The 56,209-nt window shown below is 69.2% G+C and carries 55 protein-coding genes and 2 pseudogenes; 25 read left to right on the forward strand and 32 right to left on the reverse strand.

The genetic code is table 11. From position 1 onward, the window contains the following. The 5 genes and pseudogenes from ACHAAC_RS16145 to fdxA form a co-directional block, all read right to left on the reverse strand. Positions 1–2,706: pseudogene (locus tag ACHAAC_RS16145) on the reverse strand (hypothetical protein); the annotation flags it as partial. 193 nt (positions 2,707–2,899) lie between these two features. Further along, the gene (locus ACHAAC_RS16150; RefSeq protein WP_435717342.1) at positions 2,900–5,647 is read right to left on the reverse strand and encodes a DNRLRE domain-containing protein; all 2,748 of its coding nucleotides are present in this window, start codon (positions 5,645–5,647) and stop codon (positions 2,900–2,902) included. Between the two features lie 209 nt (positions 5,648–5,856). Then, positions 5,857–5,985: a hypothetical protein gene (locus ACHAAC_RS16155; RefSeq protein ID WP_435717343.1), complete on the reverse strand. Its 129-nt coding sequence runs from the start codon at positions 5,983–5,985 to the stop codon at positions 5,857–5,859. Between the two features lie 132 nt (positions 5,986–6,117). Continuing rightward, a complete protein-coding gene (gene dapC, locus ACHAAC_RS16160) occupies positions 6,118–7,218 on the reverse strand; it encodes a succinyldiaminopimelate transaminase (protein WP_435717399.1) in 1,101 nt (366 codons plus the stop codon). 8 nt (positions 7,219–7,226) lie between these two features. Then, positions 7,227–7,550: a ferredoxin gene (fdxA, locus tag ACHAAC_RS16165; RefSeq protein WP_435717344.1), complete on the reverse strand. Its 324-nt coding sequence runs from the start codon at positions 7,548–7,550 to the stop codon at positions 7,227–7,229. Between the two features lie 211 nt (positions 7,551–7,761). Here fdxA and ACHAAC_RS16170 point away from each other — a divergent pair, with 211 nt between their 5' ends. After that, on the forward strand, positions 7,762–8,718 hold the full coding sequence (locus tag ACHAAC_RS16170; protein ID WP_435717345.1) for a GNAT family N-acetyltransferase: 957 nt from the start codon (positions 7,762–7,764) through the stop codon (positions 8,716–8,718). Positions 8,719–8,773: 55 nt separating this feature from the next. Here ACHAAC_RS16170 and ACHAAC_RS16175 read toward each other — a convergent pair whose 3' ends face one another. Genes ACHAAC_RS16175 through mshB form a run of 4 tightly spaced genes read right to left on the reverse strand, consistent with a single transcriptional unit; the run spans position 8,774 to position 12,700 of the window. Then, the gene (locus ACHAAC_RS16175; RefSeq protein ID WP_435717346.1) at positions 8,774–10,849 is read right to left on the reverse strand and encodes a VanW family protein; all 2,076 of its coding nucleotides are present in this window, start codon (positions 10,847–10,849) and stop codon (positions 8,774–8,776) included. Continuing rightward, on the reverse strand, positions 10,846–11,379 hold the full coding sequence (locus ACHAAC_RS16180) for a flavin reductase family protein (RefSeq protein WP_435717347.1): 534 nt from the start codon (positions 11,377–11,379) through the stop codon (positions 10,846–10,848). The genes ACHAAC_RS16175 and ACHAAC_RS16180 overlap by 4 nt, the downstream gene beginning before the upstream one ends. 9 nt (positions 11,380–11,388) lie before the next feature. Continuing rightward, a complete protein-coding gene (locus ACHAAC_RS16185) occupies positions 11,389–11,787 on the reverse strand; it encodes a hypothetical protein (protein WP_435717348.1) in 399 nt (132 codons plus the stop codon). Between the two features lies 1 nt (position 11,788). Further along, entirely contained in the window at positions 11,789–12,700 is a 912-nt protein-coding gene (mshB, locus tag ACHAAC_RS16190) for an N-acetyl-1-D-myo-inositol-2-amino-2-deoxy-alpha-D-glucopyranoside deacetylase (protein WP_435717349.1), read from the reverse strand. 93 nt (positions 12,701–12,793) lie between these two features. On the opposite strand from mshB, the gene ACHAAC_RS16195 reads away from it, so the two are divergent. Next, positions 12,794–14,947, forward strand: a complete 2,154-nt coding sequence (locus ACHAAC_RS16195) for a prolyl oligopeptidase family serine peptidase (protein ID WP_435717350.1) — start codon at positions 12,794–12,796, stop codon at positions 14,945–14,947. Here the strand turns inward: ACHAAC_RS16195 and ACHAAC_RS16200 are convergent. Next, positions 14,923–15,288, reverse strand: coding sequence for a hypothetical protein (locus ACHAAC_RS16200; RefSeq protein WP_435717351.1), 366 nt, complete (start codon positions 15,286–15,288; stop codon positions 14,923–14,925). The genes ACHAAC_RS16195 and ACHAAC_RS16200 overlap by 25 nt on opposite strands. A 308-nt stretch (positions 15,289–15,596) precedes the next feature. Here ACHAAC_RS16200 and ACHAAC_RS16205 point away from each other — a divergent pair, with 308 nt between their 5' ends. Beyond that, positions 15,597–15,896, forward strand: a complete 300-nt coding sequence (locus ACHAAC_RS16205) for a hypothetical protein (RefSeq protein ID WP_435717352.1) — start codon at positions 15,597–15,599, stop codon at positions 15,894–15,896. Between the two features lie 157 nt (positions 15,897–16,053). Here the strand turns inward: ACHAAC_RS16205 and ACHAAC_RS16210 are convergent, their stop codons facing one another. From ACHAAC_RS16210 to ACHAAC_RS16230, 5 genes are all read right to left on the reverse strand, one after another. Then, entirely contained in the window at positions 16,054–16,689 is a 636-nt protein-coding gene (locus ACHAAC_RS16210; RefSeq protein WP_435717353.1) for a LysE family translocator, read from the reverse strand. Positions 16,690–16,839: 150 nt separating this feature from the next. Next, positions 16,840–18,030, reverse strand: a complete 1,191-nt coding sequence (locus ACHAAC_RS16215) for an MFS transporter (protein WP_435717354.1) — start codon at positions 18,028–18,030, stop codon at positions 16,840–16,842. After that, on the reverse strand, positions 18,023–18,538 hold the full coding sequence (locus ACHAAC_RS16220; RefSeq protein WP_435717355.1) for a MarR family winged helix-turn-helix transcriptional regulator: 516 nt from the start codon (positions 18,536–18,538) through the stop codon (positions 18,023–18,025). Before ACHAAC_RS16220 ends, ACHAAC_RS16215 begins: the two co-directional genes overlap by 8 nt. A gap of 719 nt (positions 18,539–19,257) precedes the next feature. After that, a complete protein-coding gene (locus ACHAAC_RS16225; protein WP_435717356.1) occupies positions 19,258–19,848 on the reverse strand; it encodes a PIN domain-containing protein in 591 nt (196 codons plus the stop codon). A 34-nt stretch (positions 19,849–19,882) separates the two neighbouring features. Next, positions 19,883–20,410 carry a helix-turn-helix domain-containing protein gene (locus ACHAAC_RS16230; RefSeq protein ID WP_435717357.1) on the reverse strand — a complete coding sequence of 176 codons (528 nt, stop codon included), beginning with the start codon at positions 20,408–20,410 and terminating at the stop codon, positions 19,883–19,885. A gap of 157 nt (positions 20,411–20,567) precedes the next feature. Between ACHAAC_RS16230 and ACHAAC_RS16235 the strand changes: the two genes are divergently transcribed. The 5 genes from ACHAAC_RS16235 to ACHAAC_RS16255 all read left to right on the forward strand — a co-directional run bounded on the left by ACHAAC_RS16235 (position 20,568) and on the right by ACHAAC_RS16255 (position 25,566). Next, the gene (locus ACHAAC_RS16235) at positions 20,568–22,496 is read left to right on the forward strand and encodes an ATP-dependent nuclease (protein WP_435717358.1); all 1,929 of its coding nucleotides are present in this window, start codon (positions 20,568–20,570) and stop codon (positions 22,494–22,496) included. Between the two features lie 1,065 nt (positions 22,497–23,561). Next, on the forward strand, positions 23,562–23,900 hold the full coding sequence (locus ACHAAC_RS16240; RefSeq protein ID WP_435717359.1) for an ArsR/SmtB family transcription factor: 339 nt from the start codon (positions 23,562–23,564) through the stop codon (positions 23,898–23,900). Between the two features lies 1 nt (position 23,901). Further along, positions 23,902–24,546 carry a dihydrofolate reductase family protein gene (locus ACHAAC_RS16245; protein ID WP_435717360.1) on the forward strand — a complete coding sequence of 215 codons (645 nt, stop codon included), beginning with the start codon at positions 23,902–23,904 and terminating at the stop codon, positions 24,544–24,546. Positions 24,547–24,555: 9 nt separating this feature from the next. Next, complete coding sequence (locus tag ACHAAC_RS16250; RefSeq protein ID WP_435717361.1) at positions 24,556–25,017, forward strand: SRPBCC domain-containing protein; 462 nt, start codon at positions 24,556–24,558, stop codon at positions 25,015–25,017. 228 nt (positions 25,018–25,245) lie between these two features. Beyond that, complete coding sequence (locus ACHAAC_RS16255) at positions 25,246–25,566, forward strand: GNAT family N-acetyltransferase (RefSeq protein ID WP_435717362.1); 321 nt, start codon at positions 25,246–25,248, stop codon at positions 25,564–25,566. An 833-nt stretch (positions 25,567–26,399) separates the two neighbouring features. Here the strand turns inward: ACHAAC_RS16255 and ACHAAC_RS16260 are convergent. The 3 genes from ACHAAC_RS16260 to ACHAAC_RS16270 are packed head-to-tail and all read right to left on the reverse strand — an operon-like array spanning position 26,400 to position 28,773. After that, a complete protein-coding gene (locus ACHAAC_RS16260) occupies positions 26,400–26,672 on the reverse strand; it encodes a heavy-metal-associated domain-containing protein (protein ID WP_435717363.1) in 273 nt (90 codons plus the stop codon). Beyond that, positions 26,669–28,249: a PH domain-containing protein gene (locus ACHAAC_RS16265; RefSeq protein ID WP_435717364.1), complete on the reverse strand. Its 1,581-nt coding sequence runs from the start codon at positions 28,247–28,249 to the stop codon at positions 26,669–26,671. The genes ACHAAC_RS16260 and ACHAAC_RS16265 overlap by 4 nt, the downstream gene beginning before the upstream one ends. Further along, positions 28,246–28,773 carry a PH domain-containing protein gene (locus ACHAAC_RS16270; RefSeq protein ID WP_435717365.1) on the reverse strand — a complete coding sequence of 176 codons (528 nt, stop codon included), beginning with the start codon at positions 28,771–28,773 and terminating at the stop codon, positions 28,246–28,248. Before ACHAAC_RS16270 ends, ACHAAC_RS16265 begins: the two co-directional genes overlap by 4 nt. 342 nt (positions 28,774–29,115) lie before the next feature. On the opposite strand from ACHAAC_RS16270, the gene ACHAAC_RS16275 reads away from it, so the two are divergent. Then, positions 29,116–30,726 carry an ABC-F family ATP-binding cassette domain-containing protein gene (locus ACHAAC_RS16275; RefSeq protein WP_435717366.1) on the forward strand — a complete coding sequence of 537 codons (1,611 nt, stop codon included), beginning with the start codon at positions 29,116–29,118 and terminating at the stop codon, positions 30,724–30,726. On the opposite strand, the gene ACHAAC_RS16280 is transcribed toward ACHAAC_RS16275, so the two are convergent. The 3 genes from ACHAAC_RS16280 to ACHAAC_RS16290 are packed head-to-tail and all read right to left on the reverse strand — an operon-like array spanning position 30,674 to position 32,780. Continuing rightward, complete coding sequence (locus ACHAAC_RS16280) at positions 30,674–31,558, reverse strand: bile acid:sodium symporter family protein (RefSeq protein WP_435717367.1); 885 nt, start codon at positions 31,556–31,558, stop codon at positions 30,674–30,676. The genes ACHAAC_RS16275 and ACHAAC_RS16280 overlap by 53 nt on opposite strands. Positions 31,559–31,614: 56 nt before the next feature. Next, entirely contained in the window at positions 31,615–32,010 is a 396-nt protein-coding gene (locus ACHAAC_RS16285; RefSeq protein WP_435717368.1) for a cupin domain-containing protein, read from the reverse strand. A 20-nt stretch (positions 32,011–32,030) separates the two neighbouring features. Then, positions 32,031–32,780: a phosphotransferase gene (locus ACHAAC_RS16290; RefSeq protein WP_435717369.1), complete on the reverse strand. Its 750-nt coding sequence runs from the start codon at positions 32,778–32,780 to the stop codon at positions 32,031–32,033. Positions 32,781–32,982: 202 nt separating this feature from the next. On the opposite strand from ACHAAC_RS16290, the gene ACHAAC_RS16295 reads away from it, so the two are divergent. Then, positions 32,983–33,525, forward strand: coding sequence for a hypothetical protein (locus ACHAAC_RS16295; RefSeq protein ID WP_435717370.1), 543 nt, complete (start codon positions 32,983–32,985; stop codon positions 33,523–33,525). 78 nt (positions 33,526–33,603) lie between these two features. Next, positions 33,604–34,848: a YibE/F family protein gene (locus tag ACHAAC_RS16300; protein ID WP_435717371.1), complete on the forward strand. Its 1,245-nt coding sequence runs from the start codon at positions 33,604–33,606 to the stop codon at positions 34,846–34,848. 22 nt (positions 34,849–34,870) lie between these two features. On the opposite strand, the gene rnhA is transcribed toward ACHAAC_RS16300, so the two are convergent. From rnhA to ACHAAC_RS16315, 3 genes are all read right to left on the reverse strand, one after another. After that, positions 34,871–35,329 (reverse strand): ribonuclease HI, encoded by a 459-nt coding sequence (rnhA, locus tag ACHAAC_RS16305; protein ID WP_435717372.1) that lies wholly within the window; start codon positions 35,327–35,329, stop codon positions 34,871–34,873. 46 nt (positions 35,330–35,375) lie between these two features. Next, on the reverse strand, positions 35,376–35,849 hold the full coding sequence (locus tag ACHAAC_RS16310; protein WP_435717373.1) for an NUDIX hydrolase: 474 nt from the start codon (positions 35,847–35,849) through the stop codon (positions 35,376–35,378). A 64-nt stretch (positions 35,850–35,913) separates the two neighbouring features. Beyond that, complete coding sequence (locus ACHAAC_RS16315) at positions 35,914–36,396, reverse strand: YqeB family protein (RefSeq protein ID WP_435717374.1); 483 nt, start codon at positions 36,394–36,396, stop codon at positions 35,914–35,916. Positions 36,397–36,566: 170 nt separating this feature from the next. Here ACHAAC_RS16315 and ACHAAC_RS16320 point away from each other — a divergent pair, with 170 nt between their 5' ends. From ACHAAC_RS16320 to ACHAAC_RS16355, 8 genes are all read left to right on the forward strand, one after another. Then, on the forward strand, positions 36,567–36,896 hold the full coding sequence (locus tag ACHAAC_RS16320) for a YciI family protein (protein WP_435717375.1): 330 nt from the start codon (positions 36,567–36,569) through the stop codon (positions 36,894–36,896). A gap of 75 nt (positions 36,897–36,971) precedes the next feature. Continuing rightward, positions 36,972–37,316, forward strand: a complete 345-nt coding sequence (locus tag ACHAAC_RS16325) for a VOC family protein (protein ID WP_435717376.1) — start codon at positions 36,972–36,974, stop codon at positions 37,314–37,316. Between the two features lie 189 nt (positions 37,317–37,505). Then, the gene (locus ACHAAC_RS16330) at positions 37,506–38,768 is read left to right on the forward strand and encodes a sensor histidine kinase (protein ID WP_435717377.1); all 1,263 of its coding nucleotides are present in this window, start codon (positions 37,506–37,508) and stop codon (positions 38,766–38,768) included. Beyond that, positions 38,765–39,436 carry a response regulator gene (locus ACHAAC_RS16335; RefSeq protein ID WP_435717378.1) on the forward strand — a complete coding sequence of 224 codons (672 nt, stop codon included), beginning with the start codon at positions 38,765–38,767 and terminating at the stop codon, positions 39,434–39,436. The genes ACHAAC_RS16330 and ACHAAC_RS16335 overlap by 4 nt, the downstream gene beginning before the upstream one ends. A gap of 139 nt (positions 39,437–39,575) precedes the next feature. After that, complete coding sequence (locus ACHAAC_RS16340; protein WP_435717379.1) at positions 39,576–40,331, forward strand: ABC transporter ATP-binding protein; 756 nt, start codon at positions 39,576–39,578, stop codon at positions 40,329–40,331. Positions 40,332–40,336: 5 nt separating this feature from the next. After that, the gene (locus tag ACHAAC_RS16345; protein WP_435717380.1) at positions 40,337–42,235 is read left to right on the forward strand and encodes an ABC transporter permease; all 1,899 of its coding nucleotides are present in this window, start codon (positions 40,337–40,339) and stop codon (positions 42,233–42,235) included. A 90-nt stretch (positions 42,236–42,325) separates the two neighbouring features. Beyond that, entirely contained in the window at positions 42,326–43,924 is a 1,599-nt protein-coding gene (locus tag ACHAAC_RS16350; protein ID WP_435717381.1) for a phospholipase D-like domain-containing protein, read from the forward strand. Positions 43,925–44,025: 101 nt separating this feature from the next. Further along, positions 44,026–44,373, forward strand: a complete 348-nt coding sequence (locus ACHAAC_RS16355) for an HNH endonuclease (protein WP_435717382.1) — start codon at positions 44,026–44,028, stop codon at positions 44,371–44,373. On the opposite strand, the pseudogene ACHAAC_RS16360 reads toward ACHAAC_RS16355, so the two are convergent. After that, a pseudogene (locus ACHAAC_RS16360) lies at positions 44,370–45,370 on the reverse strand (IS481 family transposase). The gene ACHAAC_RS16355 and the pseudogene ACHAAC_RS16360 overlap by 4 nt on opposite strands. 205 nt (positions 45,371–45,575) lie before the next feature. On the opposite strand from ACHAAC_RS16360, the gene ACHAAC_RS16365 reads away from it, so the two are divergent. Beyond that, positions 45,576–45,944, forward strand: coding sequence for a hypothetical protein (locus ACHAAC_RS16365; RefSeq protein WP_435717383.1), 369 nt, complete (start codon positions 45,576–45,578; stop codon positions 45,942–45,944). Positions 45,945–46,161: 217 nt separating this feature from the next. On the opposite strand, the gene ACHAAC_RS16370 is transcribed toward ACHAAC_RS16365, so the two are convergent. Then, positions 46,162–47,055, reverse strand: coding sequence for an NADP-dependent oxidoreductase (locus tag ACHAAC_RS16370; protein ID WP_435717384.1), 894 nt, complete (start codon positions 47,053–47,055; stop codon positions 46,162–46,164). Between the two features lie 53 nt (positions 47,056–47,108). Here ACHAAC_RS16370 and ACHAAC_RS16375 point away from each other — a divergent pair, with 53 nt between their 5' ends. Beyond that, positions 47,109–47,705, forward strand: a complete 597-nt coding sequence (locus tag ACHAAC_RS16375; RefSeq protein WP_435717385.1) for a TetR/AcrR family transcriptional regulator — start codon at positions 47,109–47,111, stop codon at positions 47,703–47,705. 100 nt (positions 47,706–47,805) lie between these two features. On the opposite strand, the gene ychF is transcribed toward ACHAAC_RS16375, so the two are convergent. The 3 genes from ychF to ACHAAC_RS16390 all read right to left on the reverse strand — a co-directional run bounded on the left by ychF (position 47,806) and on the right by ACHAAC_RS16390 (position 49,996). Continuing rightward, positions 47,806–48,894 (reverse strand): redox-regulated ATPase YchF, encoded by a 1,089-nt coding sequence (gene ychF, locus ACHAAC_RS16380; RefSeq protein WP_435717386.1) that lies wholly within the window; start codon positions 48,892–48,894, stop codon positions 47,806–47,808. Positions 48,895–48,983: 89 nt separating this feature from the next. Further along, entirely contained in the window at positions 48,984–49,460 is a 477-nt protein-coding gene (locus ACHAAC_RS16385) for a DUF1772 domain-containing protein (protein WP_435717387.1), read from the reverse strand. Next, positions 49,457–49,996 (reverse strand): GNAT family N-acetyltransferase, encoded by a 540-nt coding sequence (locus ACHAAC_RS16390; RefSeq protein ID WP_435717388.1) that lies wholly within the window; start codon positions 49,994–49,996, stop codon positions 49,457–49,459. Before ACHAAC_RS16390 ends, ACHAAC_RS16385 begins: the two co-directional genes overlap by 4 nt. A gap of 44 nt (positions 49,997–50,040) precedes the next feature. Here ACHAAC_RS16390 and ACHAAC_RS16395 point away from each other — a divergent pair, with 44 nt between their 5' ends. The 3 genes from ACHAAC_RS16395 (at position 50,041) to ggt (ending at position 52,931) form a co-directional block, all read left to right on the forward strand. Continuing rightward, positions 50,041–50,367 (forward strand): antibiotic biosynthesis monooxygenase family protein, encoded by a 327-nt coding sequence (locus ACHAAC_RS16395; protein ID WP_435717389.1) that lies wholly within the window; start codon positions 50,041–50,043, stop codon positions 50,365–50,367. Between the two features lie 152 nt (positions 50,368–50,519). Further along, positions 50,520–50,951 carry a DUF6542 domain-containing protein gene (locus tag ACHAAC_RS16400; protein WP_435717390.1) on the forward strand — a complete coding sequence of 144 codons (432 nt, stop codon included), beginning with the start codon at positions 50,520–50,522 and terminating at the stop codon, positions 50,949–50,951. A gap of 84 nt (positions 50,952–51,035) precedes the next feature. Further along, the gene (gene ggt / locus ACHAAC_RS16405) at positions 51,036–52,931 is read left to right on the forward strand and encodes a gamma-glutamyltransferase (protein WP_435717391.1); all 1,896 of its coding nucleotides are present in this window, start codon (positions 51,036–51,038) and stop codon (positions 52,929–52,931) included. Between the two features lie 34 nt (positions 52,932–52,965). Here ggt and ACHAAC_RS16410 read toward each other — a convergent pair whose 3' ends face one another. After that, the gene (locus tag ACHAAC_RS16410) at positions 52,966–54,216 is read right to left on the reverse strand and encodes a DUF418 domain-containing protein (RefSeq protein ID WP_435717392.1); all 1,251 of its coding nucleotides are present in this window, start codon (positions 54,214–54,216) and stop codon (positions 52,966–52,968) included. A gap of 34 nt (positions 54,217–54,250) precedes the next feature. Beyond that, positions 54,251–54,895 (reverse strand): hypothetical protein, encoded by a 645-nt coding sequence (locus tag ACHAAC_RS16415; protein WP_435717393.1) that lies wholly within the window; start codon positions 54,893–54,895, stop codon positions 54,251–54,253. Between the two features lie 108 nt (positions 54,896–55,003). Between ACHAAC_RS16415 and ACHAAC_RS16420 the strand changes: the two genes are divergently transcribed. Next, a complete protein-coding gene (locus ACHAAC_RS16420) occupies positions 55,004–55,612 on the forward strand; it encodes a TetR/AcrR family transcriptional regulator (RefSeq protein WP_435717394.1) in 609 nt (202 codons plus the stop codon). Between the two features lie 59 nt (positions 55,613–55,671). On the opposite strand, the gene ACHAAC_RS16425 is transcribed toward ACHAAC_RS16420, so the two are convergent. After that, positions 55,672–56,151 (reverse strand): SRPBCC domain-containing protein, encoded by a 480-nt coding sequence (locus tag ACHAAC_RS16425; RefSeq protein WP_435717395.1) that lies wholly within the window; start codon positions 56,149–56,151, stop codon positions 55,672–55,674. Positions 56,152–56,209: the final 58 nt, after the last annotated feature.

Genomic DNA, 56,209 nt, shown 5'->3' on the forward strand with positions numbered 1-56,209 from the left:
GGCGTTGGTGGCGTAGGAGGTGGTGGTGCACAGGTTGTCTGCACCGGTCGCGGTGTCACCTTCGTCGTGGACCTGGGTGGGCAGGCCGACGCTGTTGTAGGTGGTGCGGACCCTGCTGACCCGGTCTCCCCCGGATTGCAACGGGGTTGTCGTCGCCGTCACCGACGGCTTGACGATTCTGGCCTCGCGGCTGCTGGAGCTCGCGGTGACCGAGGAACGCCAGGGGGCGTTGACGGTGGCTTCCACCAGAGCGCCGCCGCTGCCCAGCTGGGTGCGGGTGCGGCGCTGGAAGCCGGCGTAGTGGTCGTAGTCGACGATGTTGGTGCTGTCGCCGAAGGAGTCGGTGACGGTGACGGACTTGGTGCCGCCGCCCTGCTTGCGGTCGCCGTGCATGCCACGCAGGTAGAGCGAGTGCTCATAGGTCTTGGCGGACTGGTCTCCGACTGTGGTGGAGACGCGGGAGTAGCCGCGCCACTCATTCCAGGTGCGGTTGTCGGACTCGTCGATGGTCGAGGAGGTGTAGTGCCAGCCGTCTCCGCCGCCGTAGCCGTAGGAGGTGAGGACCTCAGGGGAGCTGCCGGTGCTGTCGGTCTCGACCACGGAGTCAACGCGGTACTTGTGGAAGAACTCCAGCTGACGGTCCTCGGTCCACCACGGCTGATACCAGACCGGGAAGCAGCGACGGCTGTTGGAGTCGAGCGAGCTCGCCGACGGAGTGCTGGACTGGCTGCAGTCACGAGCGGAGTAGTTGACGCTGATCAGACCACCGGTGCCGTTGTCGATGCCGTGCACCCGGTAGCGCTGGAACTTCGGCAGCCCATTGTAGTTCTCGACCCGGTTGTGCATGAGGGACTTGGTGAACGTGACTGCCGGCAAGGTGATGTCGTCGCCGACCTTGCCGGTCTGCTGGATCGACTCCAGCGTGAGGGTGCGGGACTCACTGGGCTGATCGGGGTCGACGTTGTCCTCGTGGGTGTTGGAGAACGCCTGCCCGAGCTCCCACTCGTTGACGGCGGAGTAGTCGCCGCTGCCGTTCAGTACCTGGGTGGTGATCTTGGTGAGCCGCTTGCGGGAGAAGAATGTCGGTGCGGTCCGGTCAGCGCAGGAGCTGCTGGATGAGCAGATCTGGTCGAACGGCACGTCCGGCCACTTCGACGCGTTGGAGCTGTTCAAGCCGGTGCAGTCAAAGGAATCGGTCTTGGTGCAGCGCTCCTCAGCGGTGAATGCGACGCGGGCCGGAGCCTTGTCGTCGTTGCCGTGGCGGGTGCCGTACTCGATGGACTTCAGCAACGGGGCGCGGTCGTAGCCGCGGACGGTGTCGTTCTTGTTCGCGCCGTACTTGTTCTTCTCCTGGTCCCAGAACAGCGACATGCTGTTGCCGTTGTTGTCCACGACGTAGTCCAGGCTCCAGCGCCACGCCTGGGTGCAGGAACTGGCCGCGTAGGTGGACTCGTGGCACGGGTCGCCGGCGCGCGCACCGTAGCCGGGCAGGACCGAGACCGAATCGGTGCGCCGGTCATCTGAGGACCAGCGCTTGTTGCGGCCGTAGTAGTAGCGAGTGCCGTCCAGAGTGGTGACGCGCCAGTACTCGCCGTTGCCATCAGCGTTGATGCCGGACTCGGTGAGACGCTCGATTCGGGTGCCGTCATCGGCCTTCATCCGCCACCGATTGCTCGACCCGTCGCGGATGAGCTTCGAGCTCTTGCCGTTGAGCGAGATCGTCAGATTGTCATCACGCCAACACAGGTCACCGACATTCTCCGGAGTGCCCGAGACCTGGTTGCACGGCTCGTAGGTGCGCTCGATGAAACCGGGATCGAGGGAGAAGCCCTCCCCCACCCAGGAGGTCTGGTTGTTCGTGCTGGAGGTGCGCCCATCGACCGAGCCGGAGGAGTAGTCGATCGCGAGGTCCGGCTCCGGCCCATTTAGCCCCGGAGGCGTGTCCAGCGGGTAGGACCAGGTGAAGTCACCGGACTGCCCACCCGCGGTCCACTTCGAGGACGCAGCCAGCGAGGAGGCGGTGTAGTCGCCACTGGATCCGCTGGAGTCAGCCGTGGCCGCGACCATCATCGACGACGCTTCCATCGAGGCGGAGTCTGGTGCGGAGGCTGTCAGAATCTGCTTCGATGAATCGTTGTCCGTCTCAAGTGGGGTCGCCTCGGCACAGTCAGCCACCCCGTCCTGGACCGCGCAGTCCTCGAGCAGGACCAGCCGCAGGCGATCAGACCAGTCGCCGCCGATCGCGCCGGCGAAGTCGGAGTAGTCGACCTTGAGCTGTGCGTCATCCAGTGATGTGTTTTCGCGCGCGGTGCTTGTTCGGGGTGCGGCCTCGGTGGAGCCCTCCTCCTCGGATCCACCGGGGTCGGGCTCAGCAGTGAGTCCGCGGGGACCGGATTCCTCGCCCGGCTCGTCGTCTTCCTGCGGCCGGGGCGGATCGGCAGGTTCAGACGACGGCGACACCGTCGTCGAGGGCTCAGGTGATGAGTCCTGCTCAGGGATCTCAGGCTCGGCGAGGTCGATCTCATAGACCGGGCCGAGTCCGGCAGGTCCGGCAGGGTCGGTGATGCCGACTCGCTGGATCGTCATCGACGGCGCCTCCCCCGTCTGGTCCTCAGACTTCAGGGACAGGCCGGCGACAGGCTTCGACCAGCGGCGCGAGCCGAGGTCCGTCTGCTGCGGCTTGGAGGGCTTGGGCAGCTTGACCATCGGGACAGGATCGGGCGTCTTGGCTGCTGGAAGATCAGTTCCGTTGACCGGGCTCACCGGGACAGGCTTCTCCGGGTCCGGCCGCGGGGCCTTCTCATCAGCCGATGCTGGTACGCCTCCCAGCGGTGTCAGTAGCGAGATGGCGACTGCGAAGGCCGCCGTGTTGATGGTCAGTGACCTCGTCGATGCCATGTCAGCAAGCCCCCGTCTGCACGCACTCGTCGGCGAATCGCCCACGATCGATCAAGTGATTGACATGCATCTCATTGACCGGGAACTGCGCGATCGACAGGTGGTCGACCGCACCGGTCCATCGGTCCGATCCGTCTGAGGCCGCGCCCAGCGTCCAGGTCGGCGCGCTCAGTGCCGGAGCCACGAACGGTGCGTCCGTCAGCACAGCAGAGGTGATGGCTTGCACATCGTTGGCCACCACGAGCTCCATCCGCTCGAAGACCGCGTTGTAGGAGGCGAGGACGAGCATCGTGCCCGGCGCTCCGTCATCTCCGTCAGCCCGCACCTCACGGGCGACCCCGTCGGCACCGCGTAGCCGGAAGACGTACTCGAAGCCCTCACTCGTGCTGACGGCCTCGATCGTGACCGCGTCGGTTCCCTGTTCACCCAGGGACACCGCGGTCATCGAGTCCTCAGATGTTCCCGCCGGGTCCAGGTAGGCGGCGACCGTGAAGGAGGCGTCAAGGTCCAACAGCTGCTCCTGCAGTGCGGGCAGCGTCTGTGTCTGCGGCGTCAGGGCGAGCATCCGATCGATCGTTGGATTACTCGGATCGGTGTCGATGAAGCTCATACGAAGCGCTCGTTCAGCCGTGCCGACCGGGAACTGCGTCCCGTCCGCAGCCGAGGAGGGCCCTTGTTCCTCATCGAAGTCGAACTCCCAGATCGACGATTCATCGATGACCTCGAAGGATCGCTCCACCGGCGCGTCGCTCGGATTGTTCGCCGCGTCATAGGCCCACACACGCAGTGTGTGACGTCCAGCCGGCAGCTGAGGCAACGTGAAGGTCGCCTGCCCGCCGCTGCCGGCATTCACCGTCTTGGCCGGCGGACGTGAGTCGTCATTGACCCGCCACGCGTAGCCGACGGTGTCGTTGCCGTCCCCGGGTCCGACGGTCACCTGCTGCGTCTGTCCCGGTGACCACGAGTCTGGGAACTCACCTTCGAGCGACGGGACGGCCGCCAGGTCCGCGTCGACGAAGAACTTGCACTTCTCGGCGTAGTTGCTTGTTGCTCCGTGGTTGTCCTGCGTGCGATAGCGAAAGCGGTACTCACCCGAGGGCACGGGATCCGTGGGGGCCTTACTGACCGGGAAGTTCCGCACGACCCAGCGGGGCTGAGCGCCATAGGGACTCACGTCCTCACCGTTGCCGTTGTTGCCGATCCTCGAACGTACGGTGTCCTCAGAATCCCGGTCAGAGGCCCTCGCTCGCATCTGCGGCGGCTGGGTCATCCGCCCGAGCCGCGGGTTCGTCGTCAGAGTGCACGGCATGTTGTTGATCGTCGTGCCCACTGGCACCCAGGGAGTGCGGTTGTACTCGATCGACAGACGGAACGTGTGCTTGTAGCGGCGCCAGGCTTGCGGGTTCGTCTCACTCGCCTGCCGGATACCCAAGGCGATCGACTGGTTACGATCGTTCGCCGTCTCCTGGACCCCTGACTTGACGTTCCAGGAGACATCGGCGCCGTTGGCGTTGCAGCCACTGAACGCGACCTGCGATGCGCTGGCCAGATGCTGTCGCCAAGCCGGCTGGTTGTTCCACGTCAACGATGAACTGAACGGGCCCACTTTGTAGACCCGCGTCGCATGCATCGCGCACGACGACGAAAAGGTCATCCTCGCCCGCAGCGTCGCACCGATGATCTGAGTACCTCGAATGGCCTCAGTGTTGAAGCGGAAGAACAGGCGCTTGCGGGAGACGCCGTTGTAGTTCTGATACCCGACGCCCTCACCGTTGGACTTCGTCCACTTGTAGAACGAGGAGTTCGGATGTTGCTGGAAAGCCATCGCCCAGCTGTAGGCACTCGGTGAGACCGACGGATCGACGTACACCGGGTAGGTGACCTCGGAGCCGCTGAGCGCGTCCTCCTCGGGAGTGAGAGCGACGTGCCGGTCGCCGACCTCGAGCTGCACCGGCGAGACGGTGTCACCATCGAGAGGGCCTTCCGTTCTCTCGTCGATCGCTTCAGGACTGGTTGATCGCGCCGGCTGCTGCGTCTCGGCGCCGGCGTCACCACTTGAGTCCCACATGGTGGGTGCAGCCGCGCCACCGACCTCGCGCCCAGACTCATCAAGGACACTCAGACCTTTGGCGCTCGACTGCATCGATCCCTTCTCCACCACGGTGGGAAGCTGCAGACGGTCCAGAGCCGGGTTCTGTGCTGCCTCCTCGTTGTGAACGACCAGCACCTGCCGGATACCGCCGTCGGTGACGGACATTCGCAGATCTACATCGTCGAAGACATCGCTGTACGTTGCGGTCGCTCCGTCGAGGCGTGGCTCCGGCAGGTCCTCGACCCACGACATCGTCGTTGTGACACCCGACAGACTGATCCTCGAAAGAGCGTCGTCGCCACCGCCTGAGAGCTCAACCGGGAAGGGTGAAGCCTTCGGCCGGATCACGCCATCGACCGACTCCAGCGTCAAATCGACCGGCGTCCAACCGCCATCCTGACGGACCCGCACGGGCGAGACAGCGATCTCACGAGTCAAGGTGCCCGACGGGTTGGCGTACACGGTGTCGGTGGGAGTCCGTGCACTCTCGATCTCGACGGGCTCACCCGTTGTGTCTGCCTGAGCGAACTCCGTCGCGAACGCGATCGCTCGCGCCTCCTGCACCGTGCCGAGACTTACCAGCCCGCCAGCGGTCACAGCGAGCGCAGTTGCTGCGGCTATTGCGCCGAATCGGCCCGATTTGAGAATGCCCAGCATCGATTGCGGCACAGATCCCCCGAATGAATCGCCAAAATTACGCGACTCACGCTGTCACTCCGCAAGCTATTTGTCTCAAGAACATGAGAATTCGATGAGAAGGCTTGCAGGAGCAACTGTGAGCAACGCCAATTGGCGACTGGGATTCCAATGGCCAGCATCAGCTATCGGTCCAGAAAATTCGTCCCGACGCATCAGAACACCCTCAGTCAGTCGTCAGGTTCGAACAACTTCGTCGGCACGGCATCGACCGCAAGAGACCGCGACCGCTGATGATCATGCCCCTTGCTGGCCGAGCAGCCCTTGAACGGCCCTTGGGGTTCGGTGAGGACGTTCATGTGGAAACCCCCTTGGCGTAGACCAAGGTCGACGAACGAGCCACCGTCAACTGCACGTGTGTCAGCTGTCAGCGTGATTCGGCGGGAGCTCCGACGGCTGGTCAGGAAGGCCGCTACCTTGAGGAGCGGCGGTCAGACGAGGCGGGACACCGCGGACTCGATCCGCTCGTCGGTGGCGGTCAGGGCGATGCGCACGTGCTCGCCACCTCGCGGGCCGTAGAAGTCACCCGGGGCGGCCAGGATCCCGCGATCGGCGAGCCAGTCGATGGTCGCGCGGCAGGGCTCGCCCCGCGTCGCCCACAGGTACAGCGACGCCTCGGAGTGGTCGATCCGGAACCCAGCGGCGAGCAGGGCCCGACGCAGGGCGTCCCGACGTGCCGCGTACGTGGAGCGCTGGGCCCGGACGTGCTCGTCGTCGTCCAGCGCCGCGGTCATGGCGCGCTGCACCGGCGTCGGCACCATGAAGCCCAGGTGCTTGCGGACGGCGAGCAGCTCACCGATGACGGCGCGGTCACCGGCGACGAACGCCGCGCGGTAGCCGGCGAGGTTCGAGCGCTTGGAGAGCGAGTGCACGGCGAGCAGACCCTGGTGGGAGCCGCCGCACACGTCCGGGTGCAGCACCGAGACGGGCTCGTCCTCCCAGCCGAACTCCAGGTAGCACTCGTCGGAGACCAGCAGGGCACCACGATCGCGGGCCCACTGCACCACCTTGCGCAGGTGCTCGAGGCCGAGCACCTGACCGTGCGGGTTGGCGGGAGAGTTGATGTAGACGAGGGCCGGGGCCTCCGGGCCCATCGCCACGGTGGAGTCGGTGGCCACGACCCGACAGCCTGCGTACCGCGCGCCGACCTCGTACGTCGGATAGGCCAGCTCCGGGATGACGACGGTGTCCTGCGGACCGAGACCCAGCTGGGTGGGCAGGTTGGCGATGAGCTCCTTGGAGCCCATCGTCATCAGGACCTGGTCGACGTCCAGGCCGCTGACTCCGGCGCGACGTTCCAGCCAGTCGACGATGGAGCGGCGGACCGCCTCCGGGCCGAGGACGGTCGGGTAGCCGGGCGAGTCCGCTGCGGACACGAGCGCTTCACGGACGACGGCCGGCGTCGGGTCCACGGGGGTGCCGATGGACAGGTCGACGAGCCCGTCCGGATGCTCCGCGGCCCGCATCTTGGCCGCGGCGATCGTGTCCCACGGGAAGTCGGGGAAGCGGTCCGAGACCTGCCCGCCGGCCATCTCGCGCGTCACTCCTGGTTCTGGGGTGGGAGCACCTCGATGATGGGGTGGTCCTTGTCGATGACCCCCGTGCGAGCCGCGCCGCCGGGCGAGCCCAGGTCGTCGAAGAAGTTGACGTTCGCGTCGTAGTACTCCTTCCACTCCGACGGGGTGTCGTCCTCGTAGAAGATTGCCTCGACGGGGCAGACCGGCTCGCACGCACCGCAGTCGACGCACTCGTCGGGGTGGATGTAGAGCATCCGCTTGCCCTCGTAGATGCAGTCGACGGGACACTCGTCCACACATGCGAGGTCCTTGACGTCCACACATGGCTGGGCGATCACGTAGGTCACGACATCTCCTTCGACGGGGTCGACCGATGGGCCGACGTCCAGTATCGCCCCCGGGGCCAAGGGTCCCGGACGGGGGTTCACCACGTGGAACGCCTGTGCTGCGGGCCACACCGCTGTGACAGGATCCAGGCATGAGCGAGCGCCAGCGAGCGAAAGATAGACTCCTCATGCGAGCACGCTCCTACTGTGGTTTTTCCGAGGACGTGGTCGCATGAGCGACCCTGCCGACCTGCTCGGACGCCGGGTCACGGTGCGCCACCGGATCGATGGGCGTGGCCCCTCCACGACCGACGTGGTGGGCCGTGTGCTGGAGGCGGACCGACGGTCCCTGGTGGTGGAACGGCGGGACGGTTCGGTCGTGAGGGTCGATGTCGGCACCGTGGTGGCGCTCAAGGTGGTGCCGGACCGTCCCGCGCGGTCCCGACCCGCGGCAGCGATCACCCCCGAGGAGCTCACCCGCGTGACGTCGCGCGGCTGGCCGGCACCGGACTCCGAGCCGCTGGGCGACTGGGAGCTGCGCGCCGCCGGGGCGTTCACCGGGCGGGCCAACTCGGTCGCCGTGCACGGCGATCCGGGAACGTCGCTCGAGGCGGCACTGGAGGTCGTCCTCGCCTTCTATGCGCGCCGCGACCTGCCGCCACAGGCACAGGTGGTGGTGGGCTCGACCTGGGACAGCCGCTTCACGGCCGCGGGCTGGACCCGCAAGGAGGGCTACCGGGGTGGCGCCCTCGTGCAGGTCGCCGACGTGCCGACGGCACCGGACCCGGACCCCCGGGTGGACATCGGCCCCGCGGCCGGCGACAGCTGGCTGGCCCGGTACGAACGGGTCGAGGACGTCGAGGCCGCCCGCGCGGTGCTCGAGGGCCCCCGCACCGTCGGGTTCGCCGAGCTGGCGTCACCAGGAGGCGAGACGCTCGGCGTGGGGCGGGTCGTCGTCACCGGTGAGTGGGCGGGTCTGGCGGCCGTGGAGACCCGACCCGACCTGCGGCGCCAGGGCCTGGGCCGGGCGATCGTGAGGTCGTGCCTGGCGTGGGCCGTCCAGCGGGGGGCGACGCGGGCCTATCTGCAGACGATGACCGACAACACCGCCGCCCTCGGGCTCTACGCGCCGTTCGGGTTCACGACCCACCACGAGTACGCCTACCTCGTGCCACCGACCGCGCACTGAGCCCACCGCCGCCGCGCGTCGGCTCCGATCGGACGGTCAGCCGTGGTGGACCGTCTCAGTCGTCGTCGTCCTCGTCGTCCTCGTCCGGGCGGGGGCCGCAGACGACCCGGTCGGCGGCCTGGTAGTTGGCCGTGACCGTCTCGGACTTCACCGTCTGGCCGTTCTGCTTGAACGTGCGGTAGATGTCGATGTCGAAACCGCCGATCGGCGACTGCGGGACGCAGGCGTCCGACTCGTCGTAGCGCAGGCCCGGTGAGCGGGCGTTGCGGCGCTCGGAGGCGCCGGCCTCGATGTCCCACACCTTGGTGCTCCACATCTCGACCCGCATGGTCCCGCGCGAGCCCGGGGTGCTCGGATCGATCGAGGCCTTGATGAGGACACCGTGGTCGGTGGAGTTCTTGAACTGCAGGTCCAACGATCCGAAGTAGACCGTGGCCTCACGGCCCACCGGGTAGCGGTCGATGTAGAAGGCGTGCGGGTGGTGCTCGACGTCGTCGAGCCCGGCGAAGAACGCGGCGTTGTAGGTGGTGGTGACCACCTGCGAGACGCCCCCGCCCAGCTCGTCGCGGAACTGGCCCCCGTTGATGACCGAGCCGGTGGTGAAGCCACCGGCCTCGGTGCGCTCGCCGACGGTGTCGTTGAAGCTGAAGGTCTCCCCCGGCTTCAGCAGGGTGCCGTCGATGAGCTCGGCGGCACGCCCCTGGTTGGTGTTGCGGTAGTCCGCGTGGGGGTAGTAGGTCTCGAACTCGCTGACCCGCTCCTTGATGCCGAGCTTCTCCGCGTCCTCGGTGGTGAACTCCGGCTCCACGACCGTGGCCTCGATCTGCACGACGCGACCGTCGCCGGTCTCGGTGAGGGCCGGGACGAGCTTCTCGGACATCTCCTGAGGCTGCAGGCCCACGCCCTCCTTGCCGGGGATGACCTCGGGCTTGCCGTCCACGATGTCGACCGAGGCGTCGACGGCACGCTCGCCGATGCCGGTCGTGGCGTCGGTCAGCGGCTCGGCCAGCTCCTCGGGGTCGATCTCGGGAACCATGGACCCCTCACGCACCCGCACGCTCAGGGCCGGCGCATAGGCGGTGACGGGCAGCTCGACCTCGTCCTCGTCGCCCACCTCGATGACGACCGGGCCGCTCACGGCCGGCTCCGCGATGGTCTCCATCGCGTCCGCGAGACCGTCTGCGTCCACGGCCGGCTCGACCGCCTCGGTGGGGACGTCGACCGGCTCGGTCTGGACGAGGTAGGACCCGCGGATGGTCCGGGCCGCGGCCTCGGCGTCGACCGCCAGGCCGGGCTCGGGCTCGCGGGCCTTGGGCTCCGCGTCGGGGAAGGTGATGAGAGCCTCGACCACCTCCACCTGGACGGTCTCGCTGATCCGTTCCACAGTGCTCTCGAGGTCGCCGGCGTCGACGTCCAGCGCGGGCGCGTGGTCGTGCGAGCCGAAGAACAGGCGCGCCATGTCGCGCGGGTCCCACGACCGCTGCCCCCCGGCCTCGTCGATGCTGCGGTCCAGGTCGAAGGCCAGTCCGGCGTCGGCGGGCTCGATCTCGAACTCCTGCGTCTCGCCGTCGCGTGTGTGCACGAGCTGGATCGGCTCGTCCTCGCGCGGGGTGAGCTCGGCGTCCACGGCGTCACGGGCCTCGGCCGGTGACATCCCACCGACGTCGACCCCGCCGATCGTGGCGTCGGCCGGCATGCGGGACCCGGTCAGCGCGTAGCCGACGAGGTAGAGGGCTCCCAGCGCCAGGACGGCGCCGAGCAGGATCTTGCGTCCGAGCCGCCGCTTGCGGGGCTGGTCGGCGACGTCGTCGTCCTCGGTCCAGTCCGCTCGGAGGCCGGGAGCCAGGACGGTTCCCTCGTGGTCGCGGGGGACATCGCCGTGAGTCTCCTCGGCGGGATGATCGGTGGTCTCGTCGCCCTCGTCGGCTGCCTGGTCCGCATCATCGGGTGCGAGGTCGTCGACGACGACGCTCTCCTCGCCCCCGGGCCGGCCGAGCGCCGCCTCGTCGGCTGCGCCACCCTCGGGGACGTCCGTCGAGTCGTCCTGCGTCGGGTCGGAGCCGGCGGCGTCGTCGACGGGCTCGCCCGTCCGCCGGTCCTCGCCGTCACCGGGCCGCTGCTCGTCGGTCATGCTCCACCTTCGTAGATCGTCTTCTCGCTCTCGCTGGACCGCACGATCGTGCCGTAGTGCGATCGGTAGTACAACAGGGGTGCGTCCTCCGCCTCGGGGACGGCAGCCGCCGTGACCTCGCCGACGAGGATCGTGTGGTCCCCGGCGACGTGGGCGTCGGTTGTCCGGCACTCCAGCCAGGCGAGCGACTCGTCGAGCAGCGCCACCCCACTGGTTCCACGGTGGTGCGCGATGCCGTCGAGCTGGTCCTCCAGGGGCCGGCCGCGGTTCGCGAACCAGGCCGAGGCCTTCCGACCGCTCTCGGAGAGGATCGAGACACCCCAGTGCCCGGTGTCGAGCACGGCCTCGTGGAACCGGCTGGTGCGGTGCGAGCAGACCAGCACCAACGGCGGATCGAGCGAGACCGACGTGAAGGCGCTCGCCGTCATGGCGTGGTCCACGCCGTACTGCACGGTCGTCACGACGGTGACGCCGCTGGCAAAGCGGCCAAGCGCCAGCCGGAACGCGGCGTCGTCGATGGGATCCCTCACCGTTCCAGACTAGTTGGGAGGTGTTCGGGCACCCACGTCGGCCGAGCGGCGACTCGATCCACGACGTCGCGTCCCCGGCGGCCCGGGGTGCATCGCGACCACGAGGGCGATGCCGCCCAGGCCGAGCACCAGGAACGTCCATCCGAGGACGTCGCCGGCCACGAGGTAGCTGCCCGGGCTGGCCGACTGCTGCAGCAGCACCATGAGCGTCCACCCCAGCCCGAACCATGCCGCACCGGCGCGCACCAGACCCGCCCCGGCCCAGGCCACGGCCGTCGTCGCGGCCAGGGCGAGCACCAGCCCCCACGGCACGTCCACGCCGCCGAGGTCGTGGGCGTGCCGGTGGACGACGGCGCCGAGGATCCCCGTGACCAGCCCGAGCAGGGTCAGGCCCGCGCGGCGCAGCACCTCAGTCGAGACCGGCGAACAGGTCGTGCTCGAACGGCGAGCCGTCGGCAGGCGCCGCATCGCCCTTGACGAGGCGGTAGAACTCGGTGCCCCACGCACGCTGGGCGACGTCGTTGGAGAGGGCGAAGAACGGTCCGTCGACGGCGATCTGGGTGGCGTGGGCGCGCATCGCGTCCATCTTGGCGTCGACCCACGGCGCCCCGTCGACGACGGCGTCGAGGTCCTCGTCCTCCAGCGCGAACGGCGGAAGGTTGTCGGGATCCATGCCCTCCATGAAGGACAGATCCCCCGCCGCACGGATCTCCTTGATGCCGGTACGCATCGCGGAGGCCGACATCGCCGTCCAGTAAATCTTGGCGACGTCCCACGGCTCCCCCAGGTCGCGGCGGTAGGACCGCGCGGCGGCGAGCGAGGCAGCGTAGTGCGCGACCCGGTGGGCCTGGACGTGGTCCGGGTGCCCGTAGTTGCCGAACTCGTCGTACGTCACGAGGACCTGGGGACGCACCTCACGGATGACCTCGACGAGGTGGTTCGCGGCCTCGGTGAGGTCGGCGTGCCAGAAGGCGTCGGCCGTGGTGTCGTCGGCGGCGGTGGCGTTGCCGTTCTCGTCCCACTTCATGCCGGAGTCCCGGTAGTGCCCCTGGCCGCCGAGGAACCGGTGGTCGGTGACGCCGAGGATCCGCATCGCCTCGGCGAGCTCGCCCACCCGGTGTGGACCGAGCCCGTCCTCCTGGTCCGCGGCGAGGTGCTCCAGCTCGGGGACGAGGACCTCGCCCATCTCGCCGAGCGTGCAGGTGACCAGGGTGACGTTGGCCCCCTCGCTGAGGTACTTCGCCATGGTGGCGCCGTTGTTGATGGTCTCGTCGTCCGGATGAGCGTGGACGAGCAGGAGACGACGATCGGGCAGGGCCATGGTCGAATCCTACTGAGGGGGACGGACACGACGACCACGGCCGGCGTCGGAGGCCACGACGTGCCGGCCCGCCCGGATGGTTGGATCGGGAGCATGACCTCCTACCCGCGCCTGGCCGCCCGGACCGCTCGCTTCACCCTGGGGATCCCCCGAGACATCACCGTCTCCCCCGACGGTGGGACGGTCCGCTTCCTGCGGACGCCGGACGGGGTCACGCGCACGGGGCAGCTCTGGGAGCACGACGTCGAGAGCGGGCACGAGCGGGTGCTCGTCGATCCGGACGTACTGCTCGGCGCCGCGGGCGAGCAGCTCTCGGCCGAGGAGCGAGCCCGGCGGGAGCGGACGCGGGAGGGTGGCGCCGGGCTGGTCGGGTACAGCGTCGACCGCGCCGGACGGCAGGCCACCTTCGCCCTGTCCGCCCGTGCCTGGCACGTCGACCTGCAGACTGCGCAGGTCACCGGCCTGCCCAGCACCGGCGACGTCGTCGATCCGCGCATCGATCCCACCGGACGCCGGGTGGCGTACGCGGCCGGCCGGGCGCTGCGCGTCGTCGAGCTCGACACCGAGGACCCGACGGCTGCTGATCGTGCGCTCGTCGAGCCCGAGACCGACACCCAGGTGTGGGGACTGGCGGACTTCATCGCCGCCGAGGAGCAGTCACGCTTCCGGGGGTTCTGGTGGGCGCCTGACGGGGAGTCGTTGCTCGTGGAGCACTACGACGAGGCCCCGGTGCAGACGTGGTACGTCAGCGACCCCGAGCACCCGGAACGCCCTGCCGTGGCGCAGCGCTACCCGGCCGCCGGCACCCCCAACGCGCAGGTGAGTCTCTGGCACGTCGCCCTGTCCGGCGCCCGGACGGAGGTCGCGTGGGACCACAACGCCTTCGAGTACCTCACCAGCGTCACCTGGACCGAGCACGGCGCACCGGTGGTGCAGGTCATGAGCCGTGACCAGCGCACGGCACAGGTGCTCGCCGTGGACGTCACCGACGGGAGCACGTCGGTGCTGCGTGAGCTGTCCGACGAGGCATGGGTCGAGGTCACCAGCGCCCCCCGGTTTGCGCCGGGCGGGCACCTGGTGGGCGTGGAGGACGTCGACGGGACGCGCCGGCTCGTGGTCGACGGCCGACCGGTGGGCGACGCGACGTGGCAGGTGCGCGGCATCGTGAGCACCCACCCCGACGCCGTCGTCGTCACCGCGTCGGACGAGCCGACGGAGGTCCAGGTCCTCCGCATCGGTCTCGACGGCACGACCCAGCCGATGACCACGGGCGCCGCCGTCCACGCCGCCGTCATCGGCGGGGGTGCCGGGTCCGACGCCAGCACGTCGCACGGGCAGGCTGCTGCCGGCCCCACGACCGTCATCGTCCGGTCGGCCCTGGAGGCCGTCGGCACCACGGTCACCGTCCACCGGGACGGAGCCGAGCCGCAGCACGTGACCGTCGCGTCCGAGCCCCCTCCGTTCGAGCCGCAGGTGACCCTCATGCACGCGGGCGGGCGCTCCCTGCGCACGGCGGTGCTCTTCCCGCGGGACCACGTGCCGGGCTCGCGTCGCCTGCCGGTGCTGATGGACCCCTACGGCGGCCCCCACGCCCAGCGGGTGCTCGCCAACGCCCGGATGTTCCTGGAGCCGCAGTGGCTCGCCGACCAAGGATTCTGCGTCGTCGTCGCCGACGGTCGCGGCACCCCCGGGCGCGGTGCCGCCTGGGAGCGCGAGGTGCTGGACGCGCTCGCCGAGGTCACGCTCGCCGACCAGGTCGACGCCCTCGAGGCGGTCGCCGACCAGTTCCCCGACGACGTCGACACCACGCGCGTGGGCATCACCGGGTGGTCGTACGGCGGCTACCTCTCGGCCCTGGCCGTGCTGGCCCGGCCCGACGTGTTCCACGTGGCCGTCGCCGGGGCTCCCGTCACCGAGTGGCGGCTCTACGACACGTGCTACACCGAGCGCTACCTGGGCGACCCGGCCCGACGCCCCGAGGTCTACGACCGCAACTCCCTGCTGCCGCTGGCCGAGCGGCTCGAGCGGCCGCTCATGCTCGTGCACGGGCTCGCGGACGACAACGTCGTGGCGGCCCACACCCTGCAGCTATCCTCCGCCCTGCTCGCGGCGGGCCGCCCCCACACGGTGCTCCCCCTCTCCGGCGTCACGCACATGACGACGGCCGAGGTGGTGGCGGAGAACCTCAAGCTGCTCCAGGTCGACTTCCTGCAGGAGCACCTTCAGCCCCGGGCGAACAGGCCATGACCGATGGACCCGGGCCTGACACCCGGGGGGACGGCGAACAGCGCCGAGCCGACGTGCCTGATGCACTCGTTCAGCGCATCGTCACGCAGGCTGCGCTGCACCGTGCTGAACTGCTCCGGCGACGCGACGAAGGCGATGAAGAACAGGCCCGCCGCGATCTGGCCGAGGTCGTTGTTGTCCCGCACGGAGTTGAACCCACGACGCAGCATCTGCTGCCCCCCTTCGCGTCCGGGTGAGCGAGCCGGATGTGCGCCGTGGCCGGGATGACATGACCGGTGGCGGCCGAGGCCAGGCCGAAGTCCGGCTCGTCCATCTCCTCGGACCCTTCCAGCGGCGCCCATCTCAGCGCTTCGTCCTGCTCCAGTGTCGAGGCTCGCGCACCGCCGATCAGTGTCGTGCCCTCACTGTCTCAGAACTCACCGACGAGGCCGGGGGTGAGACATCACAAATGAGAGGGGGTTTTGAGAATCGCGATCCGCTGCGATCCCGGGTTCGCCTCGAACGCCAGCCGAATTCGGGTCACGTGTCGCAAAAACGTCCGATTCTGAGACACCCGTCCGATTGCTTGTGGTCAATCCGACCGACAGCAGGAGGCAGAGTCGGGGCATATCTGCTGGACATTGGCCACTCAGCGATCTTGACTTGAATTATGGACACATACGAGATTCAGGCACCGAAGTACACCTCGGGTCTGCACAACACAACGACAGAGCTCGCTCGCGTTGTCGCGTTCTGGTACGGGTGGCGCGTCGACGAAGACGACGCGATCCATGGCGACGGAGCGACTACGGTGGCCGAATCGATGATCGAGCTAGGCGATCGGATGAAAGCGGCCGGTTGGTTCGTCACTGCTGAACACTCTGATCGGCTCGTTGGGGTCGGATGGAGCTTCGTTCCCAGCGACCCAGTCGAAGGCGCGACCGTCTTGGCTGCGGCCGACATCGAGTAGTCCGTGGCCTGTCAGCCGATCACTTTCGGTGGAGAGTTCGGCGCGTGTTGCATTGGCGTGTCGGACCGTTCGCGACTGAGCGGCCACATCGCACCAGAAACGACCGATTTTGGTTCACCCGATCGCTGGCGTAGCCACTGATCGAGAGGGCACTGCCTCAGTGCGAGGGGCGCTGAACGAGCAGGCCCACGCCGAACGCCGCGAGGAGTCCACCACCACCGCGAAGGATATTCCGGACGACCTTGGCATTTCTAAGCATGGCTCCTGCTGCACCGAAGACCATGGCGTAAACAACTAGTCCGCAGAACCCGATGACGGCGAACACCATTCCCAGGACAAAGGCGTCGATGGGAGCGCTGGCGCTAGTAAGGAACTGGGGAATGATACTCGCGTACACGAGGACAGTCTTCGGGTTGGACAGGTCGCTGATCAATCCTTCCCGGAACGCCCGTCGGTGTGCGACCGGTCGTCCGCGACCCGGGCCCTCGGCGACGTCCTCCGTAGGAAGCTCCCGGCTCATGATGAGCCGGACTCCTAAATAGATGAGATACGCGGCACCGACGACCCGGACAACATCGAAGGCGATCTGCGAGGAAACTAGGACCGCCGTGAGACCAACCACCGACATCGTCGCCCAGATTAGATCTGCCGAAAGAACGCCGAGGGCGGTAACCAGTGCCGATCGACGACTTCGCATCATGGCGCTCTTGAGCACCAGAATGACCGCCGGACCAGGAATCGCTACCAGCACCGCCGACAGGGCGGCGAACGCCAGGATCGTGTCAACACTCACTGGCAGATCATGGCACGCCAAAGACCCCGACGGACCAGTTGTGACTTAGCCGGCTCGCCATGCGGGAGGACACCTCTGCGTCGCCGGCAGGTCGTCGGCGTGCCCAGAACCCACCGTTTGTGGTCGCGACCTCGATCATGATCCGCCTTGTCATCGATTGTTCGCGTCGTTGGTCGGTGGTGGGCGTAGAGCGAGAGCGGGAAGGGTGGACAGCGCGGCGACGGCGAAAGCGATCGGATAGCTGGTGGTGTCGATGAGGACTCCTGCGATCGTCGGACCCGAGAGAGTGCCGACGGTGAGTGCGGTATTCACGGCGGCCAGTCCGGCTGAAGGTCGATCGGCAAAGATCTGGGCCGACCACAAGCCTTGAGTGGCGATGATCGTCGCGTAGGCGGCGCCGAACACGATCGACGCGCCGGCGGCGACGCTCGGGTGCGCGGTCGACATACCGAAGGCGATGAGTGTGACTGCCACGCCGAGCGCGGCGATCTGATTGACCAGCCTGAGGCTGGATCTGTTGACCAAGAAACCGGCGAAGCTGGCCAGCAGGCTCGCCGCACCACACGCGGCGTAGACCCACCGGGCCGGCGATGAGCTGACGCCGTCCTGGCGGAGCGCATCGACGCTGAACGACCACCAGACGCTACTTCCTGCACCGATCGCAAGAGCCGAGAGCAGGAGCGGCCGCGCGCCGGGGCGCGTGAGCATTTCTCGTGGAGGAGGCGGCGGACTGCTGCCGACGTCAACGGTGCCTTGCGGGGCAGCGCGATGGGCGAGGAACCCGACGAAGATGGTGATGATGACGAAGGAGGCCCAGGCCCATCTCCATTGGTCGCCCGCGAGGAGGGCGACGGGCGCCGCGATGGCGACGCCCCAGCCGGTACCTGAGCTGACGATGGCCCAGACGGTGGCACGGCGATGTTGTGTGACCAGGCGGTGCACGATCTCGGCATAGGGCGGGAAGGCGAAACCCGATGCCGCGCCGGCCATGCCCACGCCGATCGCCAACACGGTCGTCGACGGCGCGCAGGCGATCAGACCCATACCGGTCGAGGCGGTGAGCGTGGCCAGTGCGAGGGCGGCCCGGACACCGGCCCGTTCGATGACGCGCACCACGGCGAGGTTGGCGACGAAGTAGCACCCGTACGACAGTGACGAGATCGCTCCGGCAGCGGTGGCGCTGAAGCCGAGGTCCTCTCGCATGTCCGGCAGCAGAAGGCCGTAGCCGTAACGGGCCAGCCCGAACATGACGGCTATCAACGACGCTCCCGCAACAGCCGTTGGAAGCCAGCCGACCTCCGCGCCGGTCCCGGTCTCGTTCCTGGCGGGAACCTCAGGCATGCGGGTCCTCGCCGCTCATGGTGTGCTCCAGTGGACACTCAGTGCTCGGCTCGTTGCAGGCCGGCCGGTCACACAGCCGACACGTAGCCAGTGCTGGGAGCCTGCTCTCGGCCAACCCAGCGACCAGCGGTTCGAGGATCTGCTCAAGCATGTGCCGCTGCTCAGCAGTAAGCGCGCGCGTCACCACCTCCAAGGCGCCGTTGCGAGCTGTCAGATACTCGTGCGCGCGCTCTCGACCAGCGTCAGTCAGGTGCACTTCTCGCCGACGGGCATCACCACCCCTCTCCCGGTGCACCAGCTCGTCCCTGGCCAGGCGATCGACGAGCCGAGTGGCCCCGGAGTCAGTCAGGTCGAGCACCGCGGCCAGCCACGCCACTGGTCGACCTGGATGAGCGAGCAGAGTCACCAACGCTGCCTGCTCCGAAGACGTCCCAGCGGAGGAAGCGGTCGTCATGCGATCCGAAAGAGTCAGCGCGAGCGCGCCCAGAAGGTTGTCAACGCGATCCATGTCCTCAGTGAACAGTACTTGACTGAGTCAGGCAATCTTTGGAAGGGTTCCTCTCGGCGGTCGCGAGACGAACAGCCGGCCACAACAGTTCCCAATAGGTCCACTGGCTCCGGATTCACCGCCAAGCACGTCGACCCGTCCCACGTCCCCGTCTCAGAATCCCTCCGTTTGTGAGACATCGAAAGGCGGCGAATACGGGCCTGCGACTTTCTTCACTGCGTTGTCTCGGCGGTAGCGTGGCGCCATGCCAGGACCACTCGGGGGAAGACCCACTTGGATCCGCGCACTTGTTCTTGGGCCCACCGTGGGACTCGCGGCGTTCTCTATCAGAATGATCTTCGGGGTTTTCGTCGAAGGGCAATCGTCCGCAGACGCTGCGGTGTCGAACCTTCCTCTCGCAGTTGGTGCGTCCGTGACCGCTTTCCTCTTCTTCCTCGCTTTGATCAGTTGGTACGAAAGTGGCCCCCGGGAGTGGGAGTAGCTAGAGCCGATCTGCGCCAACACTCGAAGTAGCCAACGCCTATCGCGGTGGTTTGACCCTCTCCAGATCCGTGATGTTGCAACCCTTCGCAGCTCCCTCGTCACTGTCGGACAAAGAATCCCGGAATGCAGAAGCGTTTTCCCAGACCGGTGTCGGGCCGGATTGGTTCGCGGACTTGGGATAAGAAGCAGCGTGTCAATCTCGGGCCCTTGTAGCCAGAACCTGCTGCTGGCGGACCCTAGAGAAGCGGGTCGTCCCCTCGGTCGAGGATCGGCGTGACAACCTCGGCGACCTCATCCATGCCGTAGCGAGCCACTAGGAGTTCCACAATCTCGTGAGGCGTCTGGCCACGCCGACGGGCCGCCATCTCGCCGATTGCGCGGGCAGCGCGCTCCGGGTCGACGTCGGCGGTATTTACTGCGAAGTCGCGCCCGCTCAAGATTTGGATGTCCGGGGGCACCTGATTTGAAGGAAAGTGCCGGAGGTTGTCACTCACGATCGCACCCGCACCGCCAACGACCGCCGCGGCGACGACGTGCTCATCGTCGGCGTCGGGCAGGCCATAGGTTCCCTCCAGAGGCTCCCACCCTACGACCAGCGCGTCGTCAAAGTGCTCCCGCAAGTTTGCGAGGAGCCTGTCCGCCCCGGCCAAGGCGTCGGCGGCGTCGCCTCCGCGATCGATGAGCTTTACCTGTTCGTGGCGATGCGGCTCTTCGAGGATGGCTTCGCTCCACAGTGGGCGGTACAACCCCTCCACGGCCATCGACATGAGGAAGTCGCGCTGCAGGCTCGGCCAGAGCACGCAGGTATCAAGGACGGCGACGAACACGCCGCCATCCTCTCAGGTGCCAGGATCCAGGATTCTACTTCGCGGTGCGTTCGCGTCGCTCGGCGGCAATCTCCGCGCGGATGCGGCGGAACCGTTCCTCGGCCGTCTCAGCATCCTCGAGGACTTCCGCATAATCGTCAGAGGTCTCTAGCAGGGCTCGGTACTGCGCGTCGCGCCGACGGCGGCGATACTCCAGCAGGTCGTGAAGCTTTACCACTCGGCGCCGTTTGCCTGGGGTGTCTGCTGGTAGTTCGCCGGCGTCGATCAATTTCACGACCGTTGGCCTGCTCACGCCGAGAAGATCGGCTGCTTGCTGGGTTGTGAGGAGCTGGCTCTGGGGCGCGACGGTAACGGCCTTGCCGGCCTTCATCGCCTCCAGAACCTGCAGCAAGACTCTATGAGCCGCGGCCGGCATCTCCACCTGATCATGCTCACCGGCCCCCATCAGGAAGTAACGCGTCCCAGCGCGAGGCTCATGCGCCTTCAGGAAGCTCAACGCCGACGTCATCTGTTCGGTCGACTCAGGTAGGTATGTCTGCTGTTCGAGTGCCTGTGTCGTCATTTTCGGCTCCTTGGTTACGAAAACAGCATACGTGCTTTCGTTTCTTTCGTAAATATCGTACGGTGTAAAACCTGTACGTACAAACCTGGTCCGGGAAGACGTCCGTCCGTCTATGGGCGAGCACTGCACTCCGACCGACTCAGAGAAGGGCGCGCTCGTGCGGCTGATTTCCTTTCACGCGAAGACTTTCCGCAACGTGATCGACTCGACTGAGGTCGCGGTCGACGATGTGACATGCCTGGTGGGGAAGAACGAGGCCGGCAAGTCCGCGATCCTCCAAGCGCTCCACGCTCTCAACCCCGCCAAGCCGGACCAGCCGTTGACGCTGCTCGACGAGTACCCCCGCTGGTTGAAGAAGGAACACGAGGTCACCGGCGAGATCGAGTCCGCGGTACCGATCTCTGCCACCTTCGAGCTCACCGATGAGGAGGTCACCGAGTTCACCAATCGGTTCGACGCGATCGTGCTCAGTTCCTCCCAGTTCACCGCCTCGCGCTCCTACGCCAAGCCCAACACGATTCAGATCCAGGCATCGATCGACTACCAGGCGTTTCTGTCTGCCTTCCTCGGAAGCTTGCCACAGCGGGTGCAGAAGGCTGTCGGGTCGAAGCTCACTACCGCCGATGAACTCATCACGGCGCTGAAGGGGCTTGTCGCCGACCAGGGCAGCGGGGACACTGAGGTCGCAACACTGGCCACTGATGCGGGCGAGGCCTTGCAACGTCTCTGGAGCATCACGGGAGCCGAGAACCGCGGGGTGAAAGTCGCCATCGATACCGCGCTCCGCGAGGCACTGCCGCGGACGTTCTACTTCAGCACCTACTCGCAGTTGGCAGGCCGCTACAACCTCGAAGAGGTCATTGAGGCCGTCACCGAAGGCAGCGCGGATGACTCGGTCCAGGCGGCAGCGGACTTCCTCCGTATTGCGCGTGCGGTGCCGGAGTCGATGGAGGACGCGGACTACGAGCAGTCGAACTCCGAACTCGAGGCCACCTCGAGTCTGCTGACCAAGCGGGTCCGGGAACACTGGAAGCAGAACGACCACCTCAAACTCCGGGTCGCGATCGAGGCGCAGCCTTACACGTTCCAGAGCCACGAGAGGATAAGGCGGTGGCTCCAGTTCCGCGTGGAAGACCAGCGCCACGACTTCAGCAACCGGCTCGACCGCCGGTCGACCGGTTTCCAGTGGTTCGTCTCTTTCCTCGCTTCCTTCCTGGAGTTCGAGGCCGACAAGAATCTCATTTTGCTCCTCGACGAGCCCGGGCTGTCCCTTCATGCCCGCGCGCAGATGGATCTCCTCGACGCCCTCGAGGCCAAACTTGCTCGCAATCGGCAGGTCATCTACTCCACCCACTCTCCCTTCATGGTCCGGTCGGAGCGCCTCAACCAGGCCCGCGTCGTCGAGGACCGCGGACCCGACTTCGGCACGGTCGTGGACAACGACGCTGGCGCCGTGTCCGACCCCGACACCCTGTTCCCGCTTGAGGCCGCATTGGGCTACGACATCGCCCACAACCTCTTCATCGGTCGCCGCAACGTGCTCGTCGAGGGAGTCTCCGACTTCATCTACCTCACCGCGATCTCCGGCCATCTCACGACCAACGGCAGGCCCGGCCTGCCAACCGACAGTCGGCTTATCCCCGCCGGTGGTGCGACCAACATCCCAACGTTCCTTGCGCTGCTGGGCACCCACCTCGACGTCGTAGTCCTCATCGACGGCAATACCAGCGACCAGCGCATACAGAACTCGATCGCCACCGGCCGGGTGAAAGATGCCAGGATCCTGTCGGTCGCGAAGTACTGCAACGTTCCCGGCGCTGACATTGAGGACGTTTTCGAGCCCCAGGAGTACCTCGACCTCTACAACGCCACCTACGGCAAGCAGATCAAGCTGACCACCCTCAAGGGCAAAGATCGTATCGTCAAGCGGATCGCACGGGCCGAAAGCGAGTTCGACCACGGTGAGGTCGCCGCGCACTTCCTGCGCAACCTTGACCCCTCACTTGTCGCGCTCTCGCCGGGCACCCTCGATCGCTTCGAGTCCCTGATCCAGGCGATTTCGGCCGCGCTCCCTGACGACGACTAATCGCTGGAACAAGCGTGACGGGGTCGCCTCTCACAGGGCGCTCGGTCCTCTTGCTCTCACCCGGCCGGCCAAGGTGCGGCTATGCCAAATCAGCACTACTCCGTCACGCCCGCGATCCCCAGGAAATTCGAAGAGGCTTATCTGCGACGCGCAACCCAACTGCTCCGCGGTATCTCTCGGTCGATCGTTCGTCGCTCTGGCGAGGTCAGTCGTCTTCGTGCGTCATTCTGGGCGGTAAGCACGTGCCTCGGAGTCTCAGAAACCCTCGTTAGTGAGACATCGAAAACCGCAAGAGTCCTTCTCGAAGGCGGCGGGACGGTATGCCCTATGCCGTCCTCTTCGAGGATCCCGAGGAGACCGGAAACCGGCAGTCGGGTGTGACTCCCCTTGCCGGAGCGCGGAGTCCCTGAAAGGTTGTGGACATGCCGCCGGCGCGTTCAGAGAGTCCGCGAGAGCCATCTCAACGCTCCACGTGGTGGGTCGGGCGCGGCGGCAGGAACCCTCGCGCCGAAGCTCTGGCGATCATCGCGTTCGGAGTTGTCTGGCTGTTCCTGCTGTACGTGCCGAGACTCGTGGGCGAAGACACGACCGAACCCAGGGGATGGGACTGGCTGCAGTATCTATCGCCCGCACTCTGGATCGGAGTCATCCTCGTGGGCATCTACAAGTTTGTAAGAGCAACCCGTCAATCCAAGGCGCGGGACTTGCCAGACAAACCGCCGACTGCTGGCTGACAAAAAGCGGTCTTGCCGCTGGCAGCACATCACCCGCGTCTCGAAAACCCTCGTTTCTGAGACACTGCTCGCCTGTACCAGAAACGACCGATTCTGAGCCAGCGGGCCGGAGCGCCACACAAATAGCTCCGAACCTGCCCGCGAGGTAGGACTACTGCTCCGCAGCAACGCGAGTTGAGAATCGCGGCGACACGACGTGCCTGGACACGTCCGAGGCGTCTATCGCACCCTCCGGCGATGAGTTCACCGCACCGGTGGCAGATGGACGTGGCCGATCCTCACTGGCTCGAGCTCGTTGACAAGTGCTCGCCCTTCATCAACAGTTAGGTTTGTGCCTTACTATCACGACGAGGTCGACGCCGTGCTCCGCGCTCTCGCAGATCCGACGCGCCGGGCCGTCGTGGAGCGGTTGGCGAAGTCCCCAGCCGTCGTGTCCGAGCTCGCGGCACCGTTCTCGATGACGCTGCCCTCGCTCATGCAGCACCTGCGCGTCCTGGAGAACGCCGGACTGGTCACGTCACAGAAGCACGGACGAGTCCGCACCGTGAGCCTGCGGCCGGGCGCCCTGGACGTCCTGCACCTGTGGCTCGGCGAGCAACGAACCCCAGCAGAGCACCAGGCCGACCGACTCGGCATCCACCTGACCCGCACGACTTCGAAGGAGACCTGACATGACTCGCGTCCGCCTGGACCTGAACATCTCCCTGGACGGCTACACCTCGGCTGGGCAGACCCCAGAGAACCCGATGGGCGAGGACTGGGAGCGCCTCATGGCCGCCTACGTCGCGACCCGCACGATGCAGGAGCGCGTCTTCGGGGACACCAGCGGCGCCGGCACGACCGGCATCGACGACGCCTACGCGGCCGCGCACTTCGAGGGCATCGGCGCCGAGATCATGGGCGCGGCCATGTTCGGCCTGCACTCCTTCCCCGACGACCCGGACTGGAAGGGCTGGTGGGGCGACCAGCCGCCGTTCGGCGTCCCGGTCTACGTCCTCACCCACACCGCACCGCGTCCGCCGATGCCGATGCAGGGAGGGACGACGTTCCACTTCCGCAGCGCAGCTATCGAGGACGTGCTCACTGAGGCGACGGAGGCCGCCGGTGACCTGGACGTACGCGTCGGCGGCGGCGCCGGCACAGCGCACGACTTCCTGCGCGCCGGCCTGGTCGACGACCTGCACGTCGCGATCGCCCCACTGATCCTCGGCCGCGGCCACCCGGTGTGGGACGACCTGCACGGACTCGAGCTCACCCACGAGGTGACCACGGAAGTCGCCGAGAGCGGCACGATCCACGTCACCTTCACCCGATAGGACGGACCCATGACGACCGAACGCCGACTCGCCCACGCCGGGTTCACCCTGACCCGCGACTACCCCGTGCCCCCCGCGCGCATCTGGAACGCGTTCGCCATGGAGAAGGAGAAGCTGGCCTGGTTCGGCGCCGGCGACGCCTTCGAGCCCGGCGAGTGGGCGTTCGACTTCCGCGTCGGCGGACACGACATCGACGAGGGAAGGTTCCACGACGGCCCGGTCACTCGATACGTGGCCACGTACACCGACATCGTCGAGCACGTCCGCATCGTCACGACCTACGACATGTGGCTCGACGAGGTCCACATGTCCACGTCGGTGGCATCGTTGGAGTTCGAGGCCATCGACAACGGCACGCGCTTCACCCACACCGAGCACGGTGTCTTCTTCGACCAGTTCTGGGCCGACGGACCGAACCGCGAAGAAGGCACCCGGGGAAACCTCGAGGCCCTGAGCAACCACCTCCTATGACGCACCTTCACGCGACGGCGTCCCGGCCCGGAGCGCTGCCCTGGGGTCTGCAGCACGGACTCATGACGCAGGGCCACGGATTCGCCCGTTGACCCGCATCCGCGTCGCCACACCAGCGGACGCGCCAGCGCTTGCTCAGACGCTCTGGACTTCAACACCGAGTTCGGCACCTTCTCTCCCCCCGTCGACGAGCTAACTGGCCGACTTGAGGAGCTGCTGGCGCAGAGCGTGACGTTCGGCATCGTCGCCGGGCCGCCAACCAAAGGGCTGGGACTCCTGACTCTGCGGACCAACGTGTGGTCGGGAACCATCGCTCTTCTTGACGAGCTGTACGTCGAGCCGACCAGGCGAAGCGCCGGTCTGGGTTCGGACCTTCTCGAACTGGCTCTTGAGGAAGCAGGTCGGCGCGGCGCCACCGAGTTCGAGGTAGAGGTCGACGAGCCCGACACCGATGCGCAGCGGTTCTACGCCAGGCACAGCTTGTCCGTGATCGACCCTGAATCTGGCGATCACGCCTTCATCGCCCGCCGACAGATCACCAACCCCTGACCAGAACCTCCGTTTGTGAGACAGCAAGGGACCGTCGAGGACCTTTCGCGTTGAATTGACTCAACTGCCTCGGGTGGCACCAGCTGCTTCTTGCAACATTGATGCTGCTCGAAGCGCCGATAGGACAGAAAAGTGCCGCGATCCGAAAGAACTTGCGCAGTAGATTCAGGCATTGAGACTTCGAACTACGCAGAGAGTGACGACCCATGGTGCTGACACTGCTGGCATGGTCGGTTACATTCTCGCCCTGGCGGTCTTCGTGCCCCTGCTGGCATATGGGTTCTCGGCCTTGGTCGACTGGAGGAACTGGAGGAATCGCGGAGGTGGCGATGGCCAAGGCGGGGTTAGAGTGCCGCGTCGACCAGGCCCATCTGGACCTCCCGCATCGATAACACGATCGATGAAGGAGGCCGGGGACCGGGACGAAACTGGCTAGCCCGCGAGAAGGGCAGACACCCCTTGCCCCTCATTCGGGATTGGCGAGAGTCAGCAGCCACCCCGCGGCGTGCAGTGATCTCCAGGTGCGCGCCCACCATGACCTGCGCCCCAAGCGCGTCGCGAAAGCGTCGGATAATCGCCGAATACGTAGTCGCGGGGGTAAGCGCGTGCCTTGGAGTCTCAGAAACCTTGGTTTTTGAGACAGCAGCACCACGTGCGCGATCCAATCCTCTGCCGTACACCGCCCTGCCCCCTCCCCCGGTCCTCATCGAGAAGACTGGCGGGTCTGCGACGTTTCGCGGGCCTTGTGCCCGCGGCGCCCAGCCGCGAAGGCCGGGCGGGCACCGGGTGGTGCGCGTCGGAGTCCTGGCGAAGCTCCCGCCTCGGGCCAGCGGTCACCGGTCCTTGAGGCGCATGGGTCCGTCGGGCAGCCCCGGGGGCGGGACGTCGGGGAGGCGCTCGTCGCCCGGTAGCCAGCCGCCGTAGACGTCGACGAGGGCCTCGACGCCCTCGTCGAAGGGTTCTGCGGTGACCACGAGCGAGCGGTCCTCGGAATCCTCCTCGCCCGCGAAGCCCTCACGACGGACACGCACGTCGTACCCCTCGGCCTCGAGCGCCTTCACCAGCTCGGCGGGATCGTCGTCGGGGTCGAACCAGATCGTGCTCATGGGTCGACAGTATCGATCTCCGGGCGGCGCCACGAGCCCTCGACGAACCCGTCGAGCAACCCCGGCGCGGCCTCCACCGCGAAGGCCAGCGCGACCTCGGCGTCGAGGTCGGGCGCGGAGTAGCCTCCCCAGCCCGCGGCCGTCGCGAGCGTGACCGTCCGCAGCCGGAGTCGACGCTGCAGCAGGGACTCGCGCAGCACGATCGTGCTGACTGCGCTGCACTGCAGGACGGCCGTGCGACGTGAGACGAAGCCCGAACGCACCACCGCGTACGCACCGACCACGGCGTACCCGAGGGCTCGGTAGGCGACGACGGCCGCCCCGAGCACGAGCGGCCAGCCCACGACCGGGACCCACCACACCCACCCCGGCACCGGTGCGAGCAGCGCCACCCAGGCGAGGACGACGACGGCGCCGGCGGTGGCGGTCGTCGCCCACACGAGCCGGCGCCTCAGGGCCCGTGGGGGCTGACGTTCCAGCGGTGCGGTGACCGGGTCCGGCGTGGCACCCAGGACCCGGGACCCGACAGAGCGGGCGACGCCCAAGGGTCCGCGAGGCAGGATCGTGGCAGGCTGGTTGGCCGACCAGATCGACAGCCCCGTGGTGATGACCTCGGTGTCGGCCATGCGCATCCACCGCCACACGACGGGCTCGCTGATCATCAGCCCGCGCAGCCGCCGATCGTCGCGGTTGACCTCCCTGGTCCGGAACAAGCCGTGCCGGGTCCGCAGCGCCGTGCTCTGCGCGCCGGTGACGCGACTGAGCTCGAAGCGCCAGAAGCTGGTCACGTAGGCCACGGCCATGCCCGGGACTCCCAGCGCGAGGAGCACCACCACGCCGAGCAGGACCCGCGTCACCCAGTCCAGAGAGCCCCATCCGACCAGCTCGGCGGACCAGCCCACCACGTCGAGGCCGAAGGCGCCGAGGAACCAGGTCCCGCCCCACACCAGGCCGGCCGCCATCAGGAAGGCCCAGACCCCGACGACGTTGTAGACGATCCATCGGAGCCGGAAGCGCGCCAGGACGACGGGTCGGTCCTCATCGGGCTCTGAGCCGTCGGTGGCGGGCTCCCTGCTGCGCAGCAGTCGGTTGCGAAGGCGTTCGGCGTCGTCGCGGACGACGGCGTCCAGGGACAGGGCCGACTCCGACGCCGCGCTCTGCTGCCCCGCCCCCACCAGCACGACGCGCAGCCCGGCCAGCCGATGCCGCAGCTTGGCGTCGGTGTCGACGCTGCGCACCCGGTCACGGCGGATGGATCGGTAGCGCCTCACGAACAGGCCGGTGGACCGCTCGAGGTGCTCCTCGGTGAGCCGGTAGCGCGTGGTCACCCACCGCAGCGCGTCGGCCGCGGCACCCCCGACGCCGAGGACGGCGAGCCCCAGCAGTGGTCCCCCCGACCCCCACGTCAGGTCGACGCCCAGGAAGACGAAGGCCACGACCGACGGAGCGATCGAGAGCACCGTGACGGCGAGGTCGACCGCGATCATGCGACCGCTGAGCCGGTGCCACGGGACGTCGACGTCCAGCGGCTCGTCCCGCTCGACGACGACCTCCGGGGTGTCGTCCTGCACCGTCACGTGGCGTCTCCGGGGATCTGCTCCGTGATCGCGGTCAGCTGCTCGGCGAGCTCGGCAGCAAGCCGGTGGTCGAGTCCGACGATCGCGACCGCGCCCGATGACGACGCGGTCGTGACCTTGAGTGTCGCGAGACCCATCGCCTGCTCCAGCGGACCGCGCACGGCATCGATCGTCTGCACCCGGGACAGCGGCGCGACCCGCCACTCCCGGACGTACCACCCGCTGAGCGCGTAGACGGCGTCATCCGTGGTCTCCCACCGGTGCACCGCGTACCGCCAGGCGGGGGCCACCGCGACCTGCACGACGAGCAGCACGGCGGCGATAACGATCGGCGCCACCAACCAGGCCCGCGCCGAGGACCACAGCACGGCCGTCACCGCGAGCGCGACGAGCAGCACACCGTAGGTGACCGACGCCCGGATCACCCACCACCACACGGCCCGACGCTCGATCCGATGACTCGGGGGGCGCAGGCGCGGCAGCTCGTCGACGCCGTTGCGGACCGTGGGGTCGGTGGTGCTCATGGTCCTCCTGGACGTGGTCGACGTCCTCGACCCTAGGCCAGCGGCGACGCCCTCGGCCCGTGCCGATCGTCACGAGCTCGCGGTCCGTCGGCGCCACGACCACCCGGCCGGGCCGCCGATCCGTCGACGTGGATGCCTCCGGCCGCATCGGATATGCTCCGGAGGAGCCGATCCCCGTCCCATGAGGTGCAGTCCGTCGTGAAGAGCTGAGGTCCGAGACCTGCGCGACACCGTCGCGCGTCCTCGTCGACCCGGCCCACGACCCGCCCCTGGCGGTCTCGAGCGGTCCCCTCGCGCAGCGTCTCCACGCGTCCCGTCCCTCCGGATCCCTGTGGAGCTCCCATGCCATCGACCCTCACCCTGCACCACCTGACCTTCTCCTGGCCTGACGGCGACACCGTTCTCGACGGCGTCGACCTCGGGCTGGGCCCGGGCCGTCACGGCCTGGTCGGCGCCAACGGCAGCGGCAAGTCCACGCTGCTGCGCCTGCTGACCACCGACCTGTCCCCGACCGCCGGCGCCGTGGAGGTGACGGGACGCCTCTCGCACCTGCCCCAGGACCCCAGCGCGGCCGGCGCCCGCACGGTCTCCGACGCGCTCGGCATCACCGAGCGCCGCCGCGCACTGCACGCCATCGAGTCCGGCGACGCCGACCCGCACTGGTTCGAGGTGCTGGACGACGCGTGGGACGTCGAGGAACGGTCCGTGGCAGTGCTGGGCCGTCTCGGGCTCGGCCGTCTCGAGAGAGGACAGGCGGACACCCACCCGTTGGATCGCGCGCTCTCGTCCCTGTCCGGGGGCGAGCTGACGCTCCTCGCCCTCGGCGCCCGTCTGGTCACCGAGCCGGACGTCCTGCTGCTGGACGAGCCGACCAACAACCTGGACGCGGGTGCCCGGGCGATCGTCCTCGACGTCGTCGACTCCTTCACGGGTTGTCTGGTCGTGGCGAGCCACGACCGCGAGCTCCTGGAGCACGTCGACGACGTCCTGGAGGTCCGCCACGGCTCGGTCCGGGTGTTCGAGGGACCCTTCAGCCAGTACGAGCAGGCCGTCGCCGCGGAGCAGGAGGCCGCCGAACGCACCGTCCGCGACGCCCAGTCGGACCTGCGCCGCCAGCGGCGCGAGCTGGAGCAGACCCAGGTCAAGCTCGCCCGCCGCGCCCGCACCGGCGCCAAGGCCGAGCGCGAGAAGCGGGTGCCGAAGATCATCGCCCACGGCCGCCGGCAGCAGGCGGAGGTGTCGGCCGGTCGACTGCGGGGCGAGCACGAGCAGATCGTCGAGCAGGCCCGTGACCGGCTCGAGCAGGCCGAGGAGCAGGTGCGCGACGATCGCGAGATCCGGCTCGACCTCCCGGCGACCCGCGTGCCCGCGGGCCGCGACGTCGTCGTCGCGACCGACCTCGTGCTCGCCCGCACCGGTGAGCCGGTGGCCCTCCACGTGCGCGGACCGGAGCGGATCGGGCTCGTCGGGCCCAATGGTGGCGGCAAGACGACGCTGCTGCGAACCGTGGCCGGCGAGCTGGCACCCGGCGAGGGGTCGATCCGTGTCCCGGGACCCGTCGGCCACCTGCCCCAGGCGGCGGACCTCCTCGACGATGACCTCACGGTGCTGGAGAACGTGCGAGCCCGGGCGCCCCGAAGCGAGCCTCAGCACGTGCGCGCCCAGCTCGCACGGTTGCTGTTCCGCGGCAGGGCGGTGGACCGCCCGGCAGCGACGTTGTCAGGCGGTGAGCGCCTGCGCGCCAACCTCGCCTGCCTGCTGCTGGCCGAGCCGGCACCCGAGCTGTTGCTGCTCGACGAGCCGACCAACAACCTCGACCTCACCAGCATCGCGCACCTCGTGCAGGCGTTGCGCTCGCACCAGGGGGCGTTGCTCGTCGTGAGCCATGACGAGCACTTCCTCAGTGAGCTCGCGCTGGACCGGCGTCTGACGGTCGCAGGAGGAACCGCGTGAGCACGAAGCCCCACACCGCGGCGATCGGGAACATGATGAGCCCGTAGATGGCCCCAGGCACGGAGATCGGCGTGCTGTCGAGCACCTCGACCGCGACGTAGATGGCGAGCGTCGCGTTGTGCACGCCGATCTCGAACGAGGACGCGACGGCCTGTCGCTCGGTGACCCCGGCCCACCGGGGGACGAAGAACCCGACCGCCAGGCTCACGACGCAGAACAGTGTCGTGGCGATGCCGACCTGGGCGAAGTACTCGCCGGCGTTGTCGCGCTCGCTCACCAGGATGGCGAGCACGAGGACCGCCAGGATGACGGCCGAGGCGATCCGGACCGGCTTGTCCATCCGGTCGGCGAAGGACCGGCGACGTTCACGCACCAGCATGCCGAGCAGCACGGGCCCGAGCACGATCACGAAGACCTCCACGACCTTGCGGAACTGCAGGGTGACGGAGTTGTCGAGCGCGAAGTGGGCGATCGCGAGGTTGGTGATGAGCGGGAGCGTGGCCACCGCGATGACGGAGTTGATGGCTGTCAGCGAGACGTTGAGCGCGACGTCGCCACGGAACAGATGGCTGTAGAGGTTGGCCGTCGTGCCCCCGGGCGACGCGGCGAGCAGCAGCATGCCGACGGCGAGCAGTGGCGGCAGGTCGAGTGCGACCACCAGTCCGAAGCACGCGACGGGCAGCACCAGCACCTGGCACGCGAGCGCAACCACGACGGCCTTGGGGTGCCGACCGACCCCGCGGAAGTCATCGACCGTGAGGGACAGCCCGAGGCCGAACATGATGATGCCGAGGGCGAGCGGCAGGCCCACCGTGCTGAGCGCCGAGTCCATGGGCCGAGCCTAGCGGTGATCCAGGTCACAACCGGGCTCCTCGACCAGCCCGCCGACTATTGCTCGAGCAGGTCGAAGTCGGCGAAGTCGAACCCGGGAGAGACCAGGCAGCTGACGAACGCGTCAGCCGGCCCGGGGACGGTTCGTTGCCAGTGCCCGGCGGGCACCAGCACCTGGGGTCGATCCAGCCCGCAGACGAGCTCCTCGCCCGGCTCCGGCCGATCGCCGTCGCCACCGAGCTCGACGGCCACCTCGCCGGTGTGCGCGAGCCAGACCTCGTCGGACCGGACGCGGTGCCAGGCCGAGGACTCCCCCGCCGCCAGCAGGAAGTGGATGAGCGTCGCCGTCGGCCGCACCCTCCCGTCGGCCAGCGTGACCTCGACGGGCGCGGCCCACGTCTGCCGGTACCACCCACCTTCGGGGTGGGGCTGCAGGTCGTGCTGCCGCGCCAAGGGTGGACGACCGTCGGCCGTCACAGTGCTGCTTCGATGTCGGGGAGCCGCTCGCGGAAGGCGGCGACGCGGTCACGCGTGCGCTGCGGCTCGCCCACCTTCTGCAGGTTGGCGATGCCCGCGTCGCCACGCGCGATGCCCGCCTCGATGCGGTCCGACGCGGAGGTCATCCGCTCCACGACGGCCTCCAGGACCCTCATCGGCCCCCACTCGCCGTAGGCGTCGACGAGCAGCTCGAGCCGTCGAGCCGTCTCGGCGGCGCCGATGTCGCGGTACAGGGGGATGCCGGTCCATGCCAGGAACGCGAGGTCCTCGATCGGCCTGCCGGGGCCGGCCATGTCCCAGTCGATCATCGCCACGAAGTGCCCGCTCTGGATGATCCAGTTGTAGGCGCCGGGGTCGTGGTGACAGATGATCTCGTCGTCGGCCAGCGCACGGGTCCCCCCGCGCCACGGGAGCTCGCCCTCGGGCCGGTAGTCCTCCACGACGTCGTGGAACTCGCGCAGCCAGGTCACGGCCTCCACGAGCACCGAGTCCAGCACGACCTCCGCGTCCACGGGCACGCCCCGACCCTCGACGTAGGAGAGCACCTCCCGGCCCTCCTCGTCGAGGCCCTGCAGGCGCGGGAGCCCGCCGAGGCCCGCCTCGGCGAGGTGGTCCAGCAGGCCGTGGACGGCCGGGGTCCAGGGGCCGGTGGGGCGCCGCACGGTACGGCCGACCCGCAGGACCCCACCCACGGCTCCGGGGAGGTGCTCGACGTCATCGCTCATGCGACCACGTCCTCTGAAGAATCACCGTAGGAACGTGCTCGCATGAGGTATCCCTTGTTCGCGCCCCCAAGCACTCCGCTTCGCTCCGTGCAGGGTGGTACCCCCAGCTGGCGCTCGCTCATGCCTCCATGCTGGCATGCGCGGTCCCCCGGCCCACGGCCCTGCTAGCGTCAGCGCGCGGCGATCGAGGACGAGGTGGCACATGCGGCGTGGCGTGGTGGTGGTGCTCCTGGTGTTCCTCGCGGCCTGCGGCGGCCCGGCCGCGAGCACCGGTGACGACGACCCGGCCGCCGACTCGGCCGACACGTCGGACCCGACCGACGCTCCGGACACGACGACTCTGGTGTCGGCCGACGGCGCGGTGAGCGCCGAGGTCCCCGCCGGCTGGGTCGAGCCGGAGCTCGAGGTCACCGGTCCGGTGGCTCTGGTGGCCCAGTCCGAGGAGGACGAGCTCGACCAGCTCATCGTCAACACCTACACCGAGCCCGGCGCCGCCGAGGAGCAGGCGATCTCCATCACGGCCGGACTCGCGTCCTCCGACGTCTCCTGCGAGCGGACCGAGCTCGACGGACAGCTGCTGTTCGACTGCCCCGAGGACCAGGACGGCGGGACCGTCCGGCGGATGTACGCCCCGTTGACCGAGGACGGGTCGAGCCTGCTGGTCCTGGTCCAGACGCGAGCCGAGACCCTGGCCGATGCCGCCGACCTCCTCGGACCCATCCTCGACGGCATCGCCGTGCGCTGAGCCCGCGCGGCGCTCCTCACAGACCTCCTCGGGCACGTCTGCACGCTTGCGAGGTCGGTGCGTGCCACTCTGGTCCGCGTGGGACACGGACATTCGCACGCGCCGGACGATCTCGACGTCGGCCCTCCCCGCCGGGGCCTGGCCATCGTGCTCGGTGTCGTCGTCGTCATCATCACCCTGCTGGCCCTGGCCGCGATGGCCGCGCTGTGGCCGGCCGCCTCCGACGTGCCGCGCGACCGCAACCCCATCGAGGGTGAGGGCGTCTCCACGGTGAGCGCGACGGTCGACGCGGTCGAGGCGTTCGACTGCGGCTCCGGCGGTGAGGGGCCGGACCAGCTGCCGACCGTCGACGGCGACTGTGCCCAGGTCGTTGCCGAGACCACGGACGGGCCTGCTGAGTTCACGCTCGACTCCGCCCGCTTCCAGGCGGGAATCGAGGTCGGCGACGAGGTCGAGCTCATCCGCATCCAGCCCGAGGGCCAGGAGGCGAGCTATGAGTTCCTCGACTACAAGCGCTCGACGCCACTGCTCGCCCTGGGTGCGGCGTTCGCGGTGCTGGCGATCGTCGTGGCGCGCTGGCGCGGCGTGTTCGCGCTGCTGGGCATCGGCGTGGCCCTCTTCGCGCTGCTGAAGTTCATGCTGCCGGCGCTCCTGGCAGGGGAACCACCGCTGCTCGTGGCGGTCGTCGGGTCGACGCTCATCATGGTCGTCCTGCTCTACCTCGCCCACGGCGTCAGCATCCGCACGACGTCAGCGCTGTTCGGGACCCTGTTCGGCATCGCCTTCACGGCCCTGCTGGGCGTGATGGCGACGGGGTGGGCGAGCCTGACCGGCATCGGCTCGGAGGACGACCGCACGCTGATCGCCACGGTGCCCGACCTGAACATGGCCGGCATCGTCGGTGCGACGATGGTGATCGCCGGGCTGGGCGTGCTCAACGACGTCACGGTCACGCAGGCCAGCATCGTGTGGGAGATGCGGGCCCTGCGGCCGACCGCCAAGGCCGCCGAGCTGTTCACCTCGGCCATGCGGATCGGGCGTGACCACATCGCCTCCAGCACCTACACGCTCGTGTTCGCCTATGCCGGCGCGTCGATGACGGTGCTGCTGCTCATCACCGCGTACCAGCGAGACCTCGGGCAGATGGCCACCACCGAGGAGATCGGCCAGGAGATCGTGCGCAGTCTCGTCGGCATGATCGGGCTGATCCTCGCGGTGCCGATGACCACGATCGTCGCCGTCGCCCTCGCCCCTCCCGCGGTGCAGGATGAGGACGGCACGAGCGGCGGATCGCACCGCCGGCCGCTCGAGGCCGGGGCCTGACCCGACCGGCTGGCGCTGCCGGTCAGGAGGCGGGCGCGGCCATCGCCTCGAGCAGGCCCCGGGTCGCGAGCTCGTCGGCGAGCTCGTTGTCCGGGACACCGGAGTGCCCCTTGACCCAGAACCACTCCACCTCGTGACGCTCGCACGCCGCTTCCAGCCGCTGCCACAGGTCGACGTTCTTGACCGGCTGCTTGGCCGACGTGCGCCAGCCGTTGCGCTTCCAGCCGGCCATCCACGACGTGATGCCGCTGCGGACGTACGTGCTGTCGGTGTGCAGGTGCACGACCGACGGACGGCTCAGCAGCTCCAGCGCCCGAATGGGGGCCATCAGCTCCATCCGGTTGTTCGTCGTGGTGGCGGGCTCGCCCCCGAACAGCTCGCGCACGTGGTCGCCGTAGCGCAGCACGGCGCCCCAGCCACCGGGGCCGGGATTGGGACGACAGCCCCCGTCGGTGTGGATGGTCACGACCTGCTCATTCACCCGTCCATGCTCCCATCCGTCGCTCGTCCACCACCGGACCGCGGCGTCATTCGCCGCGGCCGAAGCGGGCCGTGCTCTCCTCGGCCAGCGCAGCCGCGACGCGTGCGGTCATGTCGGCGTCCATGGCGGGGAGGCCGTGACGGGGGAACCAGCGCGCCTCGGTGTTCTCCCCGTCCGCGGGGTGCGGGTCCCCCGCGACCCACTCCAGGTGGAAGACGAGGTCCACGTACTGCGTCCGGTCTCCGTTGGCGTAGGTGATGGGGGCGGTCACGTGCACCAGGGCCAGCCGTACCGGCTCGGCGTCGACGTCTGCCTCCTCCTTGGTCTCACGGACCGCGGCGTCGGCGGGCTCCTCACCGGGATCGACGATGCCGCACACCGGCGCCCAGGCGCCGGTGTCGACCCGACGGACGAGCAGGACGTCGTCGGCTCGGGTGACGACGGCCGTGGTGCCGCACAGCCACAGCATCTCGGTGCCGATCTTCTCGCGCAGGGAGAGGATGAACTCAGGGGTGGCCATCGCCCCATGATCGCCGGTGCGTCACGAGGCGACGAGCCCGGGATCGGCGGTCGGTGGGCATCGCTCAGTCTGATTCCCACGGCCACTCGCGCGACACGAACGCCGATCGGACGTCGTCACGCCCGGCCTCGAGCTTCTGCGAGAAGAGCACCCGCCCCTGGTCGCCGTCGATCGTCACCTTCTTGCCGTCGCGATGGATGCCCACCACCTGGTCGCGTCGCAGGGTGCGGCGGTCGTCACCGTGGAGCACGACGATGTCCTCCTCGCCCACCTCGAGCCGATGCTCGTCCCAGATGGTCAGCAGCGCCAGGACGACGCCGGCGAGGAGCCCCAGCCCGATGCGCAGCAACGGGGCCCACCACTGGTCGAAGGAGCCGAGCCAGTCCACGACGTCGCCGAAGGGGATGAACGGGAACCCTGCGAGCAGGTCCAGCAACCACGGCAGGATCCCGAGCAGCAGGGCGCCCCCGCCCCCGAGCAGTACGAAGGCCCACACCCTGTCCGAGGGCGACATGCCCAGGACGTCACGATCGACCGATCCGCTCATGGCCACGACGCTAGCGACGCCTGCGGTCCCGCACATCGGCCGTTGGTCGACGCGGACTGGCCGAAAGTCGGACCGCCGTCGGGCGTGACCGCGTCCGACCTGCCACCTAGGCTCGGGGTCTGCCGAGTACCACACGTCCTCGTGCGTCGGTACACGAGGAGAGGACGGCCATGCCGCGATTCCTGACCATCGGCTACGGCGACCGGGCTGGCTACGACGGCACACCGCAGGGCGTCCGGGACGCCGCCCACGAGCACGACGCCGACCTCGCCGCGGCCGGGGCCGTCATCGGCAGGATGGAGGCCCCGGTGCGAGTCACCAACGCGCACGACACCGGCACCGTCGTCGAGGAGGGCCCGTTCCAGCAGACGCCCCTGCCCGTGGCCGGCTTTGCCCTCATCACCGCCGACTCTCTCGAGCACGCCATCGAGCTGGCCTCGGGAACCCCGTGTGCCGTCGCGAGCGGCGTCGTGGAGGTCTGGCAGGTCCCGGAGGACTGACGGGAGAAGCTCGGCGCCGATCCCGTGCCGGTCAGCCTCTCGACCCCGAGGCGCCAGTGGTGGTCCCATCGATGCATGAAGATCGAACGCATCGCTCCCATCCTCACCGTCAGCAACGTCGCCGCCGCCATCGACGAGCACACCAGCGTGCTCGGCATGCACGTCGTGATGGACATGGGGTGGATCGCCTTCCTCGCCGACGACGAGGGCCGGCAGATCGGCCTGATGACCACTGACGCCTCGGCCCCCGTGAACCCGGACGTCTCCGTCTTCGTCGACGACGTGGAGGCCGCACACGCCGCCGCACGTACCGCCGGGCTCGACATCGTCCACCCCCTGACGACGGAGGACTGGGGCGTGCGTCGCTTCTTCTACCGCGACACGTCGGGCCAGGTCGTCAACGTCGGCACCCACGTCTGACGGTCGAGGCACTGACCAACGGGACCCTCGCCGCGACACCCACCGGCTTCGTCTCGTTCGGCCCGGATCGCGAGCGCGCTGCACCCACCACGCTCCGAAGGCGTGTTCAGCGTCGACCTGCTGCACGCGGCAGAGCGAGCACGGCTCGAGCCTGCGACCCTGGCCCACCTCGGCGTGGGAGCCTGAGCCATGGCTCCGACGTCCCGCGCCCCGCGACGCGGCGACGTCATCCTCGGCGGGGTCGTCACCGCGATCGCTCTCGGGCTGCTGGGCCTGCTTCCCGTGCTCGCGGATCTCGACCCCGAGGTCGCGGTGACGTTGCCGAGCCCGTCCGACCCAGTCTGGTGGGCCGCCGTCGTCGCCGTCGTCGGGCAGGGAGCACTCCTCACGCGGCTCTCCACCGCACCGGAGCGCGTGCTCGTCGCCGTGGCGGCCATCGCGCTCGGCATGTCGTTGGTGCCGCTGGGTGAGGCGTCGAGCATCGCGTTCGTGGCCGTCGTCCCGGCCGCCTACGTGGCCACCCGTCAGCGCTCGTCGGCCGCCCCCTGGACGTCTTGGTACCTCGCCACCGCACTGAGCGCCGGAGCGGGCGCGGTGGTCAACGTGCGGTTGGACGACGCCGACGTCCTCCTCTCCCTGGTGGCCGCTGCGGGCCAGGCACTGACCGTGGTGGGGCTGCCTGCCCTCGTGGGGTGGGTCGCCGCGGCCAGGGTGGAGTCGCGCACGGCTCGCGAACGCGCCACCGTCGCCCGCGCCCACGAGCTGGAGGCACGTGCCGAGGCCGCCGTCGCCGCCGAGCGCACCGCCATCGCACGCGAGCTGCACGACATCGCCGCGCACCACCTCTCGGGCATCGCCTTGATGTCCTCGGCGATCTCCCAGCAGATCGACACCGACCCGACGACGGCGAAGGCCGGGCTGGCAGACGTGCGCGGCCAGACCCGCGAGCTCCTGGACGAGCTGCGCGGCCTCGTCGCGCTGCTGCGCCACGACGAGGGCGCCCCGGTGGACGTGGAGTCGCTTGCCGGCCTCGAGACCCTCGTTCCTCACGCGAGGGATCGCGGCCTCGACGTCTCGCTCGTCACTCCGCAGGGCGTCACCGTGCACGAGCTGTCCCGGGGCATCGGCCCGCTGGGCCAGTTCGCGGCGTACAAGACCGTGCGGGAGGCGCTCGCCAACGCGGCCCGCCACGCCCCGGACAGCTGGTGCACGGTCGAGCTCCGCGATGCCGGTGGGGCTCTGGCGATCACCGTCACCAACGGGCCGGGCTCGCCGGCCCCGCCCCGTGAGGCGGACGAGGGTGGGTTCGGCCTGCGTGGCATGCAGGAGCGCGCAGCCCTGACCCGGTCGACCCTCGGGTACGGCGCCACGGAGTCCGGCGGCTGGCGGGTCGTGCTGCAGGTGCCGCGCGAGCCCGGGCACGACACCGCGCGACGAGGAGAGCTGTCATGATCCGGGTGCTGATCGCGGACGACCAGGGTCTCGTCCGTGCCGGCCTGGCCGCGTTGCTGAGCGCCGCGCCGGACATCGAGGTGGTGGGGACCGCAGCCGACGGCGACGAGGCCCTCGCAATGGCCAGGCAGCTCGTGCCGGACGTGGCCTGCGTGGACGTGCGGATGCCGGGCCGCGACGGCATCAGCGTCACGCGCGAGCTGTTCGGCTCCGAGGCGTCGCAGGGCATCGCCGTGCTGATCCTGACCACGTTCGCCATCGACGACTACGTGTTCGGCGCCTTGGAAGCGGGCGCATCGGGATTCATGCTCAAGGACTCCGAGCCCGAGGACATCGTGGCCGCCGTACGCTCGGTCGCCGCAGGCAACGGGACGCTCGACGCATCCTTGACCAGGACCGTGATCCAGGAGTTCTCCCGACGCCGCCGGAGCAGGCCCGTCACCGTCACGAACGGATCGGACCTGCTCTCACCACGAGAGCTCGACATCCTGCTGCTGCTCGCGCAGGGCATGTCCAACGAGGACATCGCGCGCCACCTGGTGCTCGAAGTGTCGACGGTCAAGTCGCACGTGTCGCGCATGCTGCCCAAGATCGGCGTGCGCTCACGGCTCCAGGCCGTGGTGTGGGCGTACCAGCACCGCATCGTCGAGATCGAGGACGAGGACTAGGGCCCGCGTACGCCGGCCGTTCCATCCAAAGGCGCAACCCGCGCAGTGGGTCCTTTCGCCGCTAGAGGCACGCCCTCGGGGATTTCTACCGTTGCCGTGGCCGGCGCACCCAGCGTCGGGCCGAGCCAAGGAGAGATCGATGAGCCACGCCTCGCACGTCACCGCCCCACCGCGGACGGCGGTGAGTCTGACCGGCGTCCACCAGTCCTACCCCGCTGGTGTCCAGCCGGTCCACGCCCTTCGGGGGATCGACCTCACCATCACCGCGGGCTCGTTCACCGCGGTGATGGGTCCGTCGGGCTCGGGCAAGTCGACCCTGCTGAACGTCGCGGCGGGTCTGGACACGCCGACGTCCGGGCGCATCGTCGTCGGCGACACGGACATCAGCCGCCTGTCCGCCGACGAGCTGACGACGTTCCGGCGTCGCCACGTGGGGTTCATCTTCCAGGCCTACAACCTGCTCCCCCACCTCACCGTGTCCGAGAACCTCCGGCTGCCGTGGTGGCTGGACGACCGGAGCCCTGACCTGGCGCGCGAGGCCGAGCTGCTGCGGGCCGTCGGCATGGACGGTGCAGCGGACCGGCTCCCGGCAGAGCTCTCCGGTGGACAGGCGCAGCGCGTCGCGATCGCCCGCGCGCTCGCCCTGGAGCCGGACGTCATCTTCGCCGACGAGCCCACCGGCGCGCTCGACTCCCACACGGGGGCCACCGTCCTGCAGGTGCTGCGCACGGCCGTCGCCGGCCTGCGGCAGACGCTGGTGCTGGTGACGCATGACGCGCAGGTCGCTGCCGCGGCGGACGAGGTCGTCTTCCTGGCCGACGGGACGGTGGTGGATCGCGCCGTCGAGGCTTCGGCCCAGCAGATCTCGCAGCGCGTGCTGGACCTGGGGCGGTGAGGACCGTGCGACACATCTCGATGCGTGCCCTGCGCGCCCACTGGCCCAGCGCGGCCGGCGTGTTCCTCACCATGCTCCTCGCCTCGGTCCTGACATCTGCCTCGACCGTGTTGATGGAGTCGGGCCTGCGCGCCGGCGATGCGTCCTCGCCCACTGCCACCGTGCTCACCACCGTCATGGGCTCCTTCGGCGGAATCGCGGTCCTGATCGCGATCTTCGTGGTGTCCTCGGCGTTCGCGGCGTCGCTGCGGGACCGGCGACGCGAGTTCGCGCTGCTGCGTGCCGTGGGCGCCACGGCGCAGCAGGTCCGCACGCTGGTCTCCACCGAGGTGCTGCTCATCTCTCTGACGGCCGTGGGGCTGGGTGGCCTCCTGGGCTTCGGTGGCGCGCGCGCACTGGTGCCGTTGCTGCGCTCCAGCGGCGTGGTGGGCGACGACTTCGTGCTGGTCCTCTCCGGATGGCCCCTGCTCGTCACGGCCGTCCTGCTGGTGCCGGCCGCGTGGCTCGCCGGCCGTCTCGCGGCGCGCGAGATGGCGAGTCTCAGCCCCACGTCTGCCGTGAGCACCTCCGGCGCCGACGCACGCACGCTCGGCACAGGACGGGTGGTCGGGGCGTGGGTGTGCCTGGGGGCAGGGGCGGCGGCCACCACCACGCCGCTGTTCGTCCCGGGTGCGATGGGGGGCGCCACGGGTGCTTCCTCGGCGCTGCTGTTCATCACCGCGGTGGCACTGGCGGGGCCGGCACTCGTGCTGCGCGGCGCGACGTGGATGGCACGCCGGCGGGTGCTCGGTGGCCGCGCGGCGCCCGTGCTCGCCACGGCCAACGCGCGGGGCTACTCGCGGCGCCTCACAGCGGCCGTGGTGCCGCTCGCGCTGCTGGTCTCCCTGGGCTCCATCCAGACCGGGACCAACGGCATCGTCGCCGAGGCCGGTGCTCAGGAGCTGGGTGAGGCGATCGACGGTGGGTTGGTGTGGCAGGGACCGGAGGGGTCGGCGGAGAGCAGCCGGACGGCCGACGCCCTGGCCGCGCTTCCCGGCGTCGCCGCAGTCACGACCACCGCCGTGGCACCGGTGCAGGCGAAGATCGAGCCCACGGACGAGGACGTGCCGTCCCTTGACGGGCTGTCGTGGGAGCCGATGTCGATGCGCTTGATCGACGGTGCCGCCTCCTCGAGCCTCATCGACCCGGACGTGGCCGAGGGGGACCTCACCGCACTCGCCGAGCCCGATGCGGTCGCGGTGAGCACCGATGCCCTCACCCTCACGGACAAGGGCGTGGGCGACCCGATCGACGTGCGCTACCCGGACGGCTCGGAGGCGACGCCCACCATCGTCGCCACCTACGACCGAGGGCTCGGGCTGGGTGACCTCCTGGTGGGGCCACGAGGTTTCACCCCGGTCGTCGATGCCGTGGGGCCAGGGACCGTGATCGTTCGCCCGGAGCGGGCTCAGGCCGACACGGTGCTGCGTGCTGCCGAGGCCGCCGGTGTCGCACTCACCCCCACGGCGGACTTCGTGAGTGCTGCCACGGAGTCCAGCGGCGCCGACCGACGGCTGTCCGACACGCTGCTGCTGGTGCTGCTGGGCTTCATCGGGATCGCTGCCGGCAATGCGCTGGTGATCGCGACCCGTTCCCGCGCCGGTGAGCTCGTGCTGCTGGGCAGGCTGGGGGCCACCCGCCGCCAGCTGCGGTCGATGCTGATCGTCGAGGCCGCACTCGTGGGCGTCGCCGCCGTGGCCATCGGCAGCCTGACGGCCCTGCCTGGCCTGGTGTCCGCCTCCTTGGCCTTGGCGCACGGCTCCACGCTGGGAGTCGAGCCCGCCATGTATGCGGGACTGGCCGGGGCTGCCGTCGTGATCGCGTTCGTCGGGACGGCGGGTGCACGCCTTCGCACCCGGGCGTGAGCCTCCAGAAGGGTCTCCGGCGAGGCGCGCTCCGACCGGTGACGGCACCTCGTCGTGCCGGGGTCGTCGGCGATGCGGTTGAGTGGGGCGATGACCGACCCCCTGGACGACTGGCTGCTGACCTCCGCCGAGCGCGGCAACGACTGGACCCGGCTGGTCGACCGGGTGCCGGGCAACGCCTGCACCCCGCTGGTGCACGGCGCGACGTACTTCGCCCGGCTGGTGGAGGAGGTCGAGGCCCTCGTCGAGGGCGACCACCTGTTCTTCACCGACTGGCGCGGCGATGCCTGGCAGAAGCTGGGTGACGACGGGCCCACCGTCGGAAAGCTGTTCAGCGATGCGGCCCGCCGCGGCGTCGTGGTCCGCGGGTTGGTGTGGCGGTCGCACACCGAGATGTTCTCGATGAACAAGGAGGCGAACAAGGGGCTGGACACCGACCTCGAGGAGTCCGGCGGACAGGTGATCCTGGACCAGCGGGTGCACCGGTTCGGCAGCCACCACCAGAAGCTCGTCGTGCTGCGCCACCCCGCGGCGCCCGAGCGCGACGTCGCCTTCGTCGGCGGCATCGACCTGTGCAACAGCCGCCGCGACGACTCTCGTCACCTGGGCGACCCGCAGGCGCTGGCGATGGCAGAGGCCTACGGGGCGACCCCGGCGTGGCACGACGTGCAGCTCGAGGTGCGGGGACCGGCCGTGGCCGCCTTCGACTGCGTCTTCCGCGAGCGATGGGAGGACCCCACCAACGCCGACTCGCACAACCCGGCCGCGCGGCTCGTCGACACCTGGAAGGGAGCGCGGCTGGACCCCACCGCGCTGCCCGACGTGCCGCCCGCGCCGGAGCCGGTCGGGCGGCAGACCGTGCAGGTGCTGCGGACCTATCCGGTGATCCGGCCCAGGTACGACTTCGCCCCCCGCGGCGAGTTCTCGATCGCCCGGGGGTACACCAAGGCGATCAGGAAGGGGACGCGGCTGATCTACGTCGAGGACCAGTACATGTGGTCGCAGCACATCGCGCGGCTCCTTGCCGACGCGCTGCGCGCCGACCAGGACCTGCACCTGGTGGTGGTCGTCCCGAAGGTCCCGGACCAGGAGGGGGCGCTCGCGGTGCTGCCCAACCGGATCGGTCAGCGGCAGGCGCTGCAGGTGTGCGAGAAGGCGGGACCGGACCGGGTGCACGTCTACAGCGTGGAGAACCCCGAGGGCACGCCGGTCTACGTGCACGCCAAGGTCTGCGTGATCGACGACGCGTGGGCGAGCGTCGGTAGCGACAACATGAACCGCCGGTCCTGGACCCACGACAGTGAGCTCACCGCGGCCGTCGTCGACGCCGAGCACGATGAGCGCGAGCCGCGCGACCCCCGCGGCGACGGGATCGGCGCCCGCCGCTTCGCCCGCGACCTGCGCCTGGAGCTCGCCCGCGAGCACCTCGACCTTGAGAACGGCGACGTCTGGGAGGGCCACGACCTGCTCGACCCCGGCGGCTTCGTCGCTGCGCTCGAGGCGTCGGCCGACCGGCTCGACAGGTGGTACGCCGACGGTCGCCGGGGCCCGCGCCCGCTCGGCCGGCTGCGACGGCACCACCCCGCCCCGGTGCCGTGGTTCACCCGACTCTGGGCCCGCCCCGTCTACCGGCTGCTGCACGACCCCGACGGCCGCACCGTGGGCCGGCGCTGGCGGGGCGAGTTCTGAGGTCGGCGCCGACGCAACCCGGCCCGAGGGCAGACGCGACACGCTGCCGCGGTCATGGCGATGCTCCGGCCGCGCCGGACCCGTGCCGCTAGGTTCATGACGTGCCCTCCCGCACCCGCAGCAGCACCTACGCGCGACGTCGACAGCGACGCATGGCGAAGGTCGAGCACGACCTGTCCCCCGCGCAGTGGTCGTTCCTGCAGGACGCCTGGGGCGGTTGCGCCTACTGCGGGACCTCGGACGGCCCCCTGCACAAGGACTGCCTGTTGCCGATCTCCCGCGGCGGCCGCTACACCGCTGCGAACGTGGTCCCGGCGTGTCGGTCTTGCAACTCCAGCAAGTGGAACACCGAGGTGACCACCTGGATGCGCCGCAAGAAGCTCGACGAGCGAGCCTTCCTCGTTCGACATCACGAGATCGTCAGCAGCGCCGCCCCCGCATCCGACTAGATGTGATGTCCAGGCAGGTTGTTGCTGATTCTGCTGATGGGTGGCAGCGCTCCGATCGCGGAGTGGGCCTGTGGTGATTGTAGAAGTGGATCCAGTTCGGGAGTGCTGCTCGGCGTTCGGCGTCTGAGGCGTAGAAGCGGGCGTAGGCCCAGCCGTCGGCCAGGGTGCGGTGGAATCGCTCGATTTTGCCGTTGGTCTGGGGCCGGTAGGGACGGGTTCGCTTGTGCGCGATGTTCAGAGCGGTGCAGGCGTCTCGCCAGGCGTGGGAGCGGTAGCAGCTGCCGTTGTCGGACAGGACTCGTTCGACGGTGACACCGTGTTCGGCGAACCAGGCGACGGCGCGGTGCAGAACACTGACCGCAGTGGTCGCTCTCTCGTCGGCGTGGATCTCGACGTAAGCGATGCGGGAGTGGTCATCGATGACGGTGTGCAAGTAGGCCGTTCCGATGACCGGCTTGTAGTGCTTGCCGCGTTGGCCGGTGCGTTTGGCCGTGACCTGGGCGTTGTGTTTTCCCTGGACACGGCCGACGAAGCGGTGGCCTCCGCCGTCGGGGATGTTGCCGAACTTGGTGACATCGACGTGGATCAACGATCCGGGGTGCGGGTGCTCATAGCGACGGATGGGTTCGCCGGTGACCCGGTCGATGTGGCTGAGCCTGTTGAGTCGGCAGCGCACCAGCACGGCGTGGACGCTCGAGGGAGCGAACCCGAGCCGGCCGCCGATCTGGACCGGGCCGAGTCGTTGTCGCCAGCGCAGGGCGACAATCTGACGCTTCACTTGTTCGGGCGTGCGATGTGGACACGAGCGTGGACGGCTGGACCTGTCGGCCATCGCGGCCGGGCCTTCGGTACGCAGACGGTTGGCCCACTTTCGGGCGGTCACGGTCGAGACCATGAACATCTTCGCCGCCTCGGACGGTCTCCAGCCGTCCTCGACGACCAACCGAGCAAGCCGGAGCCGAGCACGAGGAGTCAGGGCAGCGTTAGCGTGGACCACGAAGGCCTCCTGGGTGAGAAGCGGTTCTTAGACAGCTCCACTCTCACCCGGAGGCCTTCACCTATCCAGCAGACAACCCGAAACAACGTCCCTGGACATCACAACTAGACGTCGGTGCCGACCCACCACGATCCGACAGCACCCTGACGGTCCGGGCCGGTCGTTCCCTGGGCCTCCACAGCAACGCGAGCAGTAGTCTCCCCTGATGCGTCTGTCCGAGAAGACCGTCCTCACCATCGCCGCCGATGGCGTCGGGACTGCCTCCACGGTGCTCGGCGGTCTCCTGGCCGTCGCACCACGGACGGGCGGGCGATGGCTCGGCCTGGCCGACACCAGCGTGACCGGGAGGCGAGCGCTCGGAACAGCAGACCTCGGCCTCGGCATCACGATCATGGCCGCTCGATCGTCGCGTCGGCGGTGGCGTGCCGTCTTGGCACGAAGCCTTCTGCACCTCGTGTTCGCGCGCGAGTACGTGCGAACCGGTCGCCGAGACAACGCGGTTGCGATGGGTGCACTGTTCGTCCTCGACGCGGGGATCGCCACCGGACTTCGCGAAGAAGGTCACTCCGCCTGAGCAGACCCCCGTGGCTGGTACACGCGATCCGATGACGTCGGGGCCCGACGCCGCTGGGCGTTGAAGCGGAGCTCCACCACGTTCCGGCACCGACCAACTTCCACCGCCCGCGCAGCGCGGCCTTCGACATGGTCCTGGCCGGACTGGGATGGCGAGGATCGACACCCTCTCCCGCAGCCTCGCCCTGGTCACCGTCAGAGCTGCCGCCCGCGGCGGGTCACATCACGAGGATGCGCCGCCCTCGGGTGTGTCCGGATTGGCTGTCGCTGTGGGCCACTGAGACCTCGGCGAGCGTATAGGCCCGGGTCACCGGGATCCGCAATGCTCCATCCGCGACCAGGCGAGCAGCCTCGACGAGAGCCGCTTGAACGTCGCCTGCCACTCCGGAGAAGCGGACGCCGAGCTTCGGGGCGTCCAGATCTGCCGTCGTGAGCACTCGGTCCGGCGTGCCCGCGAGCTCCACCAGCTGCGGGATGATCCCTGCTCCTGCGAGGTCCAGGGCTGCATCGACGCGACCGAGTCGGCGCACGCGGTCGACCCAGCCGTCGTCATAGGTCGTCGCCAGCACGCCGAGGCTGCGCAGATAGTCCTGGTTCGCCGGTCCCGCGGTGCCGATCACCGAGATGTCGCGAGATCGGGCGATCTGGACCACCGCCGAACCGACACCTCCGGCGGCACCACTGACCAGAAGGGTTTGACCTGCGTGGACCTGGACCTCGTCGAGGACGCGCAGCGCCGTCTCGACGACGGACGGGTACCCGGCAGCTTCCGCAAAGGTCAGCTCGGCCGGCATCGGATGCCACTGCGTCATGAGCGCTGATTCCGCGTAGGTCTCGATCCCCTCACCGAACACGGCGTCACCGACGTCGATGTCCGCGACGCCCTCGCCCACCTCTTCCACCACGCCCGACGCATCCAACCCGAGCCCGGTCGGCAGCTGCACCGGATGAGCTCCGAGCTTCTGGCCCTCGCGAACCCGCCAGTCGAAGGCGTTGACCGCGGCCGCCCGGACCGCGATCCGCAGCTGTCCGAAGCCTGGCCGTGGCACCTCGCTGTCGACGAGATGGAGTACGTCCGGGCCGCCGAAGCGTGTGTAGATGACCTTCTTCATGCCGACCACGCTACCACTAACGGTTAGCGTTTCATATCCACTATGATCTCACCGTGACCCACGATCCCCAACCCCCCGGTCGCCGCGAGCGCAAGAAGGCAGCGACGCGACGCGGGATCGCCGATGCTGCCCTGCGCATGTTCCGCGAACGCGGGTACGGGTCGGTGGGGATCCGCGAGATCGCCGCCGAAGCCGATGTCGCCGTCACGACCCTCTTCGCACACTTCCCGTCGAAGGAAGCCCTGGTGTTCGAACAGGCCGCTGGCTTCGAGGCGCGCCTCATCGCTGCCGTCACCGAACGTCCAGAGGGAGCTTCGGTGGTCTGTGCACTGCACGAGGAGATCGGGGCCCTCGTTCAGCACTGCACGACCGGGGACGCGACAGGTCTCTGGAGGATGATCGAACAGAGCCCGGAACTCTCGACCTATGCGCAGGTCCTCGAGCTGCGATACGCGCGGGCACTCGCTGCAACGATCCACGCAGATCCGGCCCTCACCACGTCTGAGGTCGCCTCCACCACGATCGCCCGCTTCGCCATGGCCGCCTTCACACTTGCACGGCAGTCCGCGGACCCGCAGGCCACTCTCGAGGAATCCTTCCGCATGATCGAGGCCGCCTGGGCCGCTGCCGGGCCCTCACGGGAGAAGTGATCGACAGCGAGTCCCACCGGGCGCGCCCGTCCCTCCGCCGTTCCGTTCCTGTGGCCGGATGGTGACGACCGCGCATGCCATCCTTGCGCCGCTCGGTTCTCTACACGTTGAAGCGGAACTCCACGACGTCGCCGTCGGCCATGACGTAGTCCTTGCCCTCCATGCGGACCTTGCCGGCGGACTTCGCGGCGTTCATCGACCCGGCCTCGACGAGATCGTCGAAGGAGACGATCTCGGCCTTGATGAAGCCGCGCTCGAAGTCGGTGTGGATGACGCCGGCGGCCTGCGGGGCGGTGGCGCCCTGCGGGATCGTCCAAGCGCGCGACTCCTTGGGGCCGGCGGTCAAGTAGGTCTGGAGGCCGAGCGTGGTGAACCCGACCCGGGCGAGGGCGTCGAGCCCCGGCTCCTCCACGCCCATGTCGGCGAGCATCTCCTCGCGCATCTGTTCGGCCTCCTCGTCGTCGCCCAGCTCGGCCAGCTCGGCCTCGCCCTTGGCGTCCAGGAAGATGGCCTCCGCCGGGGCGACGAGGTCGCGCATGCGGGTCTTGAGGTCGTCGTCGGCGAGCTCGTCGGCGTCGCAGTTGAAGACGAAGAGCAGCTTCTTGGCCGTCAGCAGGTGCAGCTCGCGCAGGACCTCCAGGTCCAGGCCGGCCTGGAAGACGCCGGTGCCGTCGGACAGCACCTGCTCCGCCTTCGTGGCCTCGGCGAGCAGCGGCGCGAGCGACTTGTCCTTGCGGGAGTCCTTCTCCAGCCGCGGGAGGGCCTTCTCGATGGTCTGCAGATCGGCGAGGATCAGCTCGGTGGAGATGGTGGAGATGTCGCTGCCGGGGTCGACCGTCCCGTCGACGTGGGTGACGTCCTCGTCCTCGAAGACCCGCGTCACCTGGCAGATGGCGTCGGACTCACGGATGTGTGACAAGAAGGCGTTGCCCATGCCCTCACCCTCGGACGCGCCGCGCACGATGCCGGCGATGTCGACGAACTGCACCGTCGCGGGCAGGATCTTGGCCGAGCCGAAGATCTCCGCGAGCTTCGCGAGCCGCGAGTCCGGGACGCCGACGACGCCGATGTTGGGCTCGATCGTCGCGAACGGGTAGTTCGCCGCGAGGACGTCGTTACGGGTGAGAGCGTTGAAGAGGGTCGACTTGCCCGCGTTGGGGAGTCCCACGATGCCGATGGAGAGTGCCACGGCGGACCAGCCTACGGGAGGGTCGCAGTGCCCCCGCACCACACCGTCGGAGTCACCCGGCCCGGGCTTTCTCCCGAACCGTGCTGCCCTCACGCCGCAACGGCGAGCAGCGCCACCGCGAAGGCCACCAGGGCGCCCGCGGAGGTGAGGCTGCGCAGGTGGTTCCACGCCACCCAGCGGGGCTCGAAGGCCCGCCGGGTCGCAGTGGGGTCCGCGTCATCCGAAGCCTCCAGCGCGTCGTTGAGGGGGACGTTGACGACCATGGTCACCGCGATCGTGGTGACGTGCAGGGCCACGCCCACCGCGACGGGGACGATCACGGCCGTCGCCGCATCCTCGACCACGGCCACGGTGAGGGTCACGACGCCGGCCACGAGCGTGCCGCCGAAGACCACCGCGAACACCGGGTTGATGATCGCGACGTTGATGCCGCGCATCGCCGCCACGAGCACGCGGTCCGGCGTCCGCCGCAGCCCGGGCATGACGGCGTAGGAGAACGCGGCGAAGAGCCCGGCGTCCAGACCCGCGAGGACGGTCGTCACGAGCGCGAGGACGGTCAGCATCATCGAACGAGCTCGAAGATCCGGCTGGTCGCGCCGTACCAGGGGTCCTCGAGCTCTCCCAGGTCGTGGGCGCCCAGGCGCAGGGCGACGCCGATGGACGGCAGGTTGTCCGGGTACATGTCGATCACCAGCCGCTCGTGCCCGTGCGACAGCGCGGCCGAGGTGAGCGCCGCCGCAGCCTCGGTCGCGTAGCCCTGACCGCCCGCGTCCGGGTGCAGGTGCCACCCGGTCTCGTACTCCCCCACGAACCGGCCGTCGATGCGCTCGAGCCGGGAGATCCCGACCGACCCGAGGAGGGCTCCTGCCCGCAGCTGGACCGCGAGGGAGCAGGTGAGCGGGTCGGTGCCCGGCTTGGCGTTGGCCCGACGGATCCAGTCGTGCGCCTCCTGCAGGCTCGCCATCGGCACGAACGGTGGGTTGGAGAGCCAACGGATCACCTCGAGCCGGCTGTGGATGTCCAGGACGCGCTCGGCGTCGGAGGCCTCGAACGGACGCAGGACGAGACGCTCGGTCTCGATCCGGTCGACGATGACGGTCACGACGTCAGCCTCTCAGGGCGGGGACCACCTGACACCATGGGTGCATGACCGTCATCAAGATCAACGCCATCACGGTTCCGCGGGACTCCGGCGACGAGCTGGCCCACCGCTTCGCCGCCCGGGCCGGCGCCGTGGACGGAGCCGAGGGCTTCGAGGGGTTCGAGCTGCTCAAGCCCACCGACGAGCGCGACCAGTGGCTCGTCCTCACTCGTTGGCGCGACGAGGAGTCGTTCCAGGCCTGGCTGTCCTCCCCCGCGTTCGCCCACGGACACCGCTCCGAGACCGAGCGCGGCGGTGGCGAGACGCCGCGGCCCGTGTCCACGCACAGCGAGGTGTGGAACTACGAGATCGCTGGCGGCTCGAGCGCCTGAGCCGGGAGTCGTGGGGGCTGGGCCTCCCCGGGACGACGCGAAGATCTCGCCGCCCTGCCCGACGTCGGGCGTGTGGCGACGCCGGCACAATTCGTCATGCTGCGCCCGCGAGGGTGCGGGTTTTGTGGGTCGCTCTGGTCTAGCGTCGAGGCATGGCATCGGTGGCCAACAGCCCTGCGCGTCTGGCGAGCACTGACCTCAGTGCCCGGCAGATGATCTGGCTCGCCTGCTTGGCCCTGGCCGTCGTCACCGCGCTCGACCTGCTCGATGGACAGCTCGGCCTCCTCTTCTCCGTGGGCTTCGTGCTCGTGGCCGCCACCATGCCCCTGGCGGTGGACGTTCGTCAGCTGCTGCCCTCGGGGGTCCTGCCCCCGGTGCTGCTCGTGGCCACCATCGCGATCGTCTCCCTCCTGGCACCCGATGCCATCACCGTGGAAGGGATGCCTGCCGACGTCGGCTGGAGCGGCCGGACGCTCGCCGGCACGGTGGACCACGGCGTCACCCTGATGATCGGCCACGGTCTGGCCATCGTCGCCGTCGTGACCCGCATCCTCACCGACCCCGGACACCCGCGCCACGGCTGATCCGCCCGCCGACGCGACCTTGCCGACCTCGGCCGGCGGGCCTACCGTGGTCGGATCGACGTCTTCGGGGGAAGAGGGTCCACCATGTCCACTCGCGCGTTCCTGCGGGGCGGTGCGGCGCTCGTCGCCTCGTCCGCCCTCCTGACCTCCGGCCTCAGCGGTCCCGCCTCCGGCCTCAGTAGCACCGCGTCGGGGGCGGGTGGGGCCGCATCGACCCTCCGCGACCGCACTCCCGAGCCTTCGCCCACCGCGACCGGCAGTGGCGGGGCCGTCTCGTCCGTCGATGCCGAGGCGAGCCGGGTGGGTCTGCAGGTCCTGCGGCACGGCGGCAACGCAGCGGATGCCGCCGTGGCCATGGCATCGGCCCTGGGCGTCACCGAGCCGTACAGCGCAGGCATCGGGGGCGGCGGCTTCTTCGTCTACCACGATGCGAAGACCCGGGAGGTCTCCACGATCGACGGTCGCGAGACCGCTCCGGCCGGCATCGAGCAGGACGCGTTCATCGACCCCGCCACCGGCGAGCCCTACCCGTTCACGCCCGACCTGGTCTCCTCCGGTGTCGCCGTCGGCGTCCCCGGCACCCCCGCCACCTGGGAGGCAGCGCTGCGCGACCACGGCACCTGGTCGCTGCGCAAGGCGCTCGCTCCGTCCATCCTGCTCGCCGCCAAGGGCTTCCGCGTCGACGAGACGTTCCGCAGCCAGACGCTCGACAACGCCGAGCGGTTCGCGGCGTTCCCAGACACCGCCGACCTGTTCCTCCCCGGCGGCGACGCCCCGGCCGTCGGCAGCAGGTTCCGCAACCCCGACCTTGCCAAGACCCTCTCCAGACTGGCGCTGCTGGGCCCCAAGGGCTTCTACCGCGGGCCCGTCGCACGTGACGTCGCGCGGACCGTGCAGCGGCCGCCGGTCGCTCCCGACGCCGACCTCCCGGCGCCGGCCGGATCGATGACCAACAAGGATCTTGCGGGCTACCGGGTCGAGCGGCAAGCACCCACGCACAGCGAGTACCGCGGGATGGACGTCTACGGCATGGCGCCGTCGTCTTCCGGAGGCATCGCGGTGGGTGAGGCGCTCAACGTCCTGGAGGGCTTCGAGCTGGGCAGCGGCGCGGGGCTCGCCCGCTCGCTGCACCTGTACCTCGAGGCCTCCGCGATTGCGTTCGCCGACCGCGCGGCCTACGTCGGCGACGTGCCGGACGTCCCGGTCGAGACGCTGCTCAGCCAGGACTTCGCAGACTCCCGCGCCTGCACGATCGACCCCGAGCAGGCGAGCGAACGGCCCGTGCAGGCTGGTGCTCTCGACGGGCCCGGCGGGGGTGCCGGGCCGGGGGCGGCGAAGGGTGCAGCGTGCGAGACCATGCAGCACGAGGAGAAGCCGGACACCGAGAACGTCTCGACCACGCACCTGTCCGTCGTGGACCGGTGGGGCAACGCGGCGTCCTACACCCTGACGATCGAGCAGACCGGCGGGTCCGGGATCACCGTCCCGGGGCGGGGCTTCCTGCTCAACAACGAGCTGACCGACTTCACCGCCGAGTACGACCCGCAGGATCCCAACCGGATCGAGCCGGGCAAGCGGCCCCGCTCGTCGATGGCGCCCACCATCGTGCTGGAGGACGGCGAGGTGCGCTTCGTCGTCGGCTCCCCCGGTGGCGCCACGATCATCACGACCGTGCTGCAGGTCCTGCTGAACCGTCTGGACCTGGGCATGAGCCTTCCGGAGGCGGTCGCCGCGCCCCGCGCCTCCCAGCGCAACACAGCCACGACGCCGGCGGAGCCCGGATTCATCGAGGCCTACGGCACCCTGCTCGAGCCGTTCGGCCAGGAGCTGGAACCGTCGGGCGACGCCTTCACGTCGCAGGCCGAGATCGGCGCCGCCGCCGCGATCGAGCGCGACGCCAAGGGACGGCTGACGGCTGTTGCCGAGCCCGAGCGACGCGGCGGGGGCACCGCGTACGTGGTGAAGCCGAGGAAGCGGTAGCCGCCCAGACGCTGCCCCGCTCGAGGGCGAGGCCTCACCCTCGGGGCCGCGCCGCACGATAGGTCAGCCTTCGCAGTGCCACCTCGGCCGGGCCTCGCATGCCGTGCCGCTCCATCGCGGCCGCACCGAGGACCGTCACGGACCACACGGCGACGGCGACCAGCAACATCGACCAGCTGGAGAGATGAGCACCGAGGCCCAGGCCCCATGCGGCGAGCAGCGGGCCCCATGCGAGCGACTGCACCAGGTAGCCGCTCATCGAGCGTCGACCCAGCGCCGAGATCCATCGCACCGGCCCGGGGGCGGTCGAGGAGCGACCGGACAGGCGATGGGCGAGGAGACCGAACAGCGCTGCATAGCCCACGCCGGTGAAGATGCCGGCGAAGAAGTGCAGGGAGGTCAGCACGGAGTCCGGGCCGATGTCGCTGACTCCCGTGTGCTGCAGTGCAAGCAGTCCGCCGGTGACCCACCCGACGCCGATGCCCCAGACCGCGAGGCAGCGCAGCAGCGCCAGGTGCTTGCCAGGCTCGTCCAGGATCCGATGGCGCGCAGCGAGCACTCCCATCAGGAAGGCCGCCGGCAGGGCGAGGCTGACGAGTCCGCCCGCCAGCCCCGTCATCCACACGGGCATCCGCTCGACCATGGAGATCAGGTAGTCCGGCTCGGCGATGCTCAGGCGCTGCTCGTTGGCCGGGACCACGGCGGCCTGGCCCGAGGCGAGGGCCGAGATGGCGGCGGTGAGCAGCGAGAAGGCGGCGGCCAGTGCCAGCAGGACACCGATCCAGATCTTCAGCGTGCGGTCGGAGCGAGTGAAGAACAGCGGCACCATGATCAGGCCGATCAGCCCGTAGACGCCGATGATGTCGCCCTGCCACAGCAGTGCGGCGTGGACCGCGCCGAAGACGATCATCCACAGGTGCCGCCGACGCAGCAGTCGGCGCGCTGCGCCGGGATCGGTGCCCTTGGCGACCTGACGGGCGTACATCTGGCCGATGCCGTAGGCGAACAGGAAGCCGAACATCGTGTGCACGCGAGCGTCGACGACCACGAGGGTGAACGCCTGCGCGATCTTGTCGGCCACGTTCCCCACGGTCGGGTGGACGCCGACGCTGCCGGCGGGGGCGGTGTAGAGGAAGTACGGGACGTGGGCGAGGGCGATGAGCAGCAGCATCATCCCTCGGGCCAGGTCGGGTGCGAGGGAACGCTCGGCGACCGGGGTCGAGCGGACCACGGTGCTCGCCGCCCTGTCGGTCTCGTCCGCAGGGCGGAGGGTCTGGTCGGTCATCGGGATCTCCTTGAACGGGGTGGATGGGGCGTGGTCAACCGGCGGCGCCGTCGAGCAGCCAGTGGTAGCGCAGGCGTAGCGAGCGCTCCATGCTGGCCAGCACGGCAGCGAGGCCGGAGGCGATCGTGAGCCACAGGGGAAGGGGCGGCTCGAAGGCGCCATAGCGATCGGCCAGCGGAGGGATCGCCGAGATCGGTCCGGCGATCTCCAGGAGCGTCAGGGTGACGCCGACCAGGAGCATGATCGTGGAGACGACGCCGATCGCTCGGCTCAGCACCGGGCGCTCGCGCTCGAGCCCGAGACGTCGCCCGATGGCCGATCGCGGGTCCGGCGTGAGCTGGTGCTCGGCGCCCTCCGCGTCCACGAAGTGGCATCGCCGGAGCCCGAAGGTGGTCGCCGTGACCTCCAGGTCCCCGCCGTCGAGCGCGAAGACTGCGGGGAGGCGTGACTGCGCGACGTGGCGGCCGTCCCGGTAGAGGTGGGCCATGGTGTCGTCACCGGCCTGCTTGCCCCACTGGCGCACGTCGACGGCGTAGGTCGCCGTGCGGCCGGGCGAGGGGCGCAGGTAGAGCAGCTTGCGGCCGCTCACGAGCTGCCACCAGCGGAAGGGCTCGAGGGGACGGCCGTCACCGCCCTTGACGCGCTTGGCCGCCCTGCGCCGCTTCCAGTCCGCGAACATCGCTTCCTCCTGGGATCGTTACCGAGCCAGTACGCTGTACTGGTCGTGCACGGCGACACTAACACAGTGTGCTAGTACGCTGTACTGGTACACCTGGACGGAGGCACCATGGAGCGACGACCACCCGACGGGCTGGGCAGCCGAGACCGCATCCTGTGGGCTGCCGCATCGATGCTGGGCGACGACCCCGGGGCCGCGCTGAGCGTGCGTGCGGTGGCGGCCCGCGCCGAGGTGAGCACCGGCTCCCTGCGGCACCACTTCCCGACGCAGCGGGCGCTCCTGGACGCCGCGCTCACCGTCGTCTACGACTACCTGCTGCCCGACGACAGCCTCCGCGACAACTCGCTCCCCGCCAGGGACCGCTTGATCTCACACCTGCGCGGGCTGCTCGCGCCAGGCACCGCCGTCGCCTCGCCAGACGAGGCCTGGCCCCTCGTCTTCGACCGGTACGTCCGCAACGACCCCACCGAGGACGCGCGCACGGAGTACGTCGCCATCGAGCGCCAGATGCGCCGCCGCATCGAGCACTTCCTCACCGTCCTGCAGGACGAGGGCGCCGTCCCCGAGGGCGACAATGCCCGCCGCGCACGCTTCCTGATCACCGTACTCAATGGGCTCTCCCTCGCCCAGGCGCTGCCGGCGGACGAGCCGCTCCTGCGCACGGAGGGTGACACCCTTCATCTCGCTGTCGACGCCATCCTCGGCCCGCAGGACTGACCCGAGGCACCGGGCGTCAGCGAGGGCCCGACGGGGCCCCGTCGGGCCGACTCCGGCCCCTATCCCTCAGCGAGCGCCGCCAGGTGGCGCAGCGAGCTCTCCAGGTGCTGGACTCCGAACGGCGGGAACTCGATGACCTCGCGCGCCTGCGCGGTCGCCTCCGACCAGTCGTAGGTCAGCCGGACCTCGGCGCCACCGTCGGCCGTGGGCGTGAGCTCGTAGCGCCAGATCCAGCCGCCGAAGTCCAGACGCCCGGCGGCGTCCTCCGTCCCCGGCGCCCAGGAGATCGTCCGCGGTGGATCGAGCTCCCGAACCTGGTTGGCGATCTCGTACCCGCCATCCGGGTGATTGGGGTGGTACATCCCCATCCGGAACACCTGGCCGGACCTCGTCAGTGGCTCAGCATCGACGGACTCACGGACCCAGCCGGTGCCGTCGATCGCCGCGTGACTGGCCGGGTCGGCGAGCACCGCGAACACCAGCTCGATCGAGGCTTCGACGCTCGCTGTGGCAGAGAGGGTCTCGGAGGCGTCATCCATGACCGACATCGTAGACTCGTATTCCGACTAGGAACAAGGCGGGCGATCGCGTCTGTCC

The organism is Aeromicrobium sp. CF4.19 (genome assembly GCF_051262555.1).
Taxonomy (GTDB): Bacteria; Actinomycetota; Actinomycetes; order Propionibacteriales; family Nocardioidaceae; genus Aeromicrobium.

Bases quoted from the DNA above. Each gene is read 5' to 3' on its own strand.
- ACHAAC_RS16150 (WP_435717342.1), bottom strand. From the start codon at position 5,647: ATGCTGGGCATTCTCAAATCGGGCCGATTCGGCGCAATAGCCGCAGCA.
- ACHAAC_RS16155 (WP_435717343.1), bottom strand. From the start codon at position 5,985: ATGAACGTCCTCACCGAACCCCAAGGGCCGTTCAAGGGCTGCTCGGCC.
- dapC (WP_435717399.1), bottom strand. From the start codon at position 7,218: ATGGCCGGCGGGCAGGTCTCGGACCGCTTCCCCGACTTCCCGTGGGAC.
- ACHAAC_RS16170 (WP_435717345.1), top strand. From the start codon at position 7,762: ATGAGCGACCCTGCCGACCTGCTCGGACGCCGGGTCACGGTGCGCCAC.
- ACHAAC_RS16175 (WP_435717346.1), bottom strand. From the start codon at position 10,849: ATGACCGACGAGCAGCGGCCCGGTGACGGCGAGGACCGGCGGACGGGC.
- mshB (WP_435717349.1), bottom strand. From the start codon at position 12,700: ATGGCCCTGCCCGATCGTCGTCTCCTGCTCGTCCACGCTCATCCGGAC.
- ACHAAC_RS16195 (WP_435717350.1), top strand. From the start codon at position 12,794: ATGACCTCCTACCCGCGCCTGGCCGCCCGGACCGCTCGCTTCACCCTG.
- ACHAAC_RS16200 (WP_435717351.1), bottom strand. From the start codon at position 15,288: ATGGGCGCCGCTGGAAGGGTCCGAGGAGATGGACGAGCCGGACTTCGG.
- ACHAAC_RS16205 (WP_435717352.1), top strand. From the start codon at position 15,597: ATGGACACATACGAGATTCAGGCACCGAAGTACACCTCGGGTCTGCAC.
- ACHAAC_RS16215 (WP_435717354.1), bottom strand. From the start codon at position 18,030: ATGCCTGAGGTTCCCGCCAGGAACGAGACCGGGACCGGCGCGGAGGTC.
- ACHAAC_RS16220 (WP_435717355.1), bottom strand. From the start codon at position 18,538: ATGGATCGCGTTGACAACCTTCTGGGCGCGCTCGCGCTGACTCTTTCG.
- ACHAAC_RS16230 (WP_435717357.1), bottom strand. From the start codon at position 20,410: ATGACGACACAGGCACTCGAACAGCAGACATACCTACCTGAGTCGACC.
- ACHAAC_RS16245 (WP_435717360.1), top strand. From the start codon at position 23,902: ATGACTCGCGTCCGCCTGGACCTGAACATCTCCCTGGACGGCTACACC.
- ACHAAC_RS16250 (WP_435717361.1), top strand. From the start codon at position 24,556: ATGACGACCGAACGCCGACTCGCCCACGCCGGGTTCACCCTGACCCGC.
- ACHAAC_RS16260 (WP_435717363.1), bottom strand. From the start codon at position 26,672: ATGAGCACGATCTGGTTCGACCCCGACGACGATCCCGCCGAGCTGGTG.
- ACHAAC_RS16270 (WP_435717365.1), bottom strand. From the start codon at position 28,773: ATGAGCACCACCGACCCCACGGTCCGCAACGGCGTCGACGAGCTGCCG.
- ACHAAC_RS16275 (WP_435717366.1), top strand. From the start codon at position 29,116: ATGCCATCGACCCTCACCCTGCACCACCTGACCTTCTCCTGGCCTGAC.
- ACHAAC_RS16280 (WP_435717367.1), bottom strand. From the start codon at position 31,558: ATGGACTCGGCGCTCAGCACGGTGGGCCTGCCGCTCGCCCTCGGCATC.
- ACHAAC_RS16290 (WP_435717369.1), bottom strand. From the start codon at position 32,780: ATGAGCGATGACGTCGAGCACCTCCCCGGAGCCGTGGGTGGGGTCCTG.
- ACHAAC_RS16295 (WP_435717370.1), top strand. From the start codon at position 32,983: ATGCGGCGTGGCGTGGTGGTGGTGCTCCTGGTGTTCCTCGCGGCCTGC.
- ACHAAC_RS16310 (WP_435717373.1), bottom strand. From the start codon at position 35,849: ATGGCCACCCCTGAGTTCATCCTCTCCCTGCGCGAGAAGATCGGCACC.
- ACHAAC_RS16315 (WP_435717374.1), bottom strand. From the start codon at position 36,396: ATGAGCGGATCGGTCGATCGTGACGTCCTGGGCATGTCGCCCTCGGAC.
- ACHAAC_RS16320 (WP_435717375.1), top strand. From the start codon at position 36,567: ATGCCGCGATTCCTGACCATCGGCTACGGCGACCGGGCTGGCTACGAC.
- ACHAAC_RS16325 (WP_435717376.1), top strand. From the start codon at position 36,972: ATGAAGATCGAACGCATCGCTCCCATCCTCACCGTCAGCAACGTCGCC.
- ACHAAC_RS16330 (WP_435717377.1), top strand. From the start codon at position 37,506: ATGGCTCCGACGTCCCGCGCCCCGCGACGCGGCGACGTCATCCTCGGC.
- ACHAAC_RS16335 (WP_435717378.1), top strand. From the start codon at position 38,765: ATGATCCGGGTGCTGATCGCGGACGACCAGGGTCTCGTCCGTGCCGGC.
- ACHAAC_RS16340 (WP_435717379.1), top strand. From the start codon at position 39,576: ATGAGCCACGCCTCGCACGTCACCGCCCCACCGCGGACGGCGGTGAGT.
- ACHAAC_RS16350 (WP_435717381.1), top strand. From the start codon at position 42,326: ATGACCGACCCCCTGGACGACTGGCTGCTGACCTCCGCCGAGCGCGGC.
- ACHAAC_RS16365 (WP_435717383.1), top strand. From the start codon at position 45,576: ATGCGTCTGTCCGAGAAGACCGTCCTCACCATCGCCGCCGATGGCGTC.
- ACHAAC_RS16370 (WP_435717384.1), bottom strand. From the start codon at position 47,055: ATGAAGAAGGTCATCTACACACGCTTCGGCGGCCCGGACGTACTCCAT.
- ACHAAC_RS16385 (WP_435717387.1), bottom strand. From the start codon at position 49,460: ATGATGCTGACCGTCCTCGCGCTCGTGACGACCGTCCTCGCGGGTCTG.
- ACHAAC_RS16395 (WP_435717389.1), top strand. From the start codon at position 50,041: ATGACCGTCATCAAGATCAACGCCATCACGGTTCCGCGGGACTCCGGC.
- ACHAAC_RS16400 (WP_435717390.1), top strand. From the start codon at position 50,520: ATGGCATCGGTGGCCAACAGCCCTGCGCGTCTGGCGAGCACTGACCTC.
- ggt (WP_435717391.1), top strand. From the start codon at position 51,036: ATGTCCACTCGCGCGTTCCTGCGGGGCGGTGCGGCGCTCGTCGCCTCG.
- ACHAAC_RS16410 (WP_435717392.1), bottom strand. From the start codon at position 54,216: ATGACCGACCAGACCCTCCGCCCTGCGGACGAGACCGACAGGGCGGCG.
- ACHAAC_RS16415 (WP_435717393.1), bottom strand. From the start codon at position 54,895: ATGTTCGCGGACTGGAAGCGGCGCAGGGCGGCCAAGCGCGTCAAGGGC.
- ACHAAC_RS16420 (WP_435717394.1), top strand. From the start codon at position 55,004: ATGGAGCGACGACCACCCGACGGGCTGGGCAGCCGAGACCGCATCCTG.
- ACHAAC_RS16425 (WP_435717395.1), bottom strand. From the start codon at position 56,151: ATGGATGACGCCTCCGAGACCCTCTCTGCCACAGCGAGCGTCGAAGCC.